Origin of the sequence: Microcoleus sp. D3_18_C4, assembly GCF_036702355.1 — a bacterium.
In the GTDB taxonomy this organism is placed as follows: Bacteria; Cyanobacteriota; Cyanobacteriia; order Cyanobacteriales; family Microcoleaceae; genus Microcoleus.
Genome location: NZ_JAUBTF010000028.1, coordinates 13,179 through 70,849 on the forward strand (window position 1 = coordinate 13,179; position 57,671 = coordinate 70,849).

Annotated in this window: 42 protein-coding genes and 1 pseudogene (1 of these 43 only partly in view); 21 read left to right on the forward strand and 22 right to left on the reverse strand. The window is 46.9% G+C overall.

The window, feature by feature from the left end; translation table 11 throughout:
* Positions 1 to 327 precede the first annotated feature (327 nt).
* The 3 genes from dndD to dndE are packed head-to-tail and all read left to right on the forward strand — an operon-like array spanning position 328 to position 3,375.
* Entirely contained in the window at positions 328 to 2,322 is a 1,995-nt protein-coding gene (gene dndD / locus QUA90_RS15490; RefSeq protein ID WP_333446450.1) for a DNA sulfur modification protein DndD, read from the forward strand.
* Positions 2,323 to 2,327: 5 nt separating this feature from the next.
* A complete protein-coding gene (locus QUA90_RS15495; RefSeq protein ID WP_333446391.1) occupies positions 2,328 to 2,969 on the forward strand; it encodes a restriction endonuclease subunit R in 642 nt (213 codons plus the stop codon).
* Between the two features lie 4 nt (positions 2,970 to 2,973).
* Positions 2,974 to 3,375, forward strand: coding sequence for a DNA sulfur modification protein DndE (gene dndE, locus QUA90_RS15500; RefSeq protein WP_190660605.1), 402 nt, complete (start codon positions 2,974 to 2,976; stop codon positions 3,373 to 3,375).
* A 119-nt stretch (positions 3,376 to 3,494) separates the two neighbouring features.
* Here dndE and thiD read toward each other — a convergent pair whose 3' ends face one another.
* Positions 3,495 to 4,304 carry a bifunctional hydroxymethylpyrimidine kinase/phosphomethylpyrimidine kinase gene (gene thiD / locus QUA90_RS15505; RefSeq protein ID WP_333446393.1) on the reverse strand — a complete coding sequence of 270 codons (810 nt, stop codon included), beginning with the start codon at positions 4,302 to 4,304 and terminating at the stop codon, positions 3,495 to 3,497.
* A gap of 142 nt (positions 4,305 to 4,446) precedes the next feature.
* Here thiD and QUA90_RS15510 point away from each other — a divergent pair, with 142 nt between their 5' ends.
* Positions 4,447 to 5,250 carry an MBL fold metallo-hydrolase gene (locus QUA90_RS15510; protein ID WP_333446395.1) on the forward strand — a complete coding sequence of 268 codons (804 nt, stop codon included), beginning with the start codon at positions 4,447 to 4,449 and terminating at the stop codon, positions 5,248 to 5,250.
* Between the two features lie 160 nt (positions 5,251 to 5,410).
* On the opposite strand, the gene ftsZ is transcribed toward QUA90_RS15510, so the two are convergent.
* Entirely contained in the window at positions 5,411 to 6,685 is a 1,275-nt protein-coding gene (gene ftsZ / locus QUA90_RS15515; RefSeq protein ID WP_333446397.1) for a cell division protein FtsZ, read from the reverse strand.
* Positions 6,686 to 7,055: 370 nt separating this feature from the next.
* The gene (locus tag QUA90_RS15520) at positions 7,056 to 7,958 is read right to left on the reverse strand and encodes an FtsQ-type POTRA domain-containing protein (RefSeq protein ID WP_333328376.1); all 903 of its coding nucleotides are present in this window, start codon (positions 7,956 to 7,958) and stop codon (positions 7,056 to 7,058) included.
* A 338-nt stretch (positions 7,959 to 8,296) separates the two neighbouring features.
* On the opposite strand from QUA90_RS15520, the gene QUA90_RS15525 reads away from it, so the two are divergent.
* The 4 genes from QUA90_RS15525 to QUA90_RS15540 all read left to right on the forward strand — a co-directional run bounded on the left by QUA90_RS15525 (position 8,297) and on the right by QUA90_RS15540 (position 17,619).
* On the forward strand, positions 8,297 to 9,628 hold the full coding sequence (locus QUA90_RS15525; protein ID WP_333213125.1) for a P-loop NTPase fold protein: 1,332 nt from the start codon (positions 8,297 to 8,299) through the stop codon (positions 9,626 to 9,628).
* A gap of 682 nt (positions 9,629 to 10,310) precedes the next feature.
* Positions 10,311 to 15,785, forward strand: a complete 5,475-nt coding sequence (locus QUA90_RS15530) for a WD40 domain-containing protein (protein ID WP_333446400.1) — start codon at positions 10,311 to 10,313, stop codon at positions 15,783 to 15,785.
* A 247-nt stretch (positions 15,786 to 16,032) separates the two neighbouring features.
* Positions 16,033 to 16,839 carry a TPM domain-containing protein gene (locus tag QUA90_RS15535; protein WP_333082425.1) on the forward strand — a complete coding sequence of 269 codons (807 nt, stop codon included), beginning with the start codon at positions 16,033 to 16,035 and terminating at the stop codon, positions 16,837 to 16,839.
* A gap of 156 nt (positions 16,840 to 16,995) precedes the next feature.
* The gene (locus QUA90_RS15540) at positions 16,996 to 17,619 is read left to right on the forward strand and encodes a precorrin-8X methylmutase (protein WP_333152258.1); all 624 of its coding nucleotides are present in this window, start codon (positions 16,996 to 16,998) and stop codon (positions 17,617 to 17,619) included.
* 18 nt (positions 17,620 to 17,637) lie between these two features.
* On the opposite strand, the gene QUA90_RS15545 is transcribed toward QUA90_RS15540, so the two are convergent.
* The 4 genes from QUA90_RS15545 to dapB form a co-directional block, all read right to left on the reverse strand.
* Positions 17,638 to 17,970, reverse strand: a complete 333-nt coding sequence (locus tag QUA90_RS15545) for a DUF2442 domain-containing protein (protein ID WP_333328382.1) — start codon at positions 17,968 to 17,970, stop codon at positions 17,638 to 17,640.
* Positions 17,951 to 18,169, reverse strand: coding sequence for a DUF4160 domain-containing protein (locus tag QUA90_RS15550; RefSeq protein ID WP_333328385.1), 219 nt, complete (start codon positions 18,167 to 18,169; stop codon positions 17,951 to 17,953). The genes QUA90_RS15545 and QUA90_RS15550 overlap by 20 nt, the downstream gene beginning before the upstream one ends.
* A gap of 90 nt (positions 18,170 to 18,259) precedes the next feature.
* Entirely contained in the window at positions 18,260 to 18,970 is a 711-nt protein-coding gene (locus QUA90_RS15555) for a phosphate ABC transporter permease (RefSeq protein ID WP_242723651.1), read from the reverse strand.
* Positions 18,971 to 19,078: 108 nt separating this feature from the next.
* A complete protein-coding gene (dapB, locus tag QUA90_RS15560) occupies positions 19,079 to 19,906 on the reverse strand; it encodes a 4-hydroxy-tetrahydrodipicolinate reductase (protein ID WP_333385216.1) in 828 nt (275 codons plus the stop codon).
* 299 nt (positions 19,907 to 20,205) lie between these two features.
* On the opposite strand from dapB, the gene QUA90_RS15565 reads away from it, so the two are divergent.
* Both QUA90_RS15565 and QUA90_RS30450 read left to right on the forward strand, forming a co-directional pair.
* Positions 20,206 to 22,728: an EAL domain-containing protein gene (locus QUA90_RS15565; protein ID WP_333446402.1), complete on the forward strand. Its 2,523-nt coding sequence runs from the start codon at positions 20,206 to 20,208 to the stop codon at positions 22,726 to 22,728.
* A gap of 116 nt (positions 22,729 to 22,844) precedes the next feature.
* Positions 22,845 to 22,979 carry a DUF6883 domain-containing protein gene (locus tag QUA90_RS30450; RefSeq protein WP_445300114.1) on the forward strand — a complete coding sequence of 45 codons (135 nt, stop codon included), beginning with the start codon at positions 22,845 to 22,847 and terminating at the stop codon, positions 22,977 to 22,979.
* A 102-nt stretch (positions 22,980 to 23,081) separates the two neighbouring features.
* Here QUA90_RS30450 and QUA90_RS15570 read toward each other — a convergent pair whose 3' ends face one another.
* A complete protein-coding gene (locus QUA90_RS15570) occupies positions 23,082 to 24,818 on the reverse strand; it encodes a pseudouridine synthase (protein WP_333446404.1) in 1,737 nt (578 codons plus the stop codon).
* A gap of 297 nt (positions 24,819 to 25,115) precedes the next feature.
* Between QUA90_RS15570 and QUA90_RS15575 the strand changes: the two genes are divergently transcribed.
* Complete coding sequence (locus tag QUA90_RS15575) at positions 25,116 to 26,798, forward strand: tetratricopeptide repeat protein (protein ID WP_333229611.1); 1,683 nt, start codon at positions 25,116 to 25,118, stop codon at positions 26,796 to 26,798.
* 411 nt (positions 26,799 to 27,209) lie between these two features.
* Here the strand turns inward: QUA90_RS15575 and QUA90_RS15580 are convergent, their stop codons facing one another.
* Entirely contained in the window at positions 27,210 to 29,666 is a 2,457-nt protein-coding gene (locus QUA90_RS15580; protein WP_333446406.1) for an ATP-dependent helicase, read from the reverse strand.
* 166 nt (positions 29,667 to 29,832) lie between these two features.
* Here QUA90_RS15580 and QUA90_RS15585 point away from each other — a divergent pair, with 166 nt between their 5' ends.
* A complete protein-coding gene (locus QUA90_RS15585; protein ID WP_333328831.1) occupies positions 29,833 to 30,840 on the forward strand; it encodes a DUF4349 domain-containing protein in 1,008 nt (335 codons plus the stop codon).
* A 157-nt stretch (positions 30,841 to 30,997) separates the two neighbouring features.
* On the opposite strand, the gene QUA90_RS15590 is transcribed toward QUA90_RS15585, so the two are convergent.
* Positions 30,998 to 32,092: a RuBisCO accumulation factor 1 gene (locus QUA90_RS15590; protein ID WP_333446408.1), complete on the reverse strand. Its 1,095-nt coding sequence runs from the start codon at positions 32,090 to 32,092 to the stop codon at positions 30,998 to 31,000.
* Between the two features lie 156 nt (positions 32,093 to 32,248).
* Between QUA90_RS15590 and QUA90_RS15595 the strand changes: the two genes are divergently transcribed.
* From QUA90_RS15595 to QUA90_RS15610, 4 genes are all read left to right on the forward strand, one after another.
* Positions 32,249 to 33,193: a response regulator gene (locus tag QUA90_RS15595; protein WP_333082437.1), complete on the forward strand. Its 945-nt coding sequence runs from the start codon at positions 32,249 to 32,251 to the stop codon at positions 33,191 to 33,193.
* 366 nt (positions 33,194 to 33,559) lie between these two features.
* Positions 33,560 to 34,261, forward strand: coding sequence for a bifunctional demethylmenaquinone methyltransferase/2-methoxy-6-polyprenyl-1,4-benzoquinol methylase UbiE (ubiE, locus tag QUA90_RS15600; RefSeq protein WP_333328825.1), 702 nt, complete (start codon positions 33,560 to 33,562; stop codon positions 34,259 to 34,261).
* Between the two features lie 89 nt (positions 34,262 to 34,350).
* A complete protein-coding gene (locus QUA90_RS15605; protein ID WP_333213010.1) occupies positions 34,351 to 35,583 on the forward strand; it encodes a DUF445 family protein in 1,233 nt (410 codons plus the stop codon).
* Positions 35,584 to 35,751: 168 nt separating this feature from the next.
* Positions 35,752 to 36,060, forward strand: coding sequence for a DUF3493 domain-containing protein (locus QUA90_RS15610; protein WP_333057719.1), 309 nt, complete (start codon positions 35,752 to 35,754; stop codon positions 36,058 to 36,060).
* A gap of 218 nt (positions 36,061 to 36,278) precedes the next feature.
* Here QUA90_RS15610 and QUA90_RS15615 read toward each other — a convergent pair whose 3' ends face one another.
* On the reverse strand, positions 36,279 to 36,644 hold the full coding sequence (locus QUA90_RS15615; protein WP_333446410.1) for a hypothetical protein: 366 nt from the start codon (positions 36,642 to 36,644) through the stop codon (positions 36,279 to 36,281).
* A gap of 148 nt (positions 36,645 to 36,792) precedes the next feature.
* On the opposite strand from QUA90_RS15615, the gene QUA90_RS15620 reads away from it, so the two are divergent.
* The 3 genes from QUA90_RS15620 (at position 36,793) to QUA90_RS15630 (ending at position 41,010) form a co-directional block, all read left to right on the forward strand.
* Positions 36,793 to 37,368: an alpha/beta hydrolase gene (locus QUA90_RS15620; RefSeq protein ID WP_333446412.1), complete on the forward strand. Its 576-nt coding sequence runs from the start codon at positions 36,793 to 36,795 to the stop codon at positions 37,366 to 37,368.
* A 558-nt stretch (positions 37,369 to 37,926) separates the two neighbouring features.
* Positions 37,927 to 39,135, forward strand: coding sequence for a DegT/DnrJ/EryC1/StrS family aminotransferase (locus QUA90_RS15625; RefSeq protein ID WP_333328819.1), 1,209 nt, complete (start codon positions 37,927 to 37,929; stop codon positions 39,133 to 39,135).
* A gap of 747 nt (positions 39,136 to 39,882) precedes the next feature.
* Positions 39,883 to 41,010 (forward strand): glycosyltransferase family 4 protein, encoded by a 1,128-nt coding sequence (locus QUA90_RS15630; RefSeq protein WP_333385200.1) that lies wholly within the window; start codon positions 39,883 to 39,885, stop codon positions 41,008 to 41,010.
* Between the two features lie 156 nt (positions 41,011 to 41,166).
* On the opposite strand, the gene QUA90_RS15635 is transcribed toward QUA90_RS15630, so the two are convergent.
* The 10 genes from QUA90_RS15635 to QUA90_RS15680 all read right to left on the reverse strand — a co-directional run bounded on the left by QUA90_RS15635 (position 41,167) and on the right by QUA90_RS15680 (position 55,574).
* Positions 41,167 to 42,348: a glycosyltransferase family 4 protein gene (locus QUA90_RS15635; RefSeq protein ID WP_333446414.1), complete on the reverse strand. Its 1,182-nt coding sequence runs from the start codon at positions 42,346 to 42,348 to the stop codon at positions 41,167 to 41,169.
* A 422-nt stretch (positions 42,349 to 42,770) separates the two neighbouring features.
* Positions 42,771 to 42,995, reverse strand: coding sequence for a hypothetical protein (locus QUA90_RS15640; RefSeq protein ID WP_333152289.1), 225 nt, complete (start codon positions 42,993 to 42,995; stop codon positions 42,771 to 42,773).
* 241 nt (positions 42,996 to 43,236) lie between these two features.
* Complete coding sequence (locus tag QUA90_RS15645) at positions 43,237 to 43,950, reverse strand: low-complexity tail membrane protein (RefSeq protein WP_333446416.1); 714 nt, start codon at positions 43,948 to 43,950, stop codon at positions 43,237 to 43,239.
* 554 nt (positions 43,951 to 44,504) lie between these two features.
* Positions 44,505 to 47,672 carry a translation initiation factor IF-2 gene (infB, locus tag QUA90_RS15650; protein WP_333446418.1) on the reverse strand — a complete coding sequence of 1,056 codons (3,168 nt, stop codon included), beginning with the start codon at positions 47,670 to 47,672 and terminating at the stop codon, positions 44,505 to 44,507.
* 382 nt (positions 47,673 to 48,054) lie between these two features.
* Positions 48,055 to 48,369 carry a YlxR family protein gene (locus QUA90_RS15655; protein WP_333057840.1) on the reverse strand — a complete coding sequence of 105 codons (315 nt, stop codon included), beginning with the start codon at positions 48,367 to 48,369 and terminating at the stop codon, positions 48,055 to 48,057.
* A 262-nt stretch (positions 48,370 to 48,631) separates the two neighbouring features.
* Positions 48,632 to 49,915: a transcription termination factor NusA gene (nusA, locus tag QUA90_RS15660; RefSeq protein ID WP_333082451.1), complete on the reverse strand. Its 1,284-nt coding sequence runs from the start codon at positions 49,913 to 49,915 to the stop codon at positions 48,632 to 48,634.
* Positions 49,916 to 50,185: 270 nt separating this feature from the next.
* Positions 50,186 to 50,653 (reverse strand): ribosome maturation factor RimP, encoded by a 468-nt coding sequence (gene rimP / locus QUA90_RS15665; protein ID WP_333040953.1) that lies wholly within the window; start codon positions 50,651 to 50,653, stop codon positions 50,186 to 50,188.
* Positions 50,654 to 51,139: 486 nt separating this feature from the next.
* The gene (locus QUA90_RS15670; protein ID WP_333446420.1) at positions 51,140 to 51,289 is read right to left on the reverse strand and encodes a thiamine S protein; all 150 of its coding nucleotides are present in this window, start codon (positions 51,287 to 51,289) and stop codon (positions 51,140 to 51,142) included.
* 71 nt (positions 51,290 to 51,360) lie between these two features.
* Complete coding sequence (locus QUA90_RS15675) at positions 51,361 to 52,752, reverse strand: response regulator (RefSeq protein WP_333446422.1); 1,392 nt, start codon at positions 52,750 to 52,752, stop codon at positions 51,361 to 51,363.
* Positions 52,749 to 55,574 carry an ATP-binding protein gene (locus QUA90_RS15680; protein WP_333446424.1) on the reverse strand — a complete coding sequence of 942 codons (2,826 nt, stop codon included), beginning with the start codon at positions 55,572 to 55,574 and terminating at the stop codon, positions 52,749 to 52,751. The genes QUA90_RS15675 and QUA90_RS15680 overlap by 4 nt, the downstream gene beginning before the upstream one ends.
* A 390-nt stretch (positions 55,575 to 55,964) precedes the next feature.
* Here QUA90_RS15680 and QUA90_RS15685 point away from each other — a divergent pair, with 390 nt between their 5' ends.
* Both QUA90_RS15685 and QUA90_RS15690 read left to right on the forward strand, forming a co-directional pair.
* Positions 55,965 to 56,096 carry a hypothetical protein gene (locus tag QUA90_RS15685; protein WP_333446426.1) on the forward strand — a complete coding sequence of 44 codons (132 nt, stop codon included), beginning with the start codon at positions 55,965 to 55,967 and terminating at the stop codon, positions 56,094 to 56,096.
* 350 nt (positions 56,097 to 56,446) lie between these two features.
* Positions 56,447 to 56,587, forward strand: a pseudogene (locus QUA90_RS15690) (IS5/IS1182 family transposase); the annotation flags it as partial.
* A 13-nt stretch (positions 56,588 to 56,600) separates the two neighbouring features.
* Here QUA90_RS15690 and QUA90_RS15695 read toward each other — a convergent pair.
* On the reverse strand, positions 56,601 to 57,671 hold the 3' portion of the coding sequence (locus tag QUA90_RS15695) for a hypothetical protein (protein WP_333446428.1). The gene runs 381 nt beyond the window's last position; only the last 1,071 of its 1,452 coding nucleotides appear in the window; its start codon lies beyond the right edge, outside the window; the stop codon is at positions 56,601 to 56,603.

The window sequence follows — 57,671 nt, forward strand, 5'->3', positions numbered from 1 at the left end:
CAGTCCTCTTCAAGAGGACTTCAGCTATGAGACAGGGATTTCAATCCCTGTCGGACTGTCGGACTCACACATCGACCAATCGAGTCGATCGGGCTTACCCACAAGCCCTAGGAGTGATTGAAATCCCCGTCTAATAGCGAAAGTCGGTTAAAACCGACTGAAGGGCGAAATTCAACGATCGCCGATTTCAGTCCTCTTCAAGAGGACTTCAGCTATGAGACAGGGATTTCAATCCCTGTCGGACTGTCGGACTCACACATCGACCCCGGACTGTCGGACACGCCGATCGCACCCACCAACTCTCATCCCATCTCAACAACATCTACAATGCAATTCCTCGAACTCGTCCTCAAAAACTTCGGCCCCTATGCAGGCACCCAAACCATCAATCTCCGCCCCGAAAAAGACGGAAATCCCTGCCCAGTCATTTTATTTGGCGGCATGAATGGCGGCGGCAAAACCACCCTCATGGACGCCATTCGCCTCGCCCTCTACGGTGGCCGCGCCCAATGTTCCACCAGAGGCAATTTAAGCTACAGCGACTTTCTCAATCAATGCGTCAACCGCCACACTCCCCCATTAGAAGATACCCGCGTCGAACTAACATTTGAACAAGTCCAAGATGACAAATTAACTCAATTCAAAATAGTTAGATACTGGAAAAAATTAGATATCAAAGACAACTTAAGCATTCTCATCTACAGCGAGATTGTCAGCGATTGGTGGTCGGACAAAGCAATTACTAACACCTGGGACGAATACATCGAAACCCTTTTGCCCGTCGGAATCTCCAACCTATTTTTGTTTGACGGCGAACAAGTAAAAGAACTCGCCGAACTGGAAACACCGCCAGAGTTTGTCGTGGGGGCGATTAAATCTCTTTTAGGTTTAGAATTAGCAGAACGCCTCGCCGTCGATTTAGAAATATTAGCCGGCCGCAAGCGGAAAGAAATTGCTGGCAAAAAAGACTTGGCTGCTTTAGAGAAAATCGAACAAACTTTTCAGCAAATTACTGAGAAGAAAGAATTAGCAACAGAAGAACAAGCTAGCTTTAAAAACGAGTTAGATAAAGCTCAAAAAAATCAGCAACAAGCATCAGAAAAATTTATTTATGAAGGCGGAAAAATTGCCGCCGATCGCAGTCAACTAGACAGACAGCTAAACGACTACAGAAATCAGGCAGAAAAAAACCGTCAAGCCATGATGGAATTGGCATCAAACACGCTACCACTAGCCCTAATTTCGCCATTGCTAAGTGACGCAAAAATTCAAGCAGAAACAGAAGACAGCCAGCAGCAAGCAAAGATTGCCCAAAATATTATCAAACAAAGAAGCGATCGCCTCCTCAACTACATCGCGGAAATCTCGTTAAATCCCCAACAGCTAGATAAAATTCAAGACTTCATCCGCCAAGAAAACCAAGAACTCGAACAGCAAGCCGGAACAGATGTTTCGCCCTGGATGAATGCCGACAGCAACAGCATCCAGCAACTAGAAAACCTTCTTAACTACCAAATCAAAGCCCAGCAAATTCTAGCCCGCGACCAAATAGAAGAAATCAAAAGCATCGAAGCAGAAATCGACTTTACAGACAGACAACTCGCAGCCGCCGCTTCCCCCGAAGCCTACGAAAAACTAGAAGAAGAAGTCAGGAAAGCCCAAAAAGCAGTCGCTATCGCAGCCGCCGCCTTGGAATCAGCAAACCGCCGCGTCGATGAATTAGAGAGAGAATTAGCCAAAAACCAAAAAGAACTCGAAAACTACAGCAGCGAATACATTACCATCAGAAACAGCCAACACGTCATCGCTTCGATCGCCAAAGCCCAAGCCACCCTGAAACTCTTTAAAGAAAAACTAACTCTCAAAAAACTCAACAAACTCGAAATAGAAATTACCGACTGTTTCCGCTACCTGTTGCACAAAACCGACCTCGTGCACAGAGTTGCGATCGACACTCAAACATTTAGCCTCTCGATTTACGATCCAGAAGGCAAACCGGTACCCAAACACCGACTTTCAGCCGGGGAAAAACAATTGCTGGCGATCGCTTTTTTGTGGGGATTAGCTAGAGTATCCGGGAGACAATTGCCAGTGGCGATCGACACTCCCTTGGGCCGCCTCGACTCCTCCCACAGAAACAACCTAGTCGAACGCTATTTCCCCTCGGCCAGCCACCAAGTCATCCTGCTTTCTACCGACACGGAAATTAGAAAAGTAGAATATGATAAGCTGCAAGAATTGGAGGCGATCGCCCACAGCTACCTCCTCAAATACGACTCCGCCAAACACCAAACCACTGTTGAACAAGGTTATTTTTGGTAAAATCTATGGTAAACATCTTACAAGCACAAGCCGTAAACCTCCGCGATCTTATCGATCAATTTGGCATTCAGTTAGTTGAAGACGAGCAATTTTTCCGCGAGTGGCAAGACGACCTTCCCGAACTGACCGATTTAGACAAACAACTTCTAGACAAAGTAAAAGCAGGTTACATCAACTTGCTAAATTACCCACCCTTGCTAGAAAATGTGATTCCGATGGCTGTACTAGATCCGATGCTTTTTATCGGAGATTTTTACTTAGCCCCATTTTATGTAAAAGCAGAAACATCTGTAGAAATTGTCAGCGAAGATGAGGGAACTCTCATCCGAGGAAAGATGGATACCTTAGTATTAAAAGATCAATTCTGGGTGATGGTTATCGAATCCAAAAAAGCTGGATTTTCTATTGAAGAAGGACTTGCACAAATCCTTGCTTATATGCTATGTAACCCTAACGCCAATAAACCCAGCTATGGTCTTATTAATGCTGGAGGAAGCTTCATATTTGTTAAATTGGTGAAGGCAGAAGTACCCTTATATGCTTTGTCTGACCCCTTTGATATTCGCAGACGGGGTAATGACTTGTACACTTTTCTCAAAATTATGAAGCGTTTGAGTCAATTAGTAATCTTACCAACACAGGGTTAAAAATATGGAACCACCAGTCGATCGCATCCGCCTCTCCCAAACCGGCAAAGACCAACTATCAAAACTGAAACGATCGACCAAAATCGATCAGTGGAATATTCTATGCAGGTGGGGATTTTGCCGATCGCTCGCCGAACCCAGCATCCCATCGCCAGTACCAATTCCCAGCGACAGCAACGTCGAATTAAGCTGGGATGTCTTCGGCGGCGACATGGCTGATATCCTGATAATTGCCCTCAAGCAGCGGTGTCACCAAGATAATTTAGGCACAGAAAAAGAAACTCTAGCGAAACAATTTCGCCTGCACTTGCACCGAGGGATTGGTTATTTGGCCGGCGATCCGAATATTAAGAAAATCGAAGACTTGGTGGCGATCGCTCTTTCGCCTGAGAAATTAAGAAATTAACTGATTGTTGACAGTTGACAGTTGACAGTTGACAGTTGTTATTGGTTATTAGCAGGCCCAAGCGAGCAACAAACAAATAACCAATAACCAATAACAAATAACCAATAACCAATGACTTCTTATTTCAATAAAAGCGGGAAAAAATGCCCTACTGGGCCTTGACCTTCCCCAATATCCAAAGCATATTTGAGAGCAGTAGTAACATAATTCTTAGCTAATTTCACCGCTGTCAATAAATCTTTACCTAATGCTAAATTAGCGGCGATCGCAGCACTCAAAGTACAACCAGTCCCGTGAGTATTCCCAGTATCAACATTTTCAGTCTTCAACACCTCCAACCGCGCACCATCAAACCAAACATCAATTCCCCGCAAATCTCCCGCCATCCCGCCGCCTTTCACCAAAACAGCTTTCGCCCCCAAACGATAAATCTGCTGCGCCGCCGATCGCATATCGTCTAGAGAAACTATCTGCAAACCGCTCAAAATCTGAGCCTCAAACCGATTCGGAGTCACGACAGCAGCCAAAGGAATCAAAACATCGCGCAAAAATGCGATCGCCCCCTCATCAATCAATCGATCGCCCGATCGTGAAACCATCACCGGATCGACAACCAAATTGCCTATTCCCAAAGCCTCAACCTGTGAAGCCACCGCCGCCATAATTTCCCGATTCAGCAGCATCCCAGTCTTCACAGCATCCACCCCAATATCCCCAACCACCGCCTCAATTTGAGCCGCCACAGCCTCCGCAGACAAAGCATCAACTCGCATCACCCCCAAAGTATTTTGAGCCGTCACGCAAGTCAAAGCACTCGTACCGTGCACGCAGTGAAACGCAAAAGTCCGCAAATCCGCCTGAATTCCGGCCCCACCGCCACTATCAGAACCAGCCACAGTCAAAGCCACAGGAATCTTCGATTTAATCATCTTATTTCAACCGTAAATAAACGCCAACTTGAACCAGACAAATCCCATCTTATCCACGTTCATCCGCCCTCATCTGCGGTTAAAATTCCCAAACAAAATTAGCTATGATTAAACCAAATGTAAAGAATTATTGCAAACAACTGTGAAAATCACCCGAATCGACCTCAACTCTTGGATCTTCCACATTGCAGGCCAAACCATCCTCGTCGATCCTTGGCTGGTCGATCCGCTCGTATTTTACGGTCAACCCTGGCTGTACACCGCCTACCACAACACCCCCGTGGCCTTCACTCCCAGCAGCTTACCGCCGATCGACCTCATCCTAATTTCCCAAGGATTAGACGACCACTGTCACAGACCAACACTCGAACAGCTCGTGAAGCGAAGCTATCCCGAAGGGAATCGCACAATTCCCGCGATCGCCTCACCCACCGCCGCCAAAGTCCTCAGCAGTTTAGGCTACACCAATATCACATCTTTAGCTAATTGGCAAGAATTTAATTATCAAGAAAAGTTACAAATTACTGCCGTACCCGGAGCCGAAATCGGGCCCGGACAGGAAGAAAACGGCTATTTGCTCAAAGATTTAAGCAGCGGCGAAACACTTTACTACGAACCGCACCTGCCGCCATTAGACAAAGTTAAACAGAAAATAGACACAGTAGACGTAGCGATCGCCCCAGTCATCGGTCAAATCTTCCCATTCCTCGGACAAGTCATCATCGGCCCTTCGGAAGCCCTCAGCCTCGCCCAAACACTCAAACCTCGGTTTTTTCTGCCTACAGCGGTGGGAGACATCCGAGCCACAGGCATTTTAGCAATGTTAGTGCGATCGGTCGGCAGCATCCCCGAATTTCGCGATTTACTAGCAAAATCCGGCCTCTCCACCCAACTCCTCGAACCCGAACCAGGCCAAACCCTGGAAATTTTAGATTTTAGATTTTAGATTTTAGATTTTTTAGATTTGAGATTTTAGATGCTCGATATTTTCGATTTTTTAGATGGGAGAGTGGAGATTCAATGCCAAATCCCCAATCTAAAATCCAAAATCTAAAATCCAAAATCGCCAAATCCCCAATCTAAAATCCAAAATCTAAAATCTAAAATCATCTTGGCGGGCGACGGTTACGCAAAAACTCAGGAATATCCAATCCCAAATCCTGCGGCGGTTTCGCTTTCGGATCAGGCGTCTGTTGAGCAGGAGTCGTCGGCACAGTTGCAGCCCGCCAAGGAGCATTAACATTTTGCGTCCGCCCCGGAGTCGGAGGCGCCGGAACTTCCCCCGAAAAACCAGTAGCGATCACAGTAATCTTAATTTCGCCCTGAAGCCGCTCGTCAATCACCGCTCCAAAAATAATATTGGCATTCGGATCGACAACCTCGTAAATCGTCTCAGCCGCCGCATTCACCTCGTGCAGCGTCATGTCAGTACCGCCCGTGATGTTAAACACCACACCTCTAGCGCCCTCAATAGACGAAGCTTCCAGCAGAGGCGAAGAAATAGCCTGCATCGCAGCCTCCCTAGCCCGTGACTTGCCAGAACCCACACCGATGCCCATCAAAGCCGAACCCGCATCCGCCATTACTGCCCGCACGTCAGCAAAGTCAACATTCACCAAACCGGGAATAGTAATAATGTCAGAAATACCCTGAACCCCTTGGCGCAGGATATCGTCAGCAACTCGAAAAGCCTCTTGTACCGGCATTTGTTCGGAAATCACAGACAGCAGCTTGTCGTTAGGAATTACGATCAGCGTATCCACCCGAGTTTGCAAAGCCGCAATCCCTTCCTCAGCTTGGCTGGTGCGCCGCCGTCCCTCAAACGTGAAAGGCCGCGTCACTATGCCCACAGTCAAGGCGCCCATTTCCTTAGCGACCTCAGCCACGATCGGAGCCGCGCCCGTGCCCGTACCGCCGCCCATGCCGGCCGTGATAAACACCAAATCCGCATGATTCAGAGCATTAGCAACCTCGTCGCGAGATTCCTCCGCAGCCTTTTGACCGATCGCCGGATTGCCCCCTGCCCCCAAACCGCGCGTCAACTTCTGTCCGACTTGCAAGCGTTTCGGAGCATTTGAGAGAACCAGAGCTTGGGAATCTGTATTCACGCACCAAAACTCGACACCAGAAACCTCGCTGGCAATCATCCGGTTAACGGCGTTGCCCCCACCGCCGCCGACGCCAATTACTTTGATTTTGGCAGCACTGCTGGGCATTATGTCTTTGGGATTGACCATAGGATCGATATCAATACTATCTACATTTACATAACCAGACTTGCGTCTAAAGGGATTGGCGGAATCTGCAGCCACCGGAAAATTTTTTACTTCTTCCGAAGGGGGACTGTCTTGGTCAGACCCCTGTCTATTATTAAGCTTCATTAGAGTCGGGGATAGTAGATTACAGCTTTTTAACTAAACGCCAATTCACAATCAACTATAGGCTAAGTTGCGCGAAAAACTAACACTGGTCGATGCTTAATGTTAGCAATCTCGGATTTGGCCGACCTCGCTAGCCCAGACCTCGCTTGACGCCATCCAGGTACTTGACCGGATTAAGGCAGTTGTAAGCAAGGCAGAAGGAAAAAAAATGGATACTAGCCTCAGAGGCATCGGGATGGAAAGAAAAATCTGATTTTTTTTCCCGACTCGATATCAAAAAACAGTCCTTATTTCCAGTGCTGCGTATTGATCCTGATGGCTAAAAATTCTGCCGTCCGATCGATACCTTCTACCTTTTGTTGACAGAGGATCAATTTCGGGCGCGAGTGGGTGCCGGAGTTGAACTCTCCAAACTGCCGGGTAGTTCTGGCAAATGGACGATCGGCGAAGCAGGATTTTTCAAGTCAATGTAGGCTATTTTGCTTGAATCTAGCTGTTTTGGCAATTGTCGCATTCGGTCTAAAACCTTAAGTTGCTCCGCAGTCTTGGAACTGTACGGCCCTAAGTGTACGGTACCGATCTCTGTTTTCAAGATCAAGTTGTTCGGGTTTTGCCAATTAATCTCAAACACTTTCACCGTCAAGCCGCTGAGTCCTTGGTAAAACTTCGGCCAAGAGGCGCGATATTGTTCCAAAGGCCCGATGACTTTTAAAGTGGGCAAAGAACGCTGAGGCGGAGGTCCCGGAATGCTGCCGGGCCCGATCGAACTATTCTGCGATCGTACAGCAGTATAACTATCCGACGGCATCCAACCTCCGCGAGCGTCCAGCCACCCCACTTTTTCCTTCTCACTGTTCGATCTCAACACCGCCGTCGGCTGCGCCACGGCCACCGGCAGGCGTTCTGCCACTTCTATAGTCAAACTCGGCGGAAACAAGTTACGAGTCACCTTCGCTTTGGCGATGGGCCCCGTTGACTCCAGCTTTTCGGCCAGGGCCTGCGGTTGAATCCCCCACAGCGACTGCGGGTAAGACAGCGGCACCAAAGACCGCACCGCCTTATCCGACAGCCACTGATTGCCCTCCACCTTCACTTGTTCCGATCGGGCAATCAACCAAGCCGGCTGAGCAATCCACCACAGCAAACCTCCAGCGATTGCGCTCGCTGCTAGCATTTGCCACACAACAGCCGCCAATCGAGCGCGCCTCTGCTGCCGCAACTTTTGGCGCCTGCGCCCTAACTCTGTTTGAGAAACCGCTCCAAAACTAGCCATCTACGTCTTGACAATATAGGAATTAAGGATTAGCACAAATTCAAAACTGTTTAATCTCTCTCTCTTGAACCCTGTTTTCCCCTACCATTTAACCAGATCCCCGCAAATTTACCCATACTCCTGCTGATATCAGTAATATCACTGATCCCGCTAAGTAATAAAAAATTATTAATTAAAAATTCCCAATTCCAGCGCCGGGAAAACCCCTTGCCAGATCAAGGTTCTTTGGGTATTTAGGGCATTACCCCACAGGGCAAAAGGTTACAAATCAAACTAAACTCAACTAAAGAAAGTTTAGACTTTCGATTAACTTTTTTAACTTTTATTCGGCTTCCATTGTGATCGCACTCGAATTAGACAGATTCTATAAAGCCTGCAACCCCAGCAAGACCCTTGTTGCGGGAGACCCAGGGGATTATCAATACTACATTGATTTTGGTTCCGTGCGTGGCGGCAAAATCATTGAATCTTTACAGCGAACCATTACCCGCATCTCCCCCAACGAGCCAACCTGTCAGCTATTTACAGGACATATCGGCTGTGGCAAATCTACGGAATTGTTTCGGCTGAAAGCTGAGCTAGAGCAAGAGGGTTTTTGCGTAGTCTACTTCGAGTCTTCCCAAGACTTAGACATGGGTGATGTAGATATCAGCGATATTTTGCTGAGCATTGCGCGCCAAGTCAGCGAAACTATGGAATCGGCTAAAATCAAACTCAGACCGAGCTATTTTACAAATCTGTTTGCAGAAGTGGCAGAATTTTTGCAGACTCCCATAGATTTGTCAGCGGAAGCCGAGTTATCTGTAGGCATTGCTAGAGTTACTGCTAAAACTAAAGACTCTCCCAAACTGCGATCGCAACTCAGGCAATATCTCGAACCCCGCACCAACAGCATTTTGCAGTCGATCAACGAAGAACTCCTCAACAAAGCTAACGCCGAACTCAAGCAGCAAGGCAAAAAAGGGCTCGCAGTCATCGTTGACAACCTCGATCGCCTCGACGCCTCCCTCAAACCCAGCGGACGCACCCAGCCAGAATACCTGTTTTTAGACCGTGGCGAACAGTTGAAAAAACTTAATTGCCATGTTGTCTACACGATTCCCCTGACTTTGATTTTTTCCAACGACTTCGGCCGCCTTGCCAGTCGATTTGGAGTCAAGCCCAAGGTGATGCCGATGGTACCAGTGCAAGTGCGATCGGGCGAAGACCACCTCGAAGGAATGGCACTGCTGCGGCAGTTAGTATTAGCTAGAGCTTTCCCGAAAGTTGCTCCCGATCAACGCATTGATTTGATTTCCCAGGTGTTTGACTCTCCCGAAACTTTAGATCGGCTTTGCCGGATTAGTGGCGGTCACGTTCGCAATCTACTGATGCTTTTGTATAGCTGTTTGCAGCACGAAGACCCTCCCTTCTCTCGCGAATGCCTCGAAAGCGTCATTCAAGAATATCGCGATGACCTTTTGGGAGCCATCAATGACCTGGAATGGGAATTGCTGTTTCAAGTCGTCAAGCGACAAAGTGTAACCGGCGAAGAAGAGTCTCAAATCTTGTTGCGAAGTATGTTTGTCTTTGAATACCGCGATCAAGAAGGTCGTTGGTTTGGGATTAATCCAGCCCTAGCAGAAACCAGAAAATATAAGGAGTGGCTGCAGCGCACTGAAGCAAAATAGTTGGGGTTTTTGAGATAGCTTCGTGACTCTAAGAACCCTTAACCACCAGGGAATTAGAAAGTATTTAACTGAAAATTCATCGCTCACAACGCCGAAATCTTACAATTTAATAAAGAAATCAGTCAGCGGTTTTTGCCACTGGCTGATTTCTGTTGAATGCTGGCTATAGGCGGTGAATGTTATTGTCGTATACAACTTTGCCGCCACTAAGGACTTTCCCCACTCTCAACTCTCATATCTGCAATGTCATACCCCCTATTTCTGTTTTTACCTGTTGCTCTTAATTTCATATCATCCCATCCCGGACGACATTTTTTTTGCGGTTGTGTTAAATGCCTGCTACAGATATATCGGAGTTGTTTACTAATAGCTAGCCGGCGGTATGATCGTGAACTTAGCAGTTGGCTATTTATGATCTGTAGTTTTTTATGTATAGCTGAATAAAAACATCTAAGATAACCTTAATTTTTTATTGGGAAGTCTAGCATTCTCTGAGATTGAGAGGTATGATATCTTTACATTGGATCTAATAACTATGTAAGTATTGATAGAACAAGTAGGAGAAACTACGTATTTATACAGAGATAAAGCGTCAGACAGAGACGGCGCTGTCTAAGTAGATACGCTTTCAGTCACGATTGGCGAGCGTTAGGTAATTGATTAATGCAAAAGAGGTGCACGCATGACCGATCTAATTAAGGTACAAGAAACTGCCAACTACAACGAGCGATCGCTCAAAACTCTGGTCAGGTCAATCACAATGTCTCAACACCAATTCTCGCTAATTTTGGTGCGCTGCAACTACGAGCAGTTGCGCCAGCAAATAGCGCAGCGGCTGCGAGAAGTGTCCCCAGTTCCAATTCAAGATCTCGTCCTGCCAGCTTCAGTCAAAACCCTTTACACTACTCTGCAGGCAAGCACTTTCCAAGAGGGGTACTCGCCTGTGGTTTCTGCCTCGGCTTTGATGGTATTTGGTTTAGAAACAGTAGTAGCGATCGACGAACTGATGGCTTCTACCAATCAAGTGCGAGACGAATTTCGCAAAAATTTTTCCTGCCCAGTGATTTTGTGGGTAACAGATGATATCGTGACCAAAATGATTCGTCTGGCCCCGGATTTCAAAAGTTGGGCCGCCGCCACAATTAAATTTGAAATGGGCGTTGACGAATTAATTAATTTTCTCGCTAGGCGGGCCGATACTATATTTAAAATAGGCGAACTCAATCAAGAACTCGCCAGCAGCAACGTCAGCACCATAGCTAATTGTGAAACCTGCGAAAGCCAGTGCGAAAAAAGCGCCCTGGAGCGCGAAATCAGCCCTGGAGAACGCTTTCTAACTTTTAACTCACGGCCACAAAACCGACGACAATCAGATGTCCACTCGTATTCGCCATTGAGTCCGGGCAATACCTTCGATTTGGCGATCGGCTCTTTGCCACGCCGAGAACTAGAATTAGCTTTAAGAGATTTACAAAATCGCGGTGAAGAATTAGAACCCGCCCTCAAAGCCAGCCTGCAATTCGTTCTCGGTCGAGATTACTATGTCAGCGACCAAACCGAAACTGCCTTAATTCACTACCAAGAAAGTTTACTATTTTGGCAGCAGAAAACGGGCAACTGGGAACTGGCAAACTTGGAACTTTCCGAAAACCCAGAAACCTTCTCCTCCTTGTCGAATCCTGTCCCCAAAATTTTATTTTTAGAGAGAGAAGGCATAGTGCTGTTTCACATAGCCCTGTGTCACCGCTTACAAGCAGCCAGAAACCCGGTAGCCAACCGCCAGCACTGGGAACAAGCGTGGATTAGCCTGGAAAAATCTAGAAACGCTTTCTCCCTTGCCTCACGCCCGGAATTGGTAGCTGAGGTGACAGCACACCTCGGAGAAGTGCTGCAGCGACTGAAAGCTTGGGGAGAGTTGCAAGCATTAGCGGAAAATTCTTTGCAGTTGCACTTCACTTACGGTACCCCCAGCCAACTAGCTCAAGATTACGGCTTTTTGGCTGAAGTTGCCCTGCAAGAGTCGAGGTGGAGTCAAGCCCGCCAACTAGCCGAGTTGGCTTTGGCGATTTTGGATCAAACGCCTAATGATTTGAGATTGTTGATTGAAGATTTGAGATTGGGGTTTGAGGGAAATTATCCAGAAATTGTGGGTTCTAACGAGTTAAGTAACGAACCCAAATCTAAAATCCAACATCCCAAATCCGACAGGAGTTCGTATCTTTTACTTTTAGCCAGAAGTTTGCGGCAGTTAGGCCAGTGGGAAGCGGCGGTTCATTCTTTGGAGTTGGCTCAATCTCAAAGCGAGCCGAAGTACGACCCCCGACTTTACATCGATATTTTGACGGAACTGCAAGCGGTTTATTTCGAGCAGGGAGAGTATCTTAAAGCGTTTCGGATTAAAAAAACCCAGCGTTCGATCGAATATCAATACGGATTTAGAGCTTTTATCGGAGCCAGCCAATTGCAGCAGCAGCGCCAAGCGGTCAATCCTTCAGGCCCCTCAGCTCACAACCAAGCTGCCATCGCAGCCTCCATGACAGCTTACTCGCGGCAAACAGATATCAATAGCTTGCTAGAAAGAATTAGCAGGGACGACCATAAATTAACTATTATTCACGGGCCCAGCGGAGTCGGGAAAAGTTCTCTAGTCAATGCCGGCTTAGTACCAGCTTTGAAAAATATTACTCCGGGCGCGCGGGATACATTGCCCGTAGTAGTCAAAGTTTACACCGACTGGTTGGTGGAGTTAGAAAATGCTTTGAACAGCGCACTGTACGACAAACAAGCCGAAGAGGAAAGTAAATTAATCTCGAAAGGACTACAGGAAATCCACAAAAGAAGTTGCTCGGTTATTCCTGCTCGCAGCTCGGAAGTCTCTTCTTTTATTATAGAGCAGTTGCGCGAAAATGCCACAAATAATTTGTTGACCGTGCTGATTTTCGATCAATTTGAAGAGTTTTTCTTTGTTTCGACTTCAGTGGCACAAAGACAACTTTTTTATAATTTTTTGCGTTTGTTTTTGAATTTGCCTTATGTCAAAATAATTCTGTGCTTGCGCGAAGATTATTTGCACTACTTACTAGATTGCGATCGCTTCCCAAATCTTGATGCTATTAACAATAATATTCTCGACAAAAGCATCCGCTACCAACTGCGGAGTTTTTCTATCAAAGACGCGCGGGCTGTCATCGGACACTTAACAGAACGGGCAGAATTTTATTTAGAGCCGGCACTGATCGATGCCTTCGTAGAAGATTTAGCAGACGAACTGCAAGAAGTGCGACCAATCGAATTGCAGGTAGTAGGAGCGCAACTGCAAGAAGAAGGTATTACCAGTCTAGCACAATACCAGCAGTTGGGGGACAATCCCAAAGCGGAATTAGTGAAACGATCGCTCGAAAGAGTCATCTCTGACTGTGGACCAGTTAACGAAGACGCAGCTTGGAAAATCTTGTTTTCCCTGACAGATGAAAGAGGCGTTCGCCTGATAAAAACCAAACACGAACTCTCGTTAGTTACAGGTCAGCAGCCAGCCGATGTCCGCGAAACCGAATTATCGGCGATCGGCAGAAACAGAATTTCCCTACAGCGACAGTTCGCCAAAGACCCTGAAAGCCTACCAAATAAAACCGACAACCTCGACTTAATTTTAGACATTTTAGTTGGTCACGGTTTGCTATTTCTGCTACGGGAAGCGCCCGAAGACCGCTATCAATTAGTACACGACTATTTAGTGCGACCTATCCGTCAAAGATTCGGCTTAGAAGCCAGACTGCACAAAGCAGAAGCAGACAAAAAAATGAGTCAAGTACAGCTCTACCGAGCCAATACTTTTCTCAAACAACTGCTGGGATTAGCAGTGATCGGCGTCATGCTGCTAACCAGTTCCACCATCGCCGCCGTAAATTTTTGGTGGCGGGCTGTGGGTCAAAAACAGCTAGCTGTCGCTCAAACTCAGCGAGCCGAAATCAGTACCCTGACAGCAGCTTCTGAAGCACTTTATTTCTCAAACAACAAATTTGACGCCATGATGGAAAGTTTGAGAGCTGGTAAAAAGTGGAAACAGATCGAACACTCCCAACAAATGTCTACTCTCAAAGACACCGAAATTCTGATTTCTGCCGCCCTCCAGCAGGCAGTTTATGGAGTTAAAGAACGCAACCGCTTGGAAGGACACGGCGATGTAGTTTGGGGTCTTAGCTTCAGTCCAGACGGCGAAACAATAGCTTCTTCTAGTGTAGATAAAACAGTCAAACTTTGGCGGCGCGACGGAAGTTTGCAGGCAACTTTCAAAGGCCACACTAACAGTGTCTCCTGTGTGGCGTTCAGTCCCGACAACAAAACCATAGCCTCGGCAAGTTTAGATAAAACTGTCAAAATTTGGCAAAATGACGGCAGTTTGCTGGCAACTTTCAAAGGGCATACTAATAGCGTTACCAGCGTTGCTTTTAGCTCGGACGGTCAAACGATCGCCAGTGGCTCTACAGACAAAACTATCAAACTTTGGAAAACCGATGGCACGCTGCTGCGAACGATCGAACAATTTGCTCCCGTAAATTGGCTAAGCTTCAGCCGCGACGGCAAAATAATCGCTGTGGCGAGCGATGACGGTACTGTGAAACTGTGGAGTTCTGACGGCCGGTTAATCGCTAATTTATGGCACAGCGAAAACAGACAACCCTCGAAAATTTACACCGTCAGTTTCTCCCCCGATGGTGAAACGATCGCCAGTGCGGGTGAAGATAAAACTGTGAAAATCTGGAGCATCGCTGCACTCAAACACCCACCAACAGAAAATTCAACACCAGCTAAAAAAGGTGAACTGCTAACAACTTTGCGGGGACACAGCAAGTGGGTATTTGGTGTCAGTTTCTCCCCCGATGGTCAAACACTTGCTTCGGGAAGTGCAGACGGGACTGTCAAACTCTGGAATCTTGCTGGTGTTGGCGACAAACGCCCAACCGATGCTAGCAACATTAAACCAGAGAGTCGCTTACTGAGAACTTTTGAGGGACACGCCGATCGAGTTACTCAGGTGAGTTTTAGCCCGGAAGGCAAAACCTTGGCTTCGGCAAGTTTTGACAAAACTATCAGGCTGTGGCGACTCGATGACGTGCCGCTCAAAACCCTCGACGGACACCAAAACCGGGTGCAAGGCGTTACTTTTAGCCCCGACGGCCAAAGGCTGGCTTCTGCTTCTACGGACAAAACTATCAAACTCTGGAGTCGCACGGGAGTTTTGCTAGAAACCTTGGAAGGACACACTCAGAGAGTCGCCAGCGTCAGTTTCAGCCTCGACGGCCAGCTACTTGCTTCTGGGAGTTACGACAAAACGGTGAAAGTCTGGAGTTTGACAGAAGATGGCATGAATAATATTCTGCCTTGTCCTTCGGCTCCACTATTCCCGTGTTCGCCTTCTGTGCTGTTCACTCTCGACGCCCACGCCGATAGCGTGATGAGCGTGAGTTTTAGCCCCGATAGCGAGGTTCTGGCAACGGCTAGCAAGGATAAGACTGTGAAACTCTGGACTAGAAACGGCAGGCTGATTAAGACTTTGACGGGACACACAGGCTGGGTGACTGGGGTGACTTTCAGTCCCGACGGCTCGATGCTGGCTTCTGCAAGCGATGATGGTACTCTCAAACTCTGGAATCGGGATGGTCGTTTGCTAAGAACTTTTGAAGGAGCTCACAACAGTTTTGTGTTGGGGGTGGCTTTTAGCCCTGATGGCAAAATGCTGGCTTCGGCTGGTTACGACAATTCGGTGAAATTGTGGAAGGTAGATGGGACTTTGGTGGCGACGCTACTGAAGGGTTCTAGCGACAGCGTGACTAGCGTTGGTTTTAGCCCCGATGGTTTGTTGGTTGCTTCGGGCAGTTACGATCATAAGGTGAAGCTGTGGAGTCGCAGCGGGACTTTGCTGAAAACTTTGACGGGTCACAAGGATAGTGTGATGAGCGTGAGTTTTAGCCCGGATGGGAAGGTTCTGGCTTCTGCGGGCCGGGATAATCGGGTGATTTTGTGGAATTTGGATCTTGACGATTTGCTGGTGAGGGGCTGTGACTGGGTGGGGGATTATCTGAGAACTAATCCTAATGTAAGCGATCGCGATCGGCTTCTCTGTGAGGGGGTTGGGGCAAAACCAAATCGATTTTAGATTTTAGATTTTAGATTGGGGGATTCAGTGGATGTTCGATGTTACTCACCCCCTTCAGGATCTCGATCGCTAATTTCTCCCCCCTTCCCCCTCTCCCCCTCCCCCTTTCTCAAAAACTATTTTTTCCTTCCCCTTGCTCTCGGCTTCCTGTAAAGTAAATAATTGTAAAGAAATATGAGTTTTCTCTTATCCTTTGGTTAAGACCGCCAGCTAGCATTCACAATTAAGACCCGGATTATAAGTTCCTATGTCACAGCTTTTCCCGCGAAAATTTCTAGCATCTGTTGTCGCATTTTGTCTGGCTTTGTCCGTGTGGACGATCGCACCAGCAGCCCACGCTTTCAATAATCCCGATTTGTTGCCGTCAACTCAGACGCCGATCATTGATTTAGCTAAAGCCCTCACAGATATTGAAGAACAAAATTTGGCAAAAAATTTAAAGGCATTTGAAGCCGAAACCGGCTGGAAACTGCGAGTGCTGACTCAGTACGATCGCACGCCCGGTTTGGCTGTCAAAAGTTATTGGGGGCTAGATGACAAGAGTGTGTTGCTAGTTGCTGACCCCCGAGGGGGCAATTTGCTCAATTTTAATGTGGGCGACTCGCTGTATCCGCTGCTGCCGCGAACTTTTTGGGTGGAACTGCAAACCCGCTACGGTAATCAATTTTTTGTGCGGGACAATGGGGAAGATCGAGCAATTATTGAATCTTTGGAGTCTATAGAAGGCTGTTTGCGTCAGGGCGGATGCCGCGTGGTTCCCGGTTTGCCGAGGGAACAGTGGGTTCTGACGTTAATTACCTCGGTGGTTGGCGGCGTCATCTGCGGGTTTGCGGCTCAACCTCGGAAGCCGGGACAGGTTGTGGCTTGGCAGTGGGCGCTGATTTTTTCCCCACTGTGGGGCATTCTGTTTTTCGCTTTCGGACTTGGGCCGGTGGTGACTCGGACTTCTGACTGGTTGCCTGTGGTTCGGAATGTGGCTGGTTTTGCGATCGGAGTTTTGGTGGCATTCCTGACTCCGGTGTTGGGCAAATCTTCTTCATCGTCGGAAACTTAGTTGTCAGTTGTCAGTTGGCAGTTGCCAGTCAACAGTCAACAGTTATCAGTCAACAGTCAACAGTCAACAGTCAACAGTCAACAGTCAACAGTCAACAAATGACTAAAAGCTGGTAAGCTGATACCTGACAACTCAGAGGCGACAGCTATCCAACAAATGGAATGGCACGTAAGCGATGCCCAGAGTCTGGGATTAATCGATAACGAAATTGGCGACCACGGTTTTTCAGCGGCGGAGTACGAAATAGTCCGCCGCGTGATTTATGCTACTGCTGATTTTGAGTACAAGTCTTTAATTAGTTTTTCCGATCAGGCTTTGCAGGCTGGGGCGGCGGCTTTGGCTGCTCGAACTACGATCGTGGTAGATGTGCCGATGGTGCAGGTGGGCATTACGCCACAAATCCAAAGTACCTTTGCGAATCCGGTTTACTGTTCGATGGAGGCTTTGACACGCCCCCAAAAGGAAAGGACGCGGGCGGCTTGGGGGATTGAAACTTTGGCAAGACGCTATCCTGAAGGGATTTTTGTGGTGGGCCAGGCTCAAACTGCTTTGTCGGCGATCGTGGATTTGATTGAATCGGAGGAAATTCGACCGGCTTTGGTGATTGGGACTCCTTCTGGGTTTGTGGGGGTTGACGTGGCTAAGTCGCGGCTGCACGATTCGATGATTCCTCACATTCGGATTGAGGGCCGCAAGGGTTCTGCGGTGGTGGCTGTGGCTATAGTTAACGGGCTGGTGGATTTGGCTTGGCAAGCTTATGGGCAAGAGGGAAACAGTTGATCGAGAAGTCAGCAGTCATTAGTCATTAGTTATTAGTCGTTCTGGATTATTTCGATCAGTCTTGCGGTTAATTAACCAACTTTCAAACGATCGTTGACTTTCACTGCTGCGTCGGCCGGCTAGCAAACCTTCAACTCCAATATGTTCGTCTAAATCAACCCATTCAATGGCATAACCATCTCCAAGTAGCTGCCAATTATGTCTTTCCTCCGGGGAACCGTGCAACAAACGGGGATACCAAGCTAAGGGAACACTCAAACTGCGACCATCAACTAAGTCCACAATTACTTTTTCATCTGTCACCGTGACTTTAATTACGAGGGGTTCTGTTTCATGTACCAAAGTAGTCATGCCAAGCCTGCAACAATATTTGTTCATATTCCTCTACAAGACGAGCAATCTGGTTTAATTCATGCTCTTTGAAGCCTAGATTTTTTTCTAGAGATACAGGATTCATCCAAAATTGGGTAAGTTGCCGATCGCGCTTAACATGAATGTGGGCGGGTTCGCCTCGATCGGAACTAAAAAAGATGAAACTGTAGGGGTTCACCTAAAAAACCGCAGGCATTAGCGGCTATCTTGTGAATTTTGTCAGAATTTTAACCTGCACTCGCTCTTAAATTTGTGGCTACTATCAATATTAATAATCAGCGGGCGATCGCCTTTTTACATCTCTGCTTTGATTAGTGCGATCGCGGTCTTTTTTCCTACCTTTTTTAATTTGCTGGCTCATCTCGACAAACAAATCTCTGCGTAAATAAGGATAGTCGCTCACCCACACGTCACGGCTGGGAATATAAATATCTGAAACTTTGGCAATTCTGCCTAAATCTTCTTGATTTGACATGATTAACATTAAAGCAGCTTGGCCGGGGACAATTCCTTGATGATCTTTCCGCAATGGAGCTCGAAGTGTAGTAGTAAATCCGGTTTTGTCGCCAACTTCTAAGTTGATTCGTGGTTCTAGGTTGTCAACTATTACGAGTTGTCCTTTTTGATTGACTGTTTCTTCTTGACTTGTGACTTCATCTGTAATATATATATCCAAAACTCGTCCTTGCCAAAAACCGCAGTATTGATATTTGCGGCATTCTGCATTCCGCAAACTCGCCCACAAAATCGGCCCCCACAGCCAGTACAAACCAGCTATCAATCCGGTGATTAAAACTAGCGGCCCGACATCGGAACCGACGAAGTTATAAACTACCAGGAGGAAAACTACGGTGACGGCAGAGATTAACATTCGCCTCAAAAAATCGGGCGGTTTTCCCCAGATATATTTGTATTGCGCTCCCGTGGCGACGGCGGGAATTAATTCTTGAAAGGTTTCGCGGGTTAAGGGAATTAGCATAATTAGTCAGTTGGCAGTTGGCAGTTGGCGGTTGGCAGTTGGCAGTTGGCAGTTGGCAGTTGGCAGTAGTAACAAATTACCAATTACAAATTACCAATTACCAATTACCTACAAGATTTTTTCCAGACCGTAAACGAGCGATCGCAATTCAATGACTTTGCGTATAGACAGCAAGACTCCGGGCATATAACAAGCGCGATCGCTCGTATCGTGTCGTAAAGTATAAACTTGACCGGCGCCGCCAAAAATTACCTCTTGGTGGGCAATTAAACCGGGTAAACGGATGCTGTGAATGCGAATCCCTTCATCCGCCAGTGAACCTCGAGCTCCGGCTAATTTTTCGGTTTCCTCAACTTCTGGCGGATTGAAAGTTTTTCCCATCTCTGCTAACATTTGGGCAGTTTGAATTGCCGTACCGCTGGGAGCGTCGGCTTTTTGATTGTGGTGCAGCTCGATAATTTCTACGTGTTCAAAATACTGAGATGCCGTGACGGCGGCTTGTTGGAGCAAAACCATGCCGATCGAGAAATTGGGTATGATCAAACACCCTGTGCTCGCTTTATCAGCAAATTCAGCTAAGTTTTCAATTTGCTTGCTGCTCAATCCGGTAGTGCCGACTACGGGGCGAATCCCGTAAGCTATAGCCGATCGCACGTTTTCATACACTGACGAAGGGTGCGTAAAATCTACCATCACTCCTAACTGCTTTTCCTGAGCTGCTAATACCAGCATTCCTTGCAAGTCGTCAGTGATGGGAACTTCTAACGGGCCACATCCGGCTAATTCGCCGGCATCGGCGTTGAGGCACGACGGAGAGCGGTCTACAGCCCCAAATAAGGTCATGTCACTAGCATGGGCGATCGCCTTAATTACTTCGCGGCCCATTTTGCCTGCAGCACCGTTAACAATCACCGGAATCGGAAGTTGATTCGCCATAATCTCAAAAATATCCTGAAAGTTCGATCGACTAAATTTTAACGCTTGTGGGAATTTGGGTAAACAAGGAATGAAAGACAGGATTTGTCGGCCAATCTTCCAAAACCCGGTTCCGATTCGAGAAATACTTTGCCAAATCGAGTAATTAGCTTAAAGAAACTCGGTGGCGGCAGAAGTTCTGAAAAAATTACATTCAATCTCATATTAAGCTCAATTCTGTAAGAACAGACTGCAAAGCTAATTTGCACCGACATATTTTTTCTGTGACTGCCAAATTCTCTCGAAATCTTCGATATGTCATGTCTGTCGCAACTGGTCTCAACCTGAGTTCTCAAAACCGACGGGTTAGGATTTTGCCTGCAATGCTTGCGGGCGCGACTGTAACGCTGCTGAATATGGGAGTTCGGCAGTTGGGAGGCCTGCAAAGCCTGGAATTGGGGAGTTTTGACTCGTTAGTGCGCTTGCAGCCAGATTCGGGCCCCGATCCGCGACTGCTGGTAGTGGCAATTTCTGAGGCCGATATTCAAGCTTTGGGGAGATTTCCGATTTCCGACGGTGCGCTCGCTCAAACCTTGGCAAAACTGCAAAAGTATCAGCCAAAAGTCATCGGTTTGGATTTGTACCGGGATTTGCCTCAACCGCCGGGACACGAAGAATTGCTGGCCGCACTGAAAGCACCGAATGTGGTGGCGATCTATAAATTGAGCGATTCAGAAAGTCAGGGAGTGCCTGCGCCTCCGGGGATACCGCCCGATCGGCTCGGTTTTAACGACTTCGTGCTTGATCCTGATGGCGTTGTACGCCGCAATTTGCTTTCAGTCTCGCAACCAGACAAAAAGATTGCTTTATCGTTTTCTGTGCAAGTGGCTTTGCTGTATCTCAAAGACAGAGTACAGCAGAAAAATAGCCCTGTTCATCCCCACCAAATCAATTGGGGAAAGGCAGAATTTGTGCCTTTAACTTCTAACAGCGGCGGCTATGCAAATCTCGATGCCAAAGGCTACCAAATTCTGCTCAAATACCGATCTGGTAAGGAGGTGGTGCGACAAGTCAGTATCAGGCAGGTATTGAAGGGAGAAATTGACCCAAGCTGGGTTAAGGACAAGATTGTGTTGATTGGGACGACTGCACCGAGTACCAGAGATTTGTTTTTGACGCCCTACAGCCCGGTTAAAAAGCAAAGTCCGAAAATGCCGGGGGTGTTGCTGCACGCGCAAATGCTCAGCCAAATATTGAGTGCGGTTTTGGATGGGCGATCGCTATTTTGGGTGTGGCCGGAATGGGCGGAAATTTTGTGGAACGGTGCTTGGGCGATGATTGGCGGGGTTTTGGCTTGGCGGATTCAGCATCCTGTGAGGGCGGGATTGGCTGGGGCTGCGGGATTGATGGGACTGTTGGGGATTAGTTTTGGGATTTTTACTGGGGGTGGGTGGGTGCCGCTGGTGTCGCCGACTTTGGGTTTGGTGGTGACTGGTGTGAGTGTCAGTGCTTACAGGAAGCTTTACGATGCTTTTCACGATTCTCTAACAGGTTTGCCCAACCGGGATTTGTTCGTGGATTGTCTGGGGCGGGCGATCGCCAATACTAGGGGCCGCCGCAGCTATCTGTTTGCGGTGCTGTTTCTGGATTTAGACAGGTTTAAGGTGATTAATGATTCTTTGGGTCATTTGGCGGGGGATGAACTGCTGATGGCGGTGGTGTTGCGGTTGAGGACAAGTATTGGTCGCGCCGATACTGTGGCGCGGGTGGGCGGTGATGATTTTGCGATTTTGGTGAGGAATGTTGATGTTGCTACTGCGGTGGATTTGGCCACTCGAATTCACCAAGCTTTAATTGTGCCTTTTGAGTTGAAGGGGCAGGAGGTGTTTTTGACGGCAAGCATCGGGATTGCCATCGGGGGCGAACCTGCTGCTACTGTCAGTGAACAGCCGGAACACTTGCTGCGGGACGCCCACACGGCGATGTACCGGGCGAAGGCTTTGGGAACGGGAAGGTATCAGGTGTTTAATGCTTCGATGCACGATTTGGCGGTGGAGAGGTTGCAATTGGAAACTGATTTGCGGATGGCCCTCAAGCGTCAGGAGTTTTTGCTGCATTACCAGCCGTTTGTATCTTTGGCAAGCGGGAAGATTATTGGGTTTGAGGCTTTGGTGCGTTGGCAGCACCCGCTGCGAGGTTTGATTTCGCCGATGAAGTTTATTCCGGTGGCTGAGGAAACGGGGGCAATTGTGCCACTGGGTGAGTGGGTGTTGGAGGAGGCTTGCCGGCAGTTGGAGCTTTGGGAGGGAATGTTTGGTTTCGATCGAGCTTTGATTATGAGTGTAAATTTGTCGGGAAAGCAGTTTGCCCAGCCAGATTTGGTCGATCGCATTCAGGTGATTTTGGAAACAACGGGTTTGAGTGCCGAGAGTTTGAAGTTGGAGATTACTGAGAGTGTGGTGATGGAGGATGTGGAGTCGGCGATCGCGGTTTTGAAGCAGATGAAAGCGTTAAATGTCAAGTTGGGAATTGATGATTTTGGTACGGGTTATTCGTCGTTGAGTTATTTGAGTCGGTTTCCTACGGATACTTTGAAGGTTGATAAGTCGTTTGTGGGGCGGATGGAGCTCGAAAGCGAGGGGGAGAATGTGGCGATCGTGCGGACGATTGTAGCGCTGGCTCATGCTTTGGGTATGGATGTGATTGCTGAGGGTGTGGAGACGGCGGCACAATTAGCTAGGTTGAGGTCGATCGGCTGCGAATACGGTCAGGGTTATTTTTTTGCTAAGCCGTTACCGAGCGAGGCTGCGACTGCTTTGATGGCTTCCGATCCGCAGTGGTAGTTGTGGGTTATTAGTTATTAGTTATTGTACGTTAGAGCTAAAATTGAAAGTCGATCGGGTTCCCCAAGCGTATCTCTAATATGTTAGGTGCTAAAATTAATGCTAGGTAAACAAACATGAAGCTGAAAAAAATTGTCATCCATCTCGTTATCGCTCCTCGAAAATTAGCTGAGTATCCTCTTAATTTAGATAACGCTCTCGGTAGCAATAAAGCTGTAATATTTCAGGGTTGTTTAGGATTAAATCAATAAAACTATGACTTACTGTTAGCACAAATTTCAACTAAAACTCTTGATGCTTAAGCAATTACTTGTTATTCTACAGATATTGATCATTGCCCGATCGCCCTTAGCTCAAAAAGGTGTTTCTGCCTGTAAGTGCAGCTTTTCTCCCAACTGCGGATGCTCAAACGAAAGTTCCCGCGCGTGCAAGTGTAGCCGATTCGCAGCAGCCCGACATCCGTAAAGTCGATCGCCCAAAATCGGTATCCCCAACCCTCGAACATCCGCTGCATGAACCCTCAATTGATGAGTGCGTCCCGTCAGCGGCAAAAACTCGACGCGATCGCAATTTCCCTCCCTCGCCATTACCTGAAAGCGAGTAACGCTGGGCTTTCCGCACTCCCAATTGACTTGCTGGTAAGGGCGATTTTCTGGATCGCCCCAAAGTGGAAGATCGATCGTACCTGCATCAACTTTTACAGTACCCGAAAGCACCGCTTCATAAACCTTGTGAACCTGCTTTTTTGCAAATTGCTGCCTGAGTTGACTGCTAGTTTCTTTGTCCCGCGCCAATAGCAAAATCCCAGATGTTTCCAAATCTAAACGATGCACTATGGTTAAATTGAAGCTATCGGGTAACAAGCTACGCAAACGACTGAAAACACTATCTTGATTTTCAAAATAACGACCTGGAACTGACAGCAATCCAGAGGGTTTATTGACCGCAATCAACCACTTGTCTTCATAGATAATTGGTAGCCTTTGCCTAACGGGCAAGATGCCAGTTCCACAATAAATATTATTGCTTGTGGTGAGTAAGGGTTGGGCTTGTAGCCCGCCCGTCGAACCCTGATTTATATTAGAAACAATCGAATTTTGAGCTAATCCTGACAGCAAAAAACCCATCAAATGCTGACACCGATCGCCACAAGCGCCATAAAATTCTCCCTGTATCTTATCGCCCGATGCCGGCCCCCACCAAAACTCAGCCATTGCCAGCGGTTTCAGATTGTTTGCTGCCGCGTAGTGGAGCAATTTTGGCGCGCAACAGTCGCCGGTACCCGTCGGAATAGAATTAGTTGGCATCAATGAGGAGATCGATCGCGATGTCCCCAAAAAATTCACCAGAGTGTAAGCCGCGTGCATTTGCGTCTGAAGTTCGCGGGAAAGTTCTTTTCGCCGCTGTTTCAGCGCCTGCATCCGCCGATCCGCAGCTTCAATTAATTGTTTTAGCGGCTGCAATGTTTCATCCCGCTGTCGTTTCAATTGCCTGCGTTCAATTTTCTCCAAACGGCTTTCTTGATTCAGTTGTTCCAGAGCAATTTCTAGCGTTTCTGCTGCGAGACTTTGACACAGTAACTGGCGTTTTTCGTCTCGCTGATGCTTGCAATTGCGATGCCGATCGCTCAAAACTTGCATTTGCACTTCAAACTCCCGAAACAAGCCTTCATACTCTTGTCGCTGCGGGAGTTGATTCAGTGCAATAAGTTCCTGTTTCATCGCCTCCAATTGAGTTAAGGTGCGGGCTTCATCGAAAGCAACTCGATCTCGTCCCGGAATCGGTGGCACCCACCCATCAACAATGCTGCAACCGTTCAGCAGCCCGGAAAATGCTTTGAGTATCCCCTGTTCCCCCGAAGGCATCTCCACCAGTAATATGCCGTACATCTTCCCTTCGCGATCATAGGAATCGTCAGCCGCCAGGTACTGCATCAAACCCCGCGCGAGCTCCTCGGACATTCGAGTGCGCGGCAGTCTCAGCAGCTCGCCGCTTTGAGGACAACGGCCTTCGTACCAATAATTCGGCTGCGAGTCGATCGACTCCCAATGACAGTCCGTGACATCTAAAAGCGCGTGCATTTCTAACATATTAAATTTGGTTTGAAATCTGAATTAGGACATATCTGCTTGTATTCTGGATGCTTTCGGTCAATCGAAAATGGAAAATCGAAAATCGAAAATCGACTGACCGTATCTTACAGGGGTGTACCCAAAGTGGGAGGGGTGCATAATTTTATACCTACTAGAATTAAGTAAAAATGATTGGTCGCACCCAGCCTGATATGCTAAATTTGTTTCAAAACAGCAGCGAGATTAAGAAAAGCATAAGTTAATATATAAGACCGCAAGCTTGTTATCCCACTAAATTTTTTATGTGCAAGGCGTATGCCAGACCTCTCGACTTCGGCTCCTGAAAACTCCTCAAACCCCCAACCAGCTCTGCTGCCACCGATTTTAAGAATTTTTGCAGCATTTCCAGATTACGATCGGGGCAATAGATTGTACGCCGCAGGAAGGTACGAAGCGGCAGTCCTTTGCTACGGAAAAGCGGTTCAAATCAAGCCGGACTGGGCCAGGGCGTGGCTGAATCTGGGCAAAGCTTACAAGCAACTGCATTCCTACGCAGAAACCGTAGCCTGCGCCGATCGAGCTACAGCAATTAATCCCGAAGAATACTGGGCTTGGATGCTGCGCGGCACAGGGCTGTTAAGTTTGCAAAATCACTCAGAAGCGATCGCCGCTTTCGACACCGCAATTCAAATAAATTCAGAAAAGCACGAAGCTTGGTATCAGCGCGGCAGAGTTTTAGAGGAATTGCAGCAGTGGGATGCAGCCGCAACCTGTTACAAAAAAGCAACCCAACTTCATCCGAATTTACCCGCCATGTGGTATCGGCAAGGCAACGTGTTGGTTCAAGCAGAGCGCTATCCTGAAGCGGTGGCTGCTTTCGAGCGCGCGCTGAAACTTGTCCCGACTAATTGGGAAGCTTGGCTGAACCGAGGTTTGGCTTTAATGAAAGCCGAACGCTACGCTGAAGCTGTAACTTCTTACGATCGCGCCATTCAACTGCAACCACAAAATAGTCTGGCTTGGTTCAATCGGGGCATTGCTTCAGCAAAATTGCACAAATATGCAGAAGCGGTGACAGCTTACGATCGCGTACTGCAAATGCAGCCCAACGACTGCGAAGCTTGGTTTTATAAAGGAATGGCCCTCAAACACCAGTGGGCAGACGCGGCAATTGCTTGTTTCGATCGGGCAATTCAAATTAATTCTTTTTATCCCGAAGCATGGATCGGGCGCGGTCAAACACTGTCAGAATCGAGAGATTTTGAAGGGGCGATCGCTGCTTTTGACCAAGCCGTTCAAATTAATCCGAATTTTCCCGAAGCTTGGCTGGGTAGAGGCATCGCCCTGGCAGGATTGGAACGCTACAAAGAGGCAATTATCGCTTACAGCAATGCCCTACAAATTGAAGGTAATTTTCTAGAAGCTTGGAACTTGCGAGGCGAAGCTTTGGAAAAATTACAGCAATACGAAGAAGCGATCGCCTGTTTTGATAAAGTAATCTCTCTGACTTCAGAAGCAGAAATTACATCAAAAGTAGGGTTGCAGCAAGGCGCCGCGCTGGAAAAATTGCAGCGTTACGAAGAAGCCGTCGCAGCTTACAACCGCGTCCTAAAAATCGTGCCAGACAATTTTGAAGCTTGGTTGAAACGCGGCAACGCTTTGTCAAAATTGCAGCAGTACGAACAAGCTCTAGCATCATACGATCGAGCAATTACTGTCTGGCCCGATAACTATCAAGGCTGGGTACAGCGAGGTCTGATCCTAGGGGAAATGCAGAACTATTCCCAAGCACTCGTCGCTTTTGACCAAGTGATTCAACTCAAGCCAGACAACTGGGAAGCTTGGGCGCAGCGGGGCGACGTTTTGCAAAAATTGCAGCGAACTCAAGATGCCATTAGCTCTTACGGAGTCGCCCTCGAAATCAAACCAGATTACTACGAAGCTCTAGTTAGTCGAGAAGAATTGAGACTTAAGGGTACGATGTCAGGAAAGTGGTGAGGGGAAATTGACAAAAATTTTTGAGTTTTGAAATTGCTTTGTTCTTCGTAACGCTGCGCTGGGGTAAAGTTTTAACCTAAACTTCCCCCTGCAAATCAGCTAATCCGCATTTAATACCATTTCTCTAAAATCGTGCAACACTCTTCGACCCCCTTAGCCCCCCCGCTGCATTGCGGGGGGAACAAGAATACTGTTGCATTCTTTTTTAAAATTGGTATAAATTGCATGGTAAAATAAATTTTCACTCTTGTGGGAAGTAGGGGTTGGGCCGGAATGCCCGCCCTCAACATACAATTTAAATGAACAACAATTAACAATCGAATTAAGTTGATTATGCGACAAAGATAGGGATTTTCTAACGCCAGATAACTTGTGATAAGCTGATGCACCTCAGCTTAATTATGACTTCTTTTATATAGCATTACTCGGAAATCTCTGCTTCAAAACAGGCATTACCGGACAAGGTTTTTGCTCCTGTAAATTCTCTGGTTTGTTCCAAGTAAAAGGCCCTTTTTTCTCCGCCGCCATCCACAGCAAGCTTTTTGCTCGCGTCATCGCCACATACAGCAGTCGAAACTCTTCTGCTGTTTTCAAATAACCTGCTTGTTCCCAGGCTTCGCCTAGATTTGGTAAAGGATATTTTTCGTGCAAACTTGCTCGAATCTGCGCTCTCGCTACCTCTGCTAAAGTGAAATCTCCTAAAAATCGGGCTTGCGGCAAAACTCGCAAATTTCCGGGGATGGTTTGTTCGTGCAGAAACGGCAAAAATACGCAGTCCCAATCCAATCCTTTGGCTTTGTGCATGGTAATAATTGTTAGTTGACCTTTGCTGGTATAGCGTTCTTCTATTTTGTCGTCTGCATCCACAGGTTCAAATCTTTCGGAACTGACAATTTCGCTTAGTACATCCAAAATATTCCGCATTGAATTGTTGCCGGCTGTTTGGATTGCTACTCGTTCTGCTAATTTGTCGGCCGTGGCTAATTCTGTTTGGTCGTATTGCAGCGCTAAGGCTAAGAATGAAATGATTTGGTATGGTGGCAATTCTAAGCTAGCTTGCAGCAAACCGCAGCAAAAATAGCGGCATTTGCGAACGGGGTCTGACTGCTGGGGGTCTAGGGGGCCTGGGTAAAGGAATTGTTCGGGGCTGGTAGCAAAAGCATTGTAGTCTTGTTTGGGGATGAGCTGCCGATCGCTCAAAATCTTTAAGGCTGCTTTTAGGTAGTCTGGAGAGTGCGGGCGATCGAGAAATTGCAGCAGTGTTAAGATTTCCCAAGGTACTTGAGAATGTCTGTCCCGTTCTCCCACATCCTCAATTTTAATCCCATATTGGTGCAAATCAAAGCTTAATCCGTGCTTTTTAGGATTTTCTAGCACTTCTTTGATAAACTTACCTTGTTTGTTTTCCCGCACCAAAATAGCCATCGATTTCAGATTTTCTAACGGCAATTTGGCACTATTTTCACCCTCGCTAGCTTCACCGCCTGATTCGATATTTTTGCCATTTATTCCAAATTCAAACTCTGCCGGTAAAAATTCTTCTACTAACTCTATTACCCGCTTGCCAATTAACTCAATTGTATGGTAAATATCGCGGGGAGTATGCAATTCTAATCCTCCACCAATGGGATCAGGATTGGCATTATGCTGCGGGTCATGGCTGGGTACTGGCTTAATAGTTTGGTCGCGAAAAGGCTGTTCCGTTCCCGCTAATTTTGAGCTATTTACCCATTGCAACATAAAGTTAGCTGCATCGATAATCACTTGGGTACTACGGCCTGCGCCGTCCATGGTCGCTAACTTATTTTCTACTTCGCACCGATCGCAAAATTGGTTAAAATAAATCGGGTCTGCGGGAGTGAAAGTAGAATTAATCGCTTGATTTGGGTCGCCAACTCTGATAAAATTGGGAGGTAAAGTAGGACGATCGGGATCGATCGCCAATGTTTCCAAAAGCCGAGTCTGCAACGGTGTCGAATCCTGCGCTTCGTCCTCAAAAACGGCAAATACTTGCTTTTGCTCGATCGCCCTCGCCCTCGGATTTTCCAACACCCGCAAAGCGGCTAAAATCATTTCGTCGTAATCGATGAATTCCCGACTCCTCAACAAAGCCTGATATTTTTGATATAAACCCCCAGCTACCGCTAAAATCTCATAACCATCCCCAGTATCAAGAGCGTTCATTTCTAACAACTGTTCGGGAAATAAACCAGAAGATTTCGCCTCGTGAATCACAGTTTTAGCTACCTGCGGCAAAATTTCCGTCCGCAAAACCGATTGTCGCCGCAGCCTCTCCGTTTCCTCTCCGTCGAATTGCTGTCCTTCCAGCAAAACTTGATATCGGCGGGGATTTTCGGCAATCCAAAGTTCTACACAGGTACGAATTAATCGGTGACTTTGAGTGGGAGTAACTAAGGTTGAATTTTCTAAATTTAAACCCGACAAATCAGGATGTCGCATCGCAATATTCAAAGCTAAACCGTGCAAAGTGTGCACCGCAAAACCGCCTTGAGATAAAGACAATTGGGCCAATCTTTCCCGAATTTTAGCTTTAATATTAGCAGCAGCCGATCGCGTAAATGTCACGACAATTAACTGACGGCGACTGTGAAGCCCGTTGCGGGCGATCGCAATGGCCGACGCAGCAGCCATTCCCGTAGACTTCCCGGCCCCCGGAACCGCCGAAACAGCAAGGGGGCCGCCTTGCCAATCCGCCATGTCCTGCTGGCCCGCACGCAAGCTTTCGCGAATTTTAAGGCAAGCTTGTTCTCGCAAAACCACGGCAGAGTCTAACCCAGAGGAAATGTTGCCAGGGCGATCGATATTCGTTGTCGATCGCATAAAATCAGTATCAAATTCATCAGTCATTATTACATCCGCGTTTATCTGCGTTCATCTGCGGTTAAAAATAAAAAAATATTCAACCTCTACCGTTTCCATTTCGGTATCGGCTAAACTAACACTATCTATTCGAGCTTAAATTAAAACCAGCATAAAATTCAATACCTAAGCCTTTTTTATAGGAATCACCCAAATGAAAACTAACCTCAAAATCAATTCCCCCCCGCCCAAGCCAAACCCAAACTCAGCCCACAGCAGCACAACTCGTTTTGCTGTGGCGGTATTCTTAACTTTATCTTCAGCCATTGCTTTGCCTAGCTGCGGAGGATCTCAACTGACCAGCAGCGCTCCAGGCGGCGCAGATTCACCCAGCATCCGTGAAAACCAAGTTGCCGCATCGGCTCCACAATCGGCACCAGCACCGGAGCCAGCAGCCCAGAGGTCAAAAACTCCTGGTGCATCAAAAAAAGCAGCAGAAACGACCGCAACCCGTCCTCAACTGATTAAAAAAGCCCAACTCAGTGTAGTGGTCAAATCTATTGACGCCAGCACTAAATCTGTTACTAATATTGTCGAAAAACAGCAAGGCGATATCTTGGGTTTTCAAAATCAAAAGCCCCCGGATTCGAGTGTCCGCCAAACGGCTTCTGTGGAGATTCGCGTGCCTCAAGAACGTTTAGAAACGACTTTAGACGCTTTGGCAAAACTCGGAACTGTAGAGAACCGTTCTCTGACGGCTGAGGATGTTACCGATCAATTAGTTGACAGCGAGGCTAGGCTGCGAAACCTTCGCAAATCAGAGGAAATGGTGTTAAAAATTATGGAGCGCTCTGGCTCTGTCGGCGACGTGCTCAAAGCTGCTCAAGAGTTGAGCAATATTCGGGAGTCGATCGAACGCATTGACGCTCAGTTAAAAAGTTTGCGAAATCAAGTAGCCTATTCGACTATTAGCTTAACTCTAGAAGCAGCAGTATCGGCTCAACAAACTCCCGAACCTTCTCTAGGTTTGCGCGTGCAGGAAACTTGGGGGAAAGCGACTCATTCTGTGGGTGAATTGACGCTGGGTTTGTTTGGTTTGGGTATTTGGCTGTTGGCTTACAGTCCTTATTTGCTGTTAATTGGGGCTGCGGTTTACGGCTTTAATCGATTTAAGAAACAGCATTCTGTTCCGACAATTCAAGAACCGAAACCGCCTCAGTAGTCAGTAGTCAGTAGTCATTAGTCATTAGTCATTAGTCATTCCACCCACGTAAAATTTATGTATTGTGGAACGGCCGGAGAACCCGTTCTTAAAACCAACGACAACTAACAACTGACAACTAACAACTGACAACTGACCACTGACAACTGACCACTGACTAATCATCAATTTGCCATCCATCTTTGGTATAGTCTTCATCGACAATCTTTTTCGGACGCATCACCAGCACAACTCGCCCCAAAATAGGAATATCTGGGGATTGTTCAAACCAGTACAATTCTAAATTGCCAGCGTTATCTGCGAGGAAATAACTGTCAGCATCCCACTGTCTTTGAGCTCGATCGGCAATAATCAAAACTTCTTCAACTTTGCCTTGCAGCGGTACCGGCAATTGATCGCTCATTTCCAAAACAGCCACCGGATCTTCAGCGTTCAAAATTACCTGCCATCCGGGAATCGCCACCCAAGCTCCGGCTCCAGAAAATTTTACCATTCGGAACGGCTCGATTTCCTCCGGCAAAGGCACTGCCAGCAAATCTGTCGTAGAAAGCGGCAATTTGCCCACAACCGGGACAACGCGCGGCAATTGTTCTTCGGTATCCAGCCGGTAGACGGGCAAGCGGGGCGCTTCCCGTCTGGAAACTACGGTAAAATCAACGAGCAACTGCTCGATTTGCGCCCTAGCGGTTGGGCTGCTAGCTAATTTTAAACCGCGAGCAATTAAGCGCGATCGCTCTTGCAAATCGCTTTTCTGTCTCGCTAATTGCCAGCATTGGTAAGCCATAGCATCGCCGGGAGTGTCTGTGAACCCTTGGGGGAGACTCCCGAAGTGCGAAAACTCCTTGATCGCTTTAGCAACTTGGCGAGCATCGTCAACATCCAAATTGTGGGTTAGCATCAAAGCAGCCGCCCCGGCACGCTCTACTTGAGAGAGAATCCGAAACTCGTATAAGATATCGCTACCTTTGCCCAAAAAGTGCGATCGAACTTCCTCTGAAGCCCCAGCATTTACCATGCTGGTGTAGACTTGGGCTGCGACGCTTACTTGATTTTGCTGAATTGGCTCAAAACCAGTTTCTTCAAAAATCCTTTGAGAGTTGTAGCCAGCTTTTAGCAGTGCTGTGCAGGCCTGTCCCCACTCTACCCAAGTGCCTTCTTTGCGGCGGAGCGATCGAATTAACTTTTCGGCATCCACAGCAGTTGTGGAGGATGCAGATGCAGGAGGGGATGAATCTTGCGGTGTATCAGTCATAATTGAATCAAAAACTAGCGCTAAGTTATGTGTGGTTGGATACTGGCAAGGCTCGTGTCGCGGCAGAGCGATAGATTAATAGTAAGTGAGTTATGAGACTATTGTTACAGAATAGTTGCTCGCCTAAATTTACAAAGGGGAGTTTATCGTATTGTTATGGATAATGCCATTTCAGAGCTAGATCAAATTAAACGCCAGCTCATGACCCTACACAGACCGAAAAAGCCCAAAATGCTGGTAGTAGACGACGAACCAGACAATCTGGATTTACTCTACCGCACTTTCCGACGAGATTTTAACGTGCTCAAAGCTGAGAGCGGAATTCGCGCCTTGGAAGTCCTCGGCATCGAAGGCGAGGTCGCCGTCATCATTTCCGACCAGCGGATGCCCGAAATGAAGGGGACGGAGTTTTTGAGCAAAACCGTACCCCAGTTTCCGAATACGGTCAGAATTATCTTGACTGGTTTTACGGACATTGAAGACTTGGTGGATGCGATTAACTCAGGACAGGTTTACAAGTATATCACTAAGCCTTGGGACCCGAACGAATTGAAAATGGTGGTGCAAAAAGCGGCCGAGACTTATGAAATTCTCAAGCAGCGGACTGAGGAATTGGATCGCGCCCAAAATCAAATACAACTGTTAGCAACAATTATGCAAACGGCTGTGGATTATCCGAGTTTGGAAGCAAGTTTAGAGCCAATTGCTACTGCGATAAGTGATAATTTTTTGGCGGACTGTTGCATTTTGCAACTGGTGGACGGAAATGTTTTGATGCCACTCCAAGGCTGTCACACCACTGGTTCACCTGTGGAAAATTGGCTGGCAGATGATCCTCTGGTTCGAGAAGCAATTACCTCTCAAACTATTCAGGGTGCTGTGAATATTGGACTCGACACAAACCTAGCGAGTCTGCCGCACTATCAGAAATCCGGCATTCAAGCTCACCTGACCATCCCGGTGGTTCACAAAGGTCGATCGATCGCCCTGATTTCCATGCAGTGGAAGCAACCTTGTTCCCTGCGCCCCGACGAACTCACAACAGTTCACCTCGCCGCTCAAGAAGTTGCTTTGGTATTGACGAGTTTTCAGGGTCATTAGTCATCAGTCAGTCGATTTTAGATTTTAGATTTTAGATTTTAGATTTTAGATTTACTTGCAGCGCAGTGAATCTTGGAGCTTGAACAAAAGTCTAAAATTTTGGAATATTCACGACAATTGTCGGGAGCTTGTACCTGTTTTTGGGCGGGGTCATCAGTCATTAGTTGTCAGTCATTAGTTATTAGTCGGCTCTCTGTCTTGAGTTGAAAATAATAGCAAACGAAGGATTCAAGACAAAATCTCGCGGATAGCTAACAATACAAAGCATTAATGACTGGCGACAGCATGACATGAATGCACGGATTAATTGTTTTTACGTGATGACAAACTAGCCACCAATTACAAATTACCAATCACCAATGACTAATGACTAATAACGCAGAACAAATTAAAACTATATTTAATCGAATTGCACCAGTTTACAATCAATTGAACGACTGGTTGAGTTTTGGGCAACACCGGATTTGGAAGCAAATGGCGGTGAAATGGAGCAGTGCTGGCCCCGGAAATACTTGTTTAGACTTGTGCTGCGGTAGCGGGGATCTAGCTTTGTTGCTGGCTAAACAAGCAGGGCCGACCGGTTGCGTATTTGGAGTAGATTTTTCCGCCGAACAATTGGCCGTGGCGGCCAAGCGCGATCGACCTTTTCTCACCCCTGCAAGTCCCATTTCCTGGGTAGAAGCTGACGCCCTAGACTTGCCTTTTGCTGACAATTACTTCGACTGCGCCACAATGGGTTACGGCCTGCGTAACGTGACTGACATCCCCCGCAGTCTTCAGGAATTGCACCGCGTACTCAAACCCGGTGCCAAAGCAGCTATTCTCGACCTCCACCGCCCCAGCAATTCCCTAATGCGGAGCTTTCAGCAGTTTTATCTAGACAGTCTCGTAGTGCCCATTGCTCAGCAATTTGGAATGACTCAAGAATATGCTTACATTAATCCTAGTTTAGAAAAATTCCCGATCGGCCAGGAGCAAGTCGCGATCGCCAACAAAGCCGGATTTGCCACCGCCACCCACTACCCCATTGCCGGAGCTATGATGGGAGTATTGGTATTAGTCAGTTGACTGTTGTCAGTGGTCAGTGGTCAGTTGTCAACAGTCAACAGTTAACAGTCAACAATCAACAATTCCCAATTCCCAATTCCCAATTATTGATGAATCCGTCTGACATTTGGCTGTTGTTGGCCCCACCTGTAGTGGGAGGAATTATTGGCTATTTCACTAACGATATAGCTATCAAAATGCTGTTCCGCCCCTATCGAGCGATTTATATCAAAGGGCGGAAGTTGCCTTTCACTCCCGGCTTGATCCCCCGCAACCAAGAGCGTTTAGCAAAGCGAATTTCCGACACAATTATGGGTTCGCTGCTGACGCCACAGGAACTGCAAAACTTAGCGCGCCGCCTCCTGCAAACCGAGCGGATGCAGTCGGTGATTCTCTGGTTGTTGCAGTTGGCGCTGGATCAGGTAAAAGCAGACGCAGAGCAAAAAACCGCTAAAATTCTCGCTAACATTTTGCGAGATTTACTGGGGGAATCTGTGCCGCGAATTCTCAAAGTTTTGGCGCGCCGGGAAGATTTTTTAGAAGCTCAGCTAAATCAAATTTTTGATCAAGTTTTGCTGGAGATTCAGCTAACGGAAGCTCAGGCGGCTCAGCTTGCTGAGTGGTTGTTGCAGGTAGTAATACCACCGGAAGTGCTGCGGCAGGCTTTAATTGACTTTTTGACGGATCGCAATATTTCGATCATCGATGAAGGGTTTCGAGAAAAAACCAGCGGCACTTATTGGGTAGTAGCAAATTTGTTTGGTTTGCGGAACACTTTAACTCGGCTGCGGACTTTTTGTCTGGATGACAGAGAAGCCACAAATCAGCGCTTAGCAGAGTTAACTATTTCTTTGGGGATTCGCGGGCGAATTCAGGAATGGCTGCAAAATTTGTCGATGCAAAATTTACCGGTTTCGACTGTGAGACAGTTGCGAAAAACTATGCGCGACAGTGTTCGCAGCTATGTTCAACAGCGGGGTACAGATGTACTTGAGGGGTTGAGCAAATCTATTGACTGGGAAAATATTTCGCGGTTGATTCTCAATCGCTTGCAAACTTCAGCGGTGATGAGCGCTTCCCTGGAAATTGTCAGCAAAGAACTGGCTTTGGTTTTAGAGCGTTATTTAGAGCGGGATTTAGAAAATATTGTAGCTCAGGCTATCCCGATTTTGAATATTGACCAGGTGATTGTCGATCGAGTCAAAGGTACTTCTCCTGAAGAGCTGGAGTTAGCAATTCAGGGAATTGTCAAAAGCGAGTTGCAGGGAATTGTAAATTTAGGAGGCATTTTGGGCGTTTTTGTCGGCTGTTTGCAGACAGTTGTGCTTTTGCTTCAGCGGTGATGTATTTCGGCAGTTGTGAGATATTTGTTGTAGTCTAATATTCACTCAACTTGCGCCCAAAGTACCAAAAACCCGGTTTTTCCCTAGTATTTGCTACCTAAGCCAGAGGATTTTTGGTATAAACCGGGTTTTTGTGGCCCAATCCTAATTTACTTATTTTCTAAATCTATGCCAGCCCCAAATTCGGACGATCGCACAAACATCCCAAAAAACCCTCGCAACCTCAGCCGCCAACAATACGAGCGTTTAACCGCAGAAATGGCCACTCCCTACCGGCCTCTGCGACAGTTTGTTTACGTAGCTTGTGGCGCTTCGGGCTTTATCGGCGGCTTGGTTTTCCTCGCTAAAATTGCCTCTGGCCGGGAAATTGGTTCGGCTTTGCCTAATTTTGCCCTCCAAGTCGGAGTTGTGGCCCTGATGGTGTTCCTGTTTCGCTGGGAGCAGCGCGCCGAGGGCCGATCCCCGAAGTCGAAGTAACAAAAATTTATAAATCGAGACAAATATCTATCTGACGCAAGGAAAAGTTAGAAATATAAAGAAATTATTATGAAATCCTGGTTTGCCAGCGATCCCTGTAATGATAATGATGTGGCTTCAATTGGGGTCAGCAAATTTAAAGGCCCTAATCATAAACCGCTTGTAATTCGTTCAATTGGGGTCAGCTTTCATAAAGACCCTAAATATATAAAATAAATTTAAGCCCAGCGCCAGCCTTCACTGATAGAAGAGCTGGCGTTCGGCATTTTGGTAGGCTCAGGAGCTGGGGAGATAGAATCAGTAGGGTGTGCACCGCGCACAGAGTCTAAATCCCGTACTAGCGCCCGGAACCGAGTTTTTTGCCTAGCATCCGATGCAGGTAATACCAGTTCCCAAAAATCATGCAACTCTTGGCCGATGCTGGAAACCACGATCGTCCTCACTAATTCGCAAATCTCAAATCTCAAAGAGGCCAGTAGCAGCGCCCGGAACCGAGTTTTTTGCCTAGCATCCGATATAGGGAATACCAGTTCCCAAAAATCATGCAACTCTTGGCCGATGCTGGAAACCACGATCGTCCTCATTAATTCGCAATTCTCAAATCTAAAATCTAAAATGGTATAAGTGCTGGGGCGATCGAATAATTTGGCATTTGCCGAAGACCTGAGCCTGTGCAGTAACTAATGAGATGTGTCAAAGTCGAAGTAGAAAAAGATGTTAGGAGATTTGACTATGGGTCGATCATTTTTCAAAAAGCGGTGGACGTTATTTTTAGCAGCAGGCGCGGGAATTGTATTTTACAGTAATGCTGCGGAGGCTGCCGAAAAGGTAGTGCTCAAATACAGTGTGATCCGAATGACTTTACCCGTCAGCGAATTAGAAATTTTTGCAGAAACTGGGCAAATGTCGCCCGCGTTAGAAATGCTGCTGGGAAAAGCAAAAAAAGACCCGGAAGCGGTTCGCAACAGTCTGACGAGATCAGTGAAAGTCAGTCAAAGCTTTTTGGATCGGACGCTTAACAGCAAGGTTGGCGAAATAATTCTCGATGAAGTGGGTCAGGTAATTCGCACTCCTTCTGGGAATGCAAATCGAGAAGCTTTGCGCGAGGCCTTGGTGCTGTCTGCAACTAATGATAACGAGATTACACTGCTGGAAGCGATGAAGAATTATCCGAATTCAGAAGTTTATGTTGAGGGCGATCGCTTAGTTGAAGCTTACGGCAAACTTGTAGCTTTGTCAGAACAATTGGGCGGCGTTTCAGAACGGCTGCAAGACATTTTGAACAAGATTCGTCTGCCTCGATTGTAGTGGATTTGGTCAAGGACGGTTGATTGCTTCGAGCGATCGCAGAATGTTGCTGAACCTGCATCAATTACAGGGGAGTTACATTTTTTTTGTGCAAAATTTGCCTAATTTTTACACGAGTTAAAACAAAATCTAACTCCACCCAAGCTCCAAACCTCACGGGAATCTGTCATTCCTAATTCTAAAATTAAAAATCACAAATCAAATAACTTCGCTGTCAAATCTTTCTCTGGATAGATGTTCGACATCTTACAAAAAATTTATAGAGAAAGAAAACTTTTTTAAAAAAAAATATTTAAAGTAAAAAATGCGGGTAAGAGCTTGTGTATCACCCATAAACTGAAATACGATCTACTGGACATTGGAGATTCTCTATCTTAAAATATATAAATTCTGTCAGGGTCAGGCGCTTGCGAAAAAACGGCTTGTCATTAGTAAGCTTGTTATACAAAAGATGCCATTATACAAGGTATTAGCAAAAGATCTGGATAAAAAACGCTGATACTGCATTCATTAACACTTCCATTTGATCAAGTTTACTTACTGGGTAAGACTAGCAACATGAACAACAATCCTATTCGTTCAAAAGACCGTTTCTTGGTTTTCGGTGCTCCGGCGATCGAAGATGCTGAAATTCAAGAAGTGGTGGCAACCATGAAAACAGGTTGGTTGGGTACAGGCCCTAAAGTCAGGAAGTTTCAAGACGAATTTAATGCTTACAAGGGTTCCCAGTACGCGATTGCAGTCAATTCCTGTACGGCGGGACTGCACTTGAGCGTCCTCGCTGCTTGCTTGGAACCGGGGGATGAAGTCATTACTACTCCGATGACTTTTTGCGCTACAGTTAATGCCATCATCCACGCCGGGGCAACACCGGTATTGGCGGATGTAGATCCGGTGACAATGAATATTGACCCGGCTCAAGTCGAAGCTAAAATCACTTCAAAAACTAAAGCAATTTTGCCGGTTCACTTCGCAGGTCGTCCCTGCGATATGGATGCGCTTTGCGAGATTGCTCGCCGTCACAACTTGAAGTTAATTGAAGACTGTGCTCACGCGATCGAAACAGAGTACAAGGGACGGAAAGCAGGCACATTTGGCGACTTCGGATGCTTCAGCTTTTATGTCACCAAAAACATTACGACCGGGGAAGGAGGAATGATTCTGGCCGCCAGTCAAGAAGACGCCGACAGGCTCAACATTTTAGCGCTGCACGGTATGAGCAAAGATGCTTGGAAGCGCTTCAGCGACTCGGGTTACAAGCACTACCAAGTGGTGGAAGTCGGTTTTAAATACAATATGATGGATCTGCAAGCTGCGATCGGCATTCATCAATTGAAACGAGTCACGCCTTACTGGCAGCGGCGGGAGCAGATTTGGCAGCGCTACAACGAAGCATTTGCGGATTTGCCGATTACTTTGCCAGCCAACTCCGAACCGGATACAATTCATGCTTATCACCTGTACACCATCCTGGTAGATGAAGCCAAAACTGGAATCAGCCGCGACGAATTTCTCGACGCTATCAATGCTGAAAATATCGGTGTCGGCGTACATTATATGAGTATGCCGGAACATCCTGTCTATCAAAAAATGTTTGGATGGCATACCGAAGATTATCCGAATGCTGGCTACATTGGGCGGCATACAGTTAGCTTGCCGATTTCGGCAAAATTAACAGATGCAGATGTGGAAGATGTAATTGCTGCTGTTAAAAAATGTTTGGCGATCGGCAAAACTAAGAATCCAGCTTTGGCAACAGCAGGCTAAAATCCTGAAATAGTTTGCCATACAAACATCCTAGCTGTTTTTTAAGAAAAGCAGCTAGGATGTTTTTTAACTCCACAACGCCCTTTGGAAGGTAATGATCTAGCAACCTTTTCGGTTCCACCGGAGGTTTTTAATAGCCCAAACCATTAATTTTATTGCATTTACCTTCTGATTTCCCCCAAGGAGGGAGCACGGGTGGTGAACTTCTTCCTTGTTCCTTCTGCTATACCAAATCCGGGTTTAATACCCGGTCGATGGATTTGAGATTTGAAATTTGAGATTTTAGATGCCACAAAAGCGGCCTGTACCATTCTCCGTTCGCTCGGATGCCCAGGTGAGTGAGACCTGATCCGCGGCCGCGATCCGGGAGGTTGTACTCTGGATGTTTTCGGTCAGTTATTTTCGTACGTAATATCCAGGAGAACAGTATGTGTAGCAGCAATTTCAATCGCCACGTTATCTAAAACGCTTGAAAAGCCCTATTTAGTAAGACGCCAAACATCTTGGAAAAATTTTCAGTGCATTTTGGATGCTGCTGTTTCATTCTTTACAGTAAAAATACATAATTTTTGGTTCAGGGCCTTGTCAGTGAATTTACTTAATGTTATGTTGTCACCATACAATCACTGTCAGACGGCAGAATCTACTTTTCAATCAAACAAGACTGGTCTCTAAACCGAGCCTCATTTTTCTATCTCCGTGTTTAGAAACAAGTAGAAAAACTTTAGTTAACTCAAGATGAATCCTATGTTAAAACTGAGTGCTTTATTCCCAATTCATTGCAATGACCGAGCCATCAGCCACGTATTTTTTTCAGTGTGCAAAGAATGGCAAAAACCTGAGCTGAATGCTCGCATGGTTGTCCCGAGTTGCGATCGCTCCTGCCGCAACTCAAATATAGTTGAAGCAATTCCGTCATTACTGACAAACTTGTATTACCGCAGCCCTACTGCTCCCAAAATCAAGGCAGAGAAGCGTTTTCTCAAAGATATCAAAAATTTTGATGTTGCCTACTTGTGGCCCGCTATATCATTAGATACTGTAAAGAGCGTTAACAAGCAAAGTAAGCCGATTTTTTGGGAGCGAGTTAATACTTGTCAAAAGCAAGCTAAGAGTATCCTTGACGATGCTTACTCTCGCTTGGAATTGCAACCTCAACACGCAATTACCCCAGAAAAAATTAAGACCGAAGAGCAAAAACTCAAGCTAGTTGACTTTCTGTTTTGTCCCAGTCCGGCAGTAGTAAAATCATTTCAAGAAGCCGGAGTTCCTGAAGAAAAACTGGTGTTAACCACTGAAGGTTGGTCGCCGTCGCGTTTCCCCAATTATCAATCCCAAAAACCGGCCTCAGAGGAAGTTAACGTCCTTTTCCTAGGTTTTGCCTGCGTCCGCAAAGGGACTCACCTGCTCTTACAGGCTTGGGAGCGAGCTGGGATTAAGGGAAAGCTGACAATTTTTGGCTCCCTCGAACCGGCAATTGCTCACACTTGCAGCCATTTGCTGAAACGTCCTGATGTAGTTCACTTTGATTATGCCTTGGACTACAGTTCTGCCTATCGCCAAGCTGACTTTTTTGCCTTTCCCAGTCTGGAGGAAGGTAGCGCACTCGTTATCTATGAAGCAATGGCTCATGGTTTGCCGATTCTGGCTTCACCGATGGGAGGAGGCGGTGTTGTGCGTGATGGCGTTGAGGGCATAATTCTTCCTCCTTACGATACTGACGCCTGGGTGGAGGCACTACGAAAACTATCTAATTCTCCTGATTTGCGGGCTAAGATGGGAGCCGCCGCCCGCCAGCGAGCTTTGGAGTTTACTTGGCCAAAAGTTGCGGCTAGGCGCGGAGAGCAGATTCGGCAAAAAATGCAGGCAAAATAAAAACTCAATAGGAGAGGACTGACGAAGAGTCCTTATTTGTTAAAATCTTTAAGAAACGACTCTTCGTCCTCACGACTTGCCTGATGAGGGTTATATGACAGGACTAGATATAAGTCCTACTCAAGTTTAATTAGGTTGACCTAATTATTAACTTTTTCATGAGTTATAGGCTCCAGAAGCTAGTCGTTGTTCAAATAACCACTGTTTGCTTTCAGGAGAATCATCCAGCCAGCGATCGATCAAGTCCGCCCATTTGACAGGCAGACGCAACTCCTGCCAGGTTGAGTGAGAAGCGACCGAAAGATTGTGGTAAAGCGCTGAATCCGAAATAACTTTTTCGATACATTCTGCTAAAGCCAGAGAGTTACCCGCCTCAAAAATCATCGAATTAATACCGTGTTTTAAGTGGGTTTTAAACATCGGGTGATCCGAAGCTACTATCGGTGTTCTAGTGCGTAAAGCGTGCTGAATTGTCAGGGGAAAACCTTCGGGATAGTCGTGCCTGCTAGTAACTAACACGAGATCGGATTCTCTCATTAAAGGTTCTAAACTCTGAGTTGGCACGATTCCCAGAAAATCTACACAATCTTTAATTTGCAACTCTTCGACTCGCTGGGCAAAAAACTCCTCTTCACCTTTACCTGCCATTTTTAAGTGAACTGATATATTATTCCGTTCTCTTAACTTTGCTACGGCTCTCAATATATCGCCCACTCCCTTACTTTGTACTAACGAACCAGCGTAAAAAAGTTGAATTTTTTTGATGTCCGCAGGGATGGTTTTCGGGGACAAAGAGCCGGGATTGGTCTCTAAGAGAAAGTCCCAGGGAATTATTTTATCAGCTTTTACTCCTATTTCTTTGAACAATAAAGATGAAGTAATGCCGTAAGTTCCAACCCATTCTATTTGCTCGTTGTTTAACAATTGGGATAGGAAATAGTTGCGGTATTTATTGCGCCAAGTTTTTGTTGCAATAGATTCGGCAAATACAGCTATGGTTTTAATTTCGTTTTTAATGGCCCACTTAAAAAGGTCTGGAAAAGTCGTCCGCAGGACTAAATGAGTCGGCTTTTGCTGGGCAATTAACTCGATCAATTTTTGGGAATCAATTTTGTAATTAAATCCGCAACCGATCGCCCGCACGCCGTTTTCTAGAACCCGATCGTTAAATTCTGGTGTCATGCAGCAAATAACTGTTACTGACTCCGCTCGTTTTGCCATCTCGGTGACGGCATCAACAGAATATTTTTGAGCGTAGTATGTTTCGCTTCCACCTTTGGCTAAACGCTCAAAGGCTTCTGCGTAATCGCCGGCATACTGAACTATTACTAAGCGCATTTTCTTCTACTCTGGTTGTAGACTATTTAATAGGACTTACGGTGCAAAAAGTTTGTAAGTATGTTGATGGGGACGGTTTGATGTACCGCCACAACCGCACTATTAATTTTATTTTGCTTCAGCCTTATTATAAACAGTTCCGGCAACACGCACGTCAATAGATAGCGGCCGCAGTCGCTTTGTATGGGGGCTTTCAGGCTAATTTTCTCGGAATTTTTCAAGTGGGTGTTGCCAGTAGAAGGCGGAAATTAATCCCGACTAAGTAAGGAGAAATACTGTCCCCTGCAATTTGATCTCCGAAGTTGCGATCGACACTCACTCTCGACACTCACTATCGGCACTCACTTAGCATATTGGAGGGGATGCCAGCAGAATTGGGCTATAAAATTCACAAACCGTGACAATATTTGGTTTTAGGGTACTCAATAAGCCAAAGTTTCTAAAGTTTCTCGCAGATAGGAACGAACCTGCTGATCGATGGTGGCATTTTGCTGCTGACGCTCAAAATTGAGTTCTAGCTGCCAGCGTTGAAATCCTGAACTTGCACCGATCGCGGATTTGAGACTGCCCCAGATTTCAGAATCTTCGCACAGCTCGATCGGCTCGGCGGCTTGAGGTTCTTGTGCGATGGGTAGATAATTCGCCATATTGTTATACCTCTGTTTTAATCCCTTGTAAGGATTGAAAGCTGACCTTGACACTCTCTATTATAGATTCTTCTCTCCAAAGAGCCAACATAAAATATCCACAACCTGCGATTAAAAATTAAATATTAAGACTATTAATAATCTCTATCCGAAGAGGGGCCTTACCTATTTTTTGCACAGCATACATCTGTACAAATTAAAGTAGCTTAAACTACAATTGTCCCCCTCTTAATTTTTTATTTCACTTTTTTTCGATCAACTCTTCGGGTAGAGATGTAACGCCGTTGGTGTCAGCAGGCTTTGGGTTGACAATACTGCCGACTGACAAATTCCCTATGCTGGATGCTAGCCCAATTGACTCTGCGGGTGCAGCCACAGCGGCAGTTGTCTCGGCTGCCAAAGCCGGCAAAAGTCGATCGACTTGCCAAGGCGCGATCGTAAAATCCTGCCGAATTTTTTCTAAAACATGAGGCTTTGTCGCTGCAAATTCTGATTCCGGCGTCAGCAAAACCGCCATGACACTAGCAGACACCTGCAAAAACAGATTGCTAGCTAAAAAAGCAGCAATTGCCAACAACAATCCAGCCCACCGCCAGGAAGGAGGAAAGGGAGCCACCGAAGCCGCCAGGGGAGCCAATCGGTAAAGCTGCCACAAAATTACTGCCAGCAAAACAGCGACAAATAGAGCGAGTCCTTTATTTAACTTAGTTTTAAACCGAGTCAGAATCTGCTGCTGCACAGAAGTTAAATTCTGCGGTTTCACCGCCACAACTAAAATACTAAAAATGTAAAAAGGGCGGAACCACTGCATCCACAGCACAGGAACAATACCGGCTACAGCCACTAAAAATATTTCTAACCAGACAGGGAGCAGGGGAGAACCCACTGCGAGTCCCAGCAAGCACAGTCCCAGGAAAATCGGCAGTGTAGCCGCCCCAGAAAGGTGAATCCACAAAAAAGGATCTGACCAAAAAGAACGCACTTTAAATAATTATGAGTTATGAATTAGGAGTTTTGAATCTTGGATTTTGAGATTTTGGGATGCACTCTTGACTCTGAAATCCGATGCCAGGAGTAAATATTTAGCTATCAAACCGAGGACTTACAAGCAGAAATCTGGTTTATTTGGGTAATTCTTATTTGAGCGAGCGAATTTTAAATTTTAAGCAAGGGTAAAGACGATTAGGAAGTTCTTAATTCCTTCTTCCTTCTTCTTTCGGTCAATTACCAACTGCCAACTGCCAACTACCAACTGCCAACTGCCAACTGCCAACTACCAACTGCCAACTACCAACTGCCAACTGCCAACTGCCAACTGCCAACTACCAACTGCCAACTACCAACTGCCAACTGCCAACTGCCAACTGCCAACTGCCAACTGCCAACTGTCAACTGTCAACTGTCAGATGAGTTTGGGAGTATTGAGTGAAGAGAAGAGTTGCGAGCGATCGGCCATTTGGTTGCGATCGCTCAAAAATTCTCTTCCCGCTCAACACTCACAACTCAAAACTATTGAGAGAGAGTCCGGCGCTTAGTAACCATCCGGTAGGCTTCAATAATATCGCCATCCGCCCAGTCGCTAAATCCGCTCAAGGAAATACCGCATTCAAAGCCAGCATTGACTTCCTTGGCATCTTCCTTCATCCGTTTTAGGGAGTCGAGGACACCTTCGTAAACGACATTGTTACCCCGGCGCACCCGCACCTTACAGTTACGGATGACTTTGCCAGAGAGTACCATACATCCAGCCACAGCCCCGCGACCGATCGCAAAGACAGCGCGCACTTCGACTTGACCCAAAGGTTCTTCCACCAATTCGGGTTCCAGCAGGCCTTCCATCGCCCCTTGAATATCATCCAAGAGGTTGTAGATGATGCCGTATTCCCGCACGTCTACCCCCGCTTGGTCAGCGGCGAGGCGAGCGTCGGTGGCGAGAGTAGTATTGAACCCGATAATTACAGCATTACTGGCTGCAGCGAGGTCAATATCCGTTTCGGTAATTTCCCCAGGAGCAGATAGCAGCAGTCGGAGTTGAACTTCTTTTTGAGGAAGTTGAGTCAGAGCGCCCACAATTGCTTCGAGGGAGCCTTGGACATCTGCCTTCAAGATCAAGTTGAGTTCTTTGAGAACGCCTTCCTTAGCTTGTTGAGAGAAGCCACTGAGGCTGATCCGACCGCCTTGCAGCAGGCGGGAATCTCGTTGGGAGGTAGCTCTTCCGCTTGCGATCGCTGCCGCTTCTTTTTCGTTTGCGAAGACATCAAACTCGTCTCCGGCGCGAGGAACTTCCCGCAGCCCTAGCACTTCCACCGCGAAGGATGGAGTTGCGTGCTCTACGCGATCGCCCCGGTCATCGATCATGGCGCGCACCTTGCCCAGAGCCGAGCCTGCGACCACAATATCGCCCACTCGCAGAGTGCCGTTCTGCACCAGCAGAGTTGCCACAGGCCCCCTTGCCTTGTCGAGGTGAGCTTCAATCACAGTACCCTTAGCCGGTCGGTGCGGGTTGGCGTTGAGGTCTTCCATTTCCGCCACTGTCAGAATCATTTCCAACAGAGTATCCAGGTTTTCGCCGCGGATAGCGCTGACTGGAACCATCGTGATATCACCGCCCCAGTCATCTGCCACCAAGCCGTACTCAGTAAGCTCTTGCTTCACCCGTTCCGGCTGAGCACCCTCCTTGTCAACTTTATTGATAGCCACAACAATTGGCACTTTCGCCGCTTTCGCGTGGCTGATCGCCTCAATTGTCTGGGGTCGCACGCCGTCGTCCGCCGCCACCACCAAGATGGCGATGTCCGTAACCCGTGTTCCCCGAGCCCGCATCGCTGTAAAGGCTTCGTGACCGGGCGTATCCAAAAATACCACCTGCTGGCTCTTGCCTTCATGTACCACATCTACGTGGTAAGCACCGATGTGCTGGGTAATGCCCCCAGCTTCTCCCTGAGCCACCTTGGTTTTGCGGATCGAGTCGAGCAAGGTAGTTTTACCGTGATCCACGTGACCCATAATCGTTACGACTGGCGGACGGCGTTCGAGGTATTCCAAATCCGCTGCGTCCAGCATCTCGATCACTTTGATAGCTGGGGCTACTTTTTCTGGGGTTTCCACCTCTACGCCCATTTCTTCGGCTACCATCCTCACCGCTGGAATGTCCAGGGTTTCGGTAATATTTACCGCAATTCCTTTAGAGAACAGCCGCTTAATAATTTCGGTTTCGGGAACTGCCAAAGTAATGGCTAGTTCCTGAACGGTCATCGGTCTGCTCAGCAGCAGCTTTTCTGGACGTTCTACCTTCGCTTCGGCTGTTTTGCCCCGGTTGCCGCGTCCCCCACTAGAACCAGAAGAAGAACTTTTATCGTGAGAAGGGCCCGGTCTTTTATTTTTTCCACTGCTTCCGGGTGCGCCCGGAGTTGGTGTTGACTTGGGTGCTGCTTGTGACTTCGCTTTAGCTGGGCGGGCTAGGGACAGGCTGACCGTGACTGGTGCTGGCATATCCAAGCCGTTTTCTAAGTCGTCGTCATCCTCATCTATTGGTTTGAGGCGAGAACGTTTTGCCTTAACAGCCTTGGCAGCTTTGGCAGCATCTGAGTTTTCGTCATCATCTTCTTCCCAAATGACCGATGTCTTTTTGGCAGGACGAGGGAGAGAGGGCCTTTCGAGGAGAGTAATCCCCAGCAACGGCGTATTATCTTCTTCATTGTCATCAGTGTCATCCCCTGCGGCTCCGGTGTCACCGCCGCGGCTACGCAGCCCGGTAGCTGACGTTGCGGGGGCAAGGCTCCGGCGCGGGCCACCGGGCTGGGGTCGATCGGCAAGTTGAGTTTTGACTGGACCACCAGCGCCTTCCCGGCGCGGTCTTTGCGCGTCGCGAGATTCGGTAGGAGCTCCCGGTGCAGGTCTGCTGGGGCGGCTGGGTTTAGCCGGCGCTTCCAGAGTTTCTGACTGTCCTGATTGCTCTTGCTCGGTTTTTGCAAGTTTGAGTACCGGCTTGTTCCCCAGATTTTGTGGGGTACGGCTAGCCGACTCGGACGCCCCTCTGACGGGCGGCGACGTGAGTTTTGCCGACGGCGCAGGGGGGGCGATCGGTGGTTGCGGGGTGCGTTCTGGAGCCTTTTCCGAGGGCGGTTGAGGTGCCGCAGGTGCCTGAGCCTGGGCAGTGGTTTCCGGGGCGATCGCACCTACATTTTCCGACACTTCTGACGGAGCCGCCGACACAGCGACATTTGGCTTCGACAGTACAGGTCGATTGATATTCGGTTTAGCGGGAGGCTGGAGTTGTTGAGCTGCAGGCGACTTGGGAGGAGTTGCCACGGTTGCCGCCGGCTGATTTTGGTTCTCCTCGTTGCCTGCAGGCTGGGAGTTTGCACCAGCCGGTCGTACTTTTGGACTGCGTATTTCTAAAATTTGCTGCTTTTTTTGTTGGTCGTTAGGGTGAGGGCCAGATTCTCTAGATGGCGCTGCTGCTCTTTCGGGTGGAGCTGGCTTGCCGGGGGAAGAGTGGCTACTGGCTACGTATTTTTCCGCCGTTTTGCGAATGCGCTCTGCTTCGGATTCTGTAATTGTGCTGCTGTGGCTCTTGACTGAAATATTGAGCCGCTCGCAAACTGCCAAGATGTCTTTATTATCCAAATTTAGTTCCCGTGATAATTCGTAAATTCTTACTTTGCCGTTGTTCATCCACTCTGCCCTCTTTTGTGCCAACCAGTTTTTACATTGTGATTTTTTGTGCTAATGACGACATCATTCGGTGTGATTGATTCAGTGTCAGGAATCGGGGTTTTGGTACTCGCTCAGCAATTTTATCTAAAAGATGCAACTCGCTGAAGTCTGCGGTTGAAGAATTCTCAAGTCTGTTTGGGAACTTGGAACTCCGAAGTCTGAGTTTTGGCAAAACCCACTCTCTCAAGCTTCAAAGTTTGCCTTTCCACCTTGAGGATACCTCTGCTAGTACCCTACCCTTATCTAATCTGACACAAATCTTTCCAGACTGGTGGGCAGATCGGATTGGGGTTTTATAGCTGGCGCTACCGGTAATTACTGGTAGGGCTGCCAAGAGGGTTTATACAGTCGATGCCGAACTATTGTCGGTTTTTCGTCCGGCTAGGCCAGAGTAAGATGTACAGTCAGATGTGGCTAAACGCTGCCAAAGTGTTTGGTACAGTTCGTCAGACACAGGCGCTTTGAGCGATCGCCCAAGTCGATTTTTTTTCTGAGCTGCTTTGAGGCATTCTGCTTCCCGACAAAGGTAAGCAGAACGGCCCATGCCACGATCTAATTGTACCTGATGAGAAGGATAGAGCCTGACTACTCGCCAAAAAGCTTCCTTAGGAGCTATTTTTCGACAACTTGCACAGCACCGGTAGTTCGGTTTCATTTCTTGTGAGAGGGGAAGTAGGGGACAAATCCTCCTTGTCTGGCGAAGATAGAAAATCTTATGACAAGGAGTCAGAAGACAGAATTCAGAATTCAAAATACGCCATGCCCCAAGTCAGGGGTAAGGGTCACGGAAAGAATTTTTTCGGCTCCACGATTAAAATCGGGGGCTTTAAAGCTCGATTCTCCATCCTGTCGCACACAACCCATGCTGGATTCTGGCTCCTGAATTCTGAATTCTTCTTCGGTAAATGTCACAGTTTTTAGACTGCAGCTTCGGTTTCCTCCGTCGCGGCTGCCTCCTCTTCCTCAAATTCTGCGGTTTCCTCGTCGTAGTAGCCTGCTTCGTCTGCGTCGTAGTCGCCTGCTAGTTCTTCGAGCCTAGTTGCTTCTGCTGCCAATTTGCTGTCTTCGGCGGCGCGATCGTACTTAGCAATATCTTTGATATCGATTTTCCAACCTGTCAGGCGGGCTGCGAGACGGACGTTCTGACCTTCTTTGCCAATGGCAAGACTCAGTTGGTCTTCAGCGACCAAAATGTGAGCTCTCCTGCCTTCTGGAGCAACTAAACGCACTTCATCTACTCTAGCGGGACTCAGAGCGTTAGCAATATAAGTTGCTGGGTCTGGAGACCAGCGGATCACGTCGATTTTTTCGCCGCGCAATTCGTTGACTACTACCTGAATCCGCGATCCCCGCGCTCCGATGCAGGCTCCTACGGGGTCTACGTCGCGATCGAGAGTATCAACTGCTATTTTAGTCCGGGGGCCGACGTGCCGGGAGGGCGGATTTGCCTCCCTGGCCACGGCGACAATCCTCACCACCCCGTCTTCTATTTCTGGTACTTCGTTAGCAAACAGGTAAACCACCAAACCTGCGTCGGCTCTAGAAACAAGTAACTGCGGCCCACGAGTTGAGCCTTCGCCTACTTTTTTGAGATAAACCTTGAATGTAGCGTTGGCCCGGTAATTGTCGTTGGGCAACTGTTCGCGCTTAGGGAGTTCGGCATCTACTTCTGGCTGACCGAAGCTGCTGGTAACTGCTAAAATTACCGACTGCCTCTCAAACCTCAGCACTCTTGCTTGAAGAACAGTTTCTTCTAAATCTTTAAACTCTTCTTGAATCATTTTGCGCTGTTGATCGCGCAGTTTTTGAGCTAGAACTTGTTTGGTTTGGATCGCGGCCATGCGACCAAATTCTTTTTGATTTGGTGTTACGTCTACGAGCACGATGCTCCCAGGCTGAGCTTCCGTAGCTACTTCTTGCACTTCCGAAAGTGAGATTTCGTGATCGGGATTGATGACTTCTTCGACAATAGTTTTGTTGGCTAAAACGCGGAAACCTTCTTGTTCGGCGTCGAGTTCTACATCAAAGTTGTCGAAGTATTCTTCGCTGAAGTGATCGAGTTTTTGGGTACGGCGGTAGCGTTCGTATCCTTTGAGCAGGGCTTCTCGCAAGGCTGCTTGGACGGCGTGTTTAGGTAAATTGCGTTCTTTGCTAATACCTTCGACCATTTCTTTTAGTCCGGGCAGGGGAACCATTGACATATAAAACACTCCTTTTTTGCTGTGGTAATAAGTAACTGGTAATCGGTAATTGGTACTGGGGAATTTTCAAGTAGAAGTGATGACAGAGGAGTGATGAGTTCCTGAATAGGATTAGGGGAAATCGTTGCTGTAACAATTTATTTGTTGTCCCTGTTCAACCCGCTGCTACAGATATGATTGTTAAAAATTAACTCGCAGCCAAGCGTTTTCAGCTTGCTGCGAGGCAATCTCAAAACTCAAAACTCAAAACTCAAAACTCAAAATTTCCCTTTACATCTCCTTGCCTTCGTCTAATTCAACTTTGACAATCTGAGGGCGGGGAATTTTAACCTGTCGCCCTTTTTGATTGAGATAAACCGCTGTTTCATCTCGGCCCAGGAGTAGTCCTTTCCACTCTTTGATTCGCGAGTCCGGTTCGGTGGTTTTGGCTGTCACGGGGAAACCTTTAAAGGTAATAAATTCTCGATCGCTGCTGAGCAATCGGGATATTCCGGGACTGGAAATCTCTAGCACGTAGGCATCGGGTATGATGTCGGCTGCCTCTAACTCAGCATCGAGGGCTGTGCTCATGCGCTCGCAGTCGGCTAAACCAGTGTCTTGTTGGAGGTTGCGGATGTCTACCCGCAAGACGGGAGGATTTTGGTTGGTGTGAAACACTGCTCCCACTACTTCCAATCCCAGTGTTTCCGCAACGGGGGTAGCTAAGTCAATGATTTGTGGGATTAGGGGATGAGTCATATCGAATACTTAAGTTAAAACTCCTGAACTCGGACACGGGCAAGGAAAAATTTGGTGTTGAGATTGCTTGGCTTTGAGGTGGTTTGATTAGGTGGCTGCGACTTTCGTCTTCAACTTTGGGACTTACCCAACATCCCAGCAGGGGATCTCAAGCGGGGGGGTACCCCTACTAAATCAGTCCTCAACTTGCAAGTCAGACGCCCTGAGCTCTTTTCCTGCGACTAATGCAACAAAAAAAGTGGGCTTGACCCACTCCTAGGTAAAACAATTTCTTCCAAGAAGTTTGAGGACTTCTTCCGATCGAAGGGAGGCCTCAGTTCTCAGTTTAGCTCGATCGCCCGCCCGGTGACAAACCGATCGGCATCGGCCGACTGTCCGAGGGCAGAAGGGAAAAGCTGACAGGGGGAATGAGGAGGACTTGATCGCCGTTTTGGAGTGGGGCGAGGGCAAATTCCTGGTGGATACCGTGATCGGGTGCGATCGATCCTAGAACAGTGGGGGAGTGGCACTCAGGCGTTTTAGGACTTGCGATATGGGAGTTTCTTTGGGAAATTCTAATTTTAGTTCGGACAAGCCCTCTGCTTCTTGATAGGTGGCGAAGAGTCTGACAGTGAGGGTGATTGGTAGATTCGACATGGGCGATCGTCAAATTAACAGTATATTGACCAAACAGCCAAACTAAGATTCACCATAAAAAATCCCCATTACTAATGCTGAATAGGAAGCTCAATTACAAACTCTACTCCCCATTCGGGCGAGGAAATGCAGGTCAGCGTACCACCATGTTTTGCTTCTACAATCTCACGGCTAATAGACAAGCCTAAACCTGTTCCTTTACCCACTGATTTTGTAGTAAACATCGGCGTAAATAAATGCTGCATTATCTCCGGCGTTATCCCCAGCCCATTATCAGCAATCCGAATCACAACTCTGTCGCCCTGAAGCATTTCAGTGGAGATCCGAATCTGTGGGTTGTCATTGCTCTGTTGCTTTTCCCCGCAGAGCGGACAACTGATCGTAGACTCTTCTAAAGCATCAATTGCATTCGCTAATACATTCATAAACACCTGATTAATTTGCCCAGGATAGCACTCGACCAGCGGTAATTCGCCGTACTCTTTAATAACCTTAATAGCTGGGCGAGTGCCTTTACCTTTCAATCGATGACCTAAAATCAACAGGGTACTATCTAGCCCATCGTGAATATTCACTGGCGTTAGTGCCGATGTATCCAACCGAGAGAAATTACGCAGTGACATAGAAAGATTGTAAAGTCGCTCTGTTCCTACCGCCATTGAATCAATAATTTTTGGCAAATCTTCAACAATAAAATCTAACTCAATCTCTTGGCACTTATCCTCAAATTCTGATGTTGAAGTAACGTTGTGCTGGCAAAGCCGAGTCATCCCGATTAAATCAGCAATATATTCCTTGGCAATAGGGATATTATTGGATATAAAACTAACTGGATTGTTGATTTCGTGAGCCACCCCAGCTACAAGTTGACCAAGGCAAGCCATCTTTTCACTTTGAACTATTTGCACTTGAGCTTTTTTAAGATTATCCAAAGCTTGAGAAAGTTCCGCCGTTCGTTCTTCTACCCGTTTTTCTAACTCCTGCGCGAGCTGATGTAACGCTGCTTCTGCTGCGAGCCGGTCTTCTATTTCCCGTTTGAGAAGCAGATTTTGATCTGCAAGAATTTTAGTAAGAGAACGCAGTTTTAAATGGAGATTGACGCGAGCTAACACCTCCTTTTGGTCAAAGGGCTTAGTAATGTAATCCACAGCCCCTAGATTAAAGCCTTTGACCTTATCTCCTATGTCAGAAAGAGCAGTCATAAAAATTACCGAAATTTCGTTCGTCAACGGACTTTCCTTCAGGCGATGGCAGGTTTCAAACCCGTCAATTCCTGGCATCATTACATCTAACAGAATCAAATCAGGCTGAGTATATTCAGCCTGTTCGATGGCAGTTTCGCCATCAGTTGCTACCAATATCTCCCATCCCGAACCCGCTAAAGCTTCAGAAAGCACGTCCAGATTGCTAGGATTATCATCGACGATTAAGATGCTACTTGTTTCCATATTTGTTGCCTTCATTCTTTTTCTATTCTGTGGGATGTAATAAACTCTTTGATTTTTTTGACCTGATAGCCTTGGGCTAACTGGCGCAGCTCAACAGCAAAGGAAACAAATTTCTGATCCAATTTCTCTATGTGTTCGCTGCGCTTCACAATTCCTTTCACGTTGCCTCTCATCGCCAGTTCAAGTAGGAGTTCAATTTCTCCGGGCGGGGGAGCAACTACAGAATTGGATTCAGAAAGTGATTGAGGATCAGAGGAAAAGGGAATATTACTGATTTTTTCATTTTTTTGTTCGTCATATATCCATTCAAGTTTTAAATACTTTTGCAACATCTCAAATAGCTCTTCTGCCTGCACTGGCTTACCGAGAAAATCGTTTGCTCCCCCCTCCAAACTTTTATGTTGATCGGTAGCAAATACACTGGCAGATGAAGCAATGATTGCTAGGTCTTTATAGTGTGACAAATTTCGGATACGGCGCATCATCTCAAAGCCATCTAACACTGGCATCACCAAGTCAGTGATAATCAGATCAAACTTACACTCTTCTATTTTTTCTAAAGCTTCTTGACCGTTTTTAGCTTCGGTTACTTCAAAGCCGAGGGGTTCCAGGAGATTGACAATGACCGAGATGTTTTCCCATTTGTCATCCACAACCAAAACTTTTTGCTTTCTACCTTGGTAGCCAACCAGCTTTCTGTGGTTGGCAATCGTGGTTGTATTTGCCCAGTCTGTCGCTTCCCGTAAATCCAAATCTATCCAAAAAACACTGCCTCGTCCTGACTGACTTTTTACTTGAATGATACTACCCATCATTTCAACAATTTTCTGGCTAATTGTTAAACCGAGTCCGGTTCCTTCCGCCTGACGCTTGCTATCTCCTACCTGTTCAAAAGGCAAAAATATTTTTTTTAATTGTTCTGGTGTCATACCAAGGCCAGTATCTTCTATTTGAAACCGAATTTTGTGAATTGGTGAGGCTGGCTTTTGGTTATGGCTTTGTACCTTTGCACCTGTCCCCTTTTCCAGATGTTCTATCTTAAAAGTCACCCCTCCACCGTCGGTAAACTTAATTGCATTGCTCAGTAAGTTAATGAGTACCTGTCGCAAGCGTTTTTCGTCAGCGTGGATGCCAACAGGCATTTCAGAACTGGGTTGATAAACAAAAGCAATTCCTTTTTGTTCGGCTCGGATGCGGCAGATTTCTGCGACTCCTTGCAAAAAGGAAGGAAAATGGAAATCTTTCTCGTACAGTTCCAATTTCTGGGCTTCAATTTTAGCGAGGTCTAAGATGTCATTGATCAGGGTTAACAGGTGGGAGCCACACTGGTGAATAATACTGATGCCTTGGAGTTCCTTCGGAGCCATCGTTTTTGAGCGTTCTAGGATTTGAGCGTATCCTAAAATTCCATTGAGTGGTGTTCTCAATTCGTGACTCATATTCGCTAAAAATTCACTTTTAGCTTGGTTTGCACTATCGGCGATTTGTTTGGCTTCCGTGAGTTCAGCGGTGCGTTCTTCTACTCGGATTTCTAGCTCGGAATTGGTCTTGGCTAGCGCCTCAAAGGATTCGCGCAACTGTTGTGCCATAAGGTTGAAAGACTGCCCCAGAACTTCGAGTTCTTCTACGCCTTTTACCTGCACATTTTTCTCTAAGTCGCCACTTGCGATCGCCCTAGAAGCTTCGCTCAAACGGAGAATCGGGCTGGTAATCCAGCGTGCGGTTAAGATTCCCAGAACGGTAGCCAGCGCCAAGGCTCCCAAACACAACAAAATGGTAGTCTGGGTATTGGCGTTAATTTGATCCATGAAATCGCTTTCAGGAACGACGACGACGATCAGCCAGTCCAATCCTCGGCTATCCTGAAAGGGCATAACTTGGAGGAATTCCCGCTGGCCGGCGATCGTAAAATCCAATTGTTGAGAGCTATTAATTTTAGTGAGGTCGCCAAAGCGTTCTTTTAAATGGGCTGTTGTCCGCCGAATTAAATCATCTGTGCTATCTAAAGCATTCAGGCGATCGAGCGTGTCTTTGTTGGTGATAAATGGTTCTTTGAGAGTTGAACTGGCTACTAGGAGTCCCGAACGTTCCATAATGAATGTCTGTCCCGAACGACCGATGTTTAAGCTGTGCAGGAAGTCACTGAGGAAAGAGATCAGAAAATTAGCAACGAATACCCCGCGCAGCTCGCCACTTTCGTCATAAACTGGATGTCCGGTAGGAAGCGAGAGTGTTTTCTGACCTATAAGCGAAAAAATTTCGCTCCATGTGGGTTTGCCTAAGCGTACACTGTCTTTATACCATGAACGGCTGAGTATATTGTAGTTGCGGGAGACTGTTAAGAGCTTCGTTTGATTGCCTTTGCTATCAGATTCATAAATATGAAGTTCATTCCGATGCTCTTTGTCTGCTATTTTAAAAACTACTTTGCCATTCTCTTGGCGTTCAATGGCAATGAATTCTCCAGTTTTACTAGCAAAACCCATATTGGGCAGAGAAGGAAAGACTTGAATTTGCTCCCACAAATAGCGCTCCGTACTCTCCAATTCGTCGGGATTTAAGTACCCTAGTCGAAGGGCATTGGCATTTAGTTGATTGACGCGAGGGGCTGTGTCTAGGTATGTGTTGAGCTGCTGCTGGATGCGGGCCGTAATTTCACTCCGCAACTGGCTGGCCACTTCGTTGACTGCTTGTTGCCCGTTGCGTAAGGATAGCCAGCCTGTCAGCCCGACGGCGACAAATATTTGCAGAACGAATGGGAATACTAAAATTAGGCGCAGGGACACCTTTTTTTTAAAACGGTTTGACAGGAAAGTGGTTGCAGAGGTCTGTGACATTGATTGGTGTTACTCCTGGGGTAAGGAGTTGGCTAAAAAATCTCAGAGGATTTAGTGAAATGAGGCTGAGGAAATATATATTGAAAAGCAATCTATAATAGTTAGTGAAAAGTTTGAGACAGTAACTTGCTTAAACAAGAATGGCTACTTACGTATTTTTTTCTGGAATGGGTATAATAAAATCGGACTAAAGATACTGACGCACCTGATTTTTTTCTAGCATTGGTAATTTTTTTTAGCCTTTAGGAAACCAGTTAGCAATCATATCTAATAGATTACTTGGTTTAGAGCTAGTTGTAGTAGTTTTTAACTTTACTTTACAGATTGACTCTAAAAAGTAGAATATCATCAAACTTACATATAAATTGATATAATCTACGTCTAAAAAAAATGACCTTTCTCGCTAACAACATGACAGCCCAGGCCGGTGAGAACCCTAACGGCGGTCTAACTCACTACCGCGCTGAAGATGTGATGCACAACCCTGCAGATAACTCTGGTAGAGAATGCCATCGCACATGAAACTTTACAATTCCAGCAAGTTTCATTTGCAGGAGTTACAGCAGGGTAATTGCTAATTGCTAATTGGGGAAGAAAAAAATAAGTAGAGCGCTGGAGCAGAGGGGATTATGACACACAAGAGGGTTAGGGCTATTGTTTTAATTCTGGGAAACTATCTAAGCTTAATAGTGAATTTGGTATTAGAGGTAAACACAGGGCTGGCAAGGATTTAAAGCTTTTTCAAATCCTAGAGGCTAGGGTTTGTCATCAGTTAATGTAAAGGAAGGTAAAGGAGAGATACAGCCGACTAGAAGGATTCGATCGCCGTAAAAAGCCAGCGTTATGCCCTACGGGATTAACAGTGGGAAAGGATCAAAGATTTGTGGCGCGGAGGAGAAGTTGCTGTGGGGGGATAGCGTGCCTACAATCGGTTGTTCGTGGAAGCGGTTTTGTACCGCTACCGCGCGGGCATCGCGTGGGGAGACTTGCCCGAACGGTTTGCGGACTTCCGAGTCATGACACGCCCTAACGCGGGGCTATCCGTTGCAGTTCTTTGGCTTGTTCTAAAATTTTCTCGAAGTCTTCTTCGCTCAACCGCTGAATGTAGTTGATTTTGAACTCTTCTAGGAAGTCGCACAGCAGCAGTTGTATTTCTTGCCAGGTTTGTTGCTGTTGCAGTTCGGTTCCTAAAGCTTGCCCGAAATGTTGGACTAGCTGGCTTGAGAGTTTGATGCTTATGGGGTCTTCGCTGGCGATTTTGAAGGCTTCGTAGGCATCTTGGGGGCCGAGAGTGACTAATTTTGAGAGTTCTGCAACTAATTGCTGTGCTAGCTGTTCGGGCAGGTTTCCCAAGCCGGGTACTTGCTTCCATCCTTGATAGAGGGGGGATTGTTTGAGGAAGCTTTCAATATTGTACCGGAGAAGGGCTTCTAGGTCTGGCTGAAGTTGGGGAAGGACTTTGTAGACGGTTATTTGCACGAGATGGGTGGCGATCGCTTCTATTTCATTGATATTGTTGATGTCTAGATAGCGCTGTTTTTTAGATTGAAATAGTTGACGAGCCAGTTCGCCTGTGGTAATTGATTGTTGCATCTGATTGATCAGTTGAATTACTACAACTTCGGTCAATTCTTGGGCGAAGTTGGCGACGAAACCTCGGCTGATTTGGGTGCGTATGGGTTGGAGATCCGGCATTTTGGCTTGGTGGATGCGAATTGTGACGGGTAATACTCGCAACAGGCGCCAGAATGGGAGCAGCAGGAAGATGTCGTACCATCGCCAGAGCATGGCCGATCGCCAAGTGACGCTGCGGTGGCGGCGGCTGATCAAGTAGGTACGGGCTAGAAATTCGATCGCAAATATGGCAATGAATGGCAGGTCGATTAGCCAGAAGTTATCGGTGAATTCACCGTTTTCTCCAATCTCGCGGAAATAGTTGGTGGCGATTAATGGCTTGATTTTGGCGTCAAACCACTTGATTTCTTTTTGCCAGCCTTGTTTGTTTAAATAGTCTTGGCTCCAGAATCTTTGGAATGATTGTTTAGCGGAGTCTTGCGGATTCGGGACGCGATCGCGCATCCGGTCTTTGATTTTTTC

What these genes read in the sequence shown, in the direction of transcription:
- QUA90_RS15630 (WP_333385200.1), top strand. Translation starts at nt 39,883, where the DNA reads ATGTTAAAACTGAGTGCTTTATTCCCAATTCATTGCAATGACCGAGCC.
- thiD (WP_333446393.1), bottom strand. Translation starts at nt 4,304, where the DNA reads ATGATTAAATCGAAGATTCCTGTGGCTTTGACTGTGGCTGGTTCTGAT.
- QUA90_RS15545 (WP_333328382.1), bottom strand. Translation starts at nt 17,970, where the DNA reads ATGACTACTTTGGTACATGAAACAGAACCCCTCGTAATTAAAGTCACG.
- dapB (WP_333385216.1), bottom strand. Translation starts at nt 19,906, where the DNA reads ATGGCGAATCAACTTCCGATTCCGGTGATTGTTAACGGTGCTGCAGGC.
- QUA90_RS15610 (WP_333057719.1), top strand. Translation starts at nt 35,752, where the DNA reads ATGCCAGCCCCAAATTCGGACGATCGCACAAACATCCCAAAAAACCCT.
- QUA90_RS15530 (WP_333446400.1), top strand. Translation starts at nt 10,311, where the DNA reads ATGACCGATCTAATTAAGGTACAAGAAACTGCCAACTACAACGAGCGA.
- dndE (WP_190660605.1), top strand. Translation starts at nt 2,974, where the DNA reads ATGGAACCACCAGTCGATCGCATCCGCCTCTCCCAAACCGGCAAAGAC.
- nusA (WP_333082451.1), bottom strand. Translation starts at nt 49,915, where the DNA reads ATGTCAATGGTTCCCCTGCCCGGACTAAAAGAAATGGTCGAAGGTATT.
- rimP (WP_333040953.1), bottom strand. Translation starts at nt 50,653, where the DNA reads ATGACTCATCCCCTAATCCCACAAATCATTGACTTAGCTACCCCCGTT.
- QUA90_RS15495 (WP_333446391.1), top strand. Translation starts at nt 2,328, where the DNA reads ATGGTAAACATCTTACAAGCACAAGCCGTAAACCTCCGCGATCTTATC.
- QUA90_RS15635 (WP_333446414.1), bottom strand. Translation starts at nt 42,348, where the DNA reads ATGCGCTTAGTAATAGTTCAGTATGCCGGCGATTACGCAGAAGCCTTT.
- QUA90_RS15640 (WP_333152289.1), bottom strand. Translation starts at nt 42,995, where the DNA reads ATGGCGAATTATCTACCCATCGCACAAGAACCTCAAGCCGCCGAGCCG.
- QUA90_RS15625 (WP_333328819.1), top strand. Translation starts at nt 37,927, where the DNA reads ATGAACAACAATCCTATTCGTTCAAAAGACCGTTTCTTGGTTTTCGGT.
- QUA90_RS15685 (WP_333446426.1), top strand. Translation starts at nt 55,965, where the DNA reads ATGACCTTTCTCGCTAACAACATGACAGCCCAGGCCGGTGAGAACCCT.
- QUA90_RS15590 (WP_333446408.1), bottom strand. Translation starts at nt 32,092, where the DNA reads ATGACTGATACACCGCAAGATTCATCCCCTCCTGCATCTGCATCCTCC.
- QUA90_RS15595 (WP_333082437.1), top strand. Translation starts at nt 32,249, where the DNA reads ATGGATAATGCCATTTCAGAGCTAGATCAAATTAAACGCCAGCTCATG.
- QUA90_RS30450 (WP_445300114.1), top strand. Translation starts at nt 22,845, where the DNA reads ATGAAGCTGAAAAAAATTGTCATCCATCTCGTTATCGCTCCTCGAAAA.
- QUA90_RS15580 (WP_333446406.1), bottom strand. Translation starts at nt 29,666, where the DNA reads ATGACTGATGAATTTGATACTGATTTTATGCGATCGACAACGAATATC.
- QUA90_RS15535 (WP_333082425.1), top strand. Translation starts at nt 16,033, where the DNA reads ATGTCACAGCTTTTCCCGCGAAAATTTCTAGCATCTGTTGTCGCATTT.
- QUA90_RS15575 (WP_333229611.1), top strand. Translation starts at nt 25,116, where the DNA reads ATGCCAGACCTCTCGACTTCGGCTCCTGAAAACTCCTCAAACCCCCAA.
- dndD (WP_333446450.1), top strand. Translation starts at nt 328, where the DNA reads ATGCAATTCCTCGAACTCGTCCTCAAAAACTTCGGCCCCTATGCAGGC.
- ftsZ (WP_333446397.1), bottom strand. Translation starts at nt 6,685, where the DNA reads ATGAAGCTTAATAATAGACAGGGGTCTGACCAAGACAGTCCCCCTTCG.
- QUA90_RS15565 (WP_333446402.1), top strand. Translation starts at nt 20,206, where the DNA reads ATGTCTGTCGCAACTGGTCTCAACCTGAGTTCTCAAAACCGACGGGTT.
- QUA90_RS15680 (WP_333446424.1), bottom strand. Translation starts at nt 55,574, where the DNA reads ATGTCACAGACCTCTGCAACCACTTTCCTGTCAAACCGTTTTAAAAAA.
- QUA90_RS15675 (WP_333446422.1), bottom strand. Translation starts at nt 52,752, where the DNA reads ATGAAGGCAACAAATATGGAAACAAGTAGCATCTTAATCGTCGATGAT.
- QUA90_RS15540 (WP_333152258.1), top strand. Translation starts at nt 16,996, where the DNA reads ATGGAATGGCACGTAAGCGATGCCCAGAGTCTGGGATTAATCGATAAC.
- QUA90_RS15615 (WP_333446410.1), bottom strand. Translation starts at nt 36,644, where the DNA reads ATGAGGACGATCGTGGTTTCCAGCATCGGCCAAGAGTTGCATGATTTT.
- QUA90_RS15555 (WP_242723651.1), bottom strand. Translation starts at nt 18,970, where the DNA reads ATGCTAATTCCCTTAACCCGCGAAACCTTTCAAGAATTAATTCCCGCC.
- ubiE (WP_333328825.1), top strand. Translation starts at nt 33,560, where the DNA reads ATGACTAATAACGCAGAACAAATTAAAACTATATTTAATCGAATTGCA.
- QUA90_RS15655 (WP_333057840.1), bottom strand. Translation starts at nt 48,369, where the DNA reads ATGAAACCGAACTACCGGTGCTGTGCAAGTTGTCGAAAAATAGCTCCT.
- QUA90_RS15585 (WP_333328831.1), top strand. Translation starts at nt 29,833, where the DNA reads ATGAAAACTAACCTCAAAATCAATTCCCCCCCGCCCAAGCCAAACCCA.
- QUA90_RS15570 (WP_333446404.1), bottom strand. Translation starts at nt 24,818, where the DNA reads ATGTTAGAAATGCACGCGCTTTTAGATGTCACGGACTGTCATTGGGAG.
- infB (WP_333446418.1), bottom strand. Translation starts at nt 47,672, where the DNA reads ATGAACAACGGCAAAGTAAGAATTTACGAATTATCACGGGAACTAAAT.
- QUA90_RS15670 (WP_333446420.1), bottom strand. Translation starts at nt 51,289, where the DNA reads ATGTCGAATCTACCAATCACCCTCACTGTCAGACTCTTCGCCACCTAT.
- QUA90_RS15620 (WP_333446412.1), top strand. Translation starts at nt 36,793, where the DNA reads ATGGGTCGATCATTTTTCAAAAAGCGGTGGACGTTATTTTTAGCAGCA.
- QUA90_RS15605 (WP_333213010.1), top strand. Translation starts at nt 34,351, where the DNA reads ATGAATCCGTCTGACATTTGGCTGTTGTTGGCCCCACCTGTAGTGGGA.
- QUA90_RS15520 (WP_333328376.1), bottom strand. Translation starts at nt 7,958, where the DNA reads ATGGCTAGTTTTGGAGCGGTTTCTCAAACAGAGTTAGGGCGCAGGCGC.